At 62.6% G+C, this 56,678-nt stretch carries 55 protein-coding genes (2 of these 55 only partly in view); 20 read left to right on the top strand and 35 right to left on the bottom strand.

From position 1 onward, the window contains the following. Nucleotides 1–169 carry the start of a protein-disulfide reductase DsbD family protein gene (locus HUV48_RS00840; RefSeq protein WP_176265888.1) on the bottom strand. Its footprint begins 1,904 nt before the window's first position, so the window shows 169 of its 2,073 coding nt (coding positions 1–169); its start codon is at nt 167–169; its stop codon lies beyond the left edge, outside the window. Nucleotides 170–252: 83 nt separating this feature from the next. Between HUV48_RS00840 and HUV48_RS00835 the strand changes: the two genes are divergently transcribed. Beyond that, on the top strand, nt 253–1,467 hold the full coding sequence (locus HUV48_RS00835) for an FAD-dependent monooxygenase (protein ID WP_176265887.1): 1,215 nt from the start codon (nt 253–255) through the stop codon (nt 1,465–1,467). A gap of 6 nt (nt 1,468–1,473) precedes the next feature. Here the strand turns inward: HUV48_RS00835 and HUV48_RS00830 are convergent, their stop codons facing one another. Genes HUV48_RS00830 through hemC form a run of 3 tightly spaced genes read right to left on the bottom strand, consistent with a single transcriptional unit; the run spans nt 1,474 to nt 4,113 of the window. Further along, on the bottom strand, nt 1,474–2,421 hold the full coding sequence (locus tag HUV48_RS00830; RefSeq protein ID WP_176265886.1) for a hypothetical protein: 948 nt from the start codon (nt 2,419–2,421) through the stop codon (nt 1,474–1,476). A 43-nt stretch (nt 2,422–2,464) separates the two neighbouring features. Next, on the bottom strand, nt 2,465–3,157 hold the full coding sequence (locus tag HUV48_RS00825) for a uroporphyrinogen-III synthase (RefSeq protein WP_176265885.1): 693 nt from the start codon (nt 3,155–3,157) through the stop codon (nt 2,465–2,467). Beyond that, nucleotides 3,154–4,113, bottom strand: a complete 960-nt coding sequence (gene hemC, locus HUV48_RS00820) for a hydroxymethylbilane synthase (RefSeq protein ID WP_176265884.1) — start codon at nt 4,111–4,113, stop codon at nt 3,154–3,156. Before hemC ends, HUV48_RS00825 begins: the two co-directional genes overlap by 4 nt. A 45-nt stretch (nt 4,114–4,158) precedes the next feature. Here hemC and tsaD point away from each other — a divergent pair, with 45 nt between their 5' ends. From tsaD to HUV48_RS00760, 12 genes are all read left to right on the top strand, one after another. Continuing rightward, nucleotides 4,159–5,193, top strand: a complete 1,035-nt coding sequence (gene tsaD, locus HUV48_RS00815) for a tRNA (adenosine(37)-N6)-threonylcarbamoyltransferase complex transferase subunit TsaD (RefSeq protein WP_176265883.1) — start codon at nt 4,159–4,161, stop codon at nt 5,191–5,193. Beyond that, nucleotides 5,190–6,185 (top strand): NAD(P)H-dependent glycerol-3-phosphate dehydrogenase, encoded by a 996-nt coding sequence (locus tag HUV48_RS00810; protein ID WP_176265882.1) that lies wholly within the window; start codon nt 5,190–5,192, stop codon nt 6,183–6,185. Before tsaD ends, HUV48_RS00810 begins: the two co-directional genes overlap by 4 nt. After that, nucleotides 6,182–7,720, top strand: coding sequence for a lipopolysaccharide biosynthesis protein (locus HUV48_RS00805; RefSeq protein ID WP_176265881.1), 1,539 nt, complete (start codon nt 6,182–6,184; stop codon nt 7,718–7,720). Before HUV48_RS00810 ends, HUV48_RS00805 begins: the two co-directional genes overlap by 4 nt. A gap of 95 nt (nt 7,721–7,815) precedes the next feature. Beyond that, on the top strand, nt 7,816–8,556 hold the full coding sequence (locus tag HUV48_RS00800; RefSeq protein ID WP_176265880.1) for an OmpA family protein: 741 nt from the start codon (nt 7,816–7,818) through the stop codon (nt 8,554–8,556). A 150-nt stretch (nt 8,557–8,706) separates the two neighbouring features. Continuing rightward, nucleotides 8,707–9,384, top strand: a complete 678-nt coding sequence (locus HUV48_RS00795) for a helix-hairpin-helix domain-containing protein (RefSeq protein WP_176265879.1) — start codon at nt 8,707–8,709, stop codon at nt 9,382–9,384. A gap of 90 nt (nt 9,385–9,474) precedes the next feature. Further along, nucleotides 9,475–9,843, top strand: a complete 369-nt coding sequence (locus tag HUV48_RS00790; protein ID WP_176265878.1) for a response regulator — start codon at nt 9,475–9,477, stop codon at nt 9,841–9,843. Next, on the top strand, nt 9,840–10,292 hold the full coding sequence (locus HUV48_RS00785; protein ID WP_176265877.1) for a lasso peptide biosynthesis B2 protein: 453 nt from the start codon (nt 9,840–9,842) through the stop codon (nt 10,290–10,292). Before HUV48_RS00790 ends, HUV48_RS00785 begins: the two co-directional genes overlap by 4 nt. A gap of 26 nt (nt 10,293–10,318) precedes the next feature. Further along, the gene (locus HUV48_RS00780) at nt 10,319–11,503 is read left to right on the top strand and encodes an acyl-CoA dehydrogenase (protein WP_176265876.1); all 1,185 of its coding nucleotides are present in this window, start codon (nt 10,319–10,321) and stop codon (nt 11,501–11,503) included. Between the two features lie 199 nt (nt 11,504–11,702). Next, a complete protein-coding gene (gene maiA / locus HUV48_RS00775) occupies nt 11,703–12,356 on the top strand; it encodes a maleylacetoacetate isomerase (protein WP_176265875.1) in 654 nt (217 codons plus the stop codon). After that, nucleotides 12,353–13,363 carry a fumarylacetoacetate hydrolase family protein gene (locus HUV48_RS00770; RefSeq protein ID WP_176265874.1) on the top strand — a complete coding sequence of 337 codons (1,011 nt, stop codon included), beginning with the start codon at nt 12,353–12,355 and terminating at the stop codon, nt 13,361–13,363. The genes maiA and HUV48_RS00770 overlap by 4 nt, the downstream gene beginning before the upstream one ends. A gap of 10 nt (nt 13,364–13,373) precedes the next feature. After that, on the top strand, nt 13,374–14,498 hold the full coding sequence (locus HUV48_RS00765) for a glycosyltransferase (protein WP_176265873.1): 1,125 nt from the start codon (nt 13,374–13,376) through the stop codon (nt 14,496–14,498). After that, nucleotides 14,476–15,060: an LbetaH domain-containing protein gene (locus HUV48_RS00760; RefSeq protein ID WP_176265872.1), complete on the top strand. Its 585-nt coding sequence runs from the start codon at nt 14,476–14,478 to the stop codon at nt 15,058–15,060. Before HUV48_RS00765 ends, HUV48_RS00760 begins: the two co-directional genes overlap by 23 nt. On the opposite strand, the gene HUV48_RS00755 is transcribed toward HUV48_RS00760, so the two are convergent. From HUV48_RS00755 to HUV48_RS00730, 6 genes are read right to left on the bottom strand one after another with little or no spacing between them, the layout of a single operon-like run. Next, entirely contained in the window at nt 15,057–16,139 is a 1,083-nt protein-coding gene (locus tag HUV48_RS00755) for a hypothetical protein (protein ID WP_176265871.1), read from the bottom strand. The two genes, HUV48_RS00760 and HUV48_RS00755, sit on opposite strands and share 4 nt — an antisense overlap. A 16-nt stretch (nt 16,140–16,155) precedes the next feature. Then, nucleotides 16,156–18,432, bottom strand: a complete 2,277-nt coding sequence (locus HUV48_RS00750) for a GumC family protein (protein WP_176265870.1) — start codon at nt 18,430–18,432, stop codon at nt 16,156–16,158. Next, nucleotides 18,429–19,136 (bottom strand): polysaccharide biosynthesis/export family protein, encoded by a 708-nt coding sequence (locus HUV48_RS00745; RefSeq protein WP_176265869.1) that lies wholly within the window; start codon nt 19,134–19,136, stop codon nt 18,429–18,431. The genes HUV48_RS00750 and HUV48_RS00745 overlap by 4 nt, the downstream gene beginning before the upstream one ends. Next, on the bottom strand, nt 19,111–20,478 hold the full coding sequence (locus HUV48_RS00740) for an O-antigen ligase family protein (protein WP_176265868.1): 1,368 nt from the start codon (nt 20,476–20,478) through the stop codon (nt 19,111–19,113). Before HUV48_RS00740 ends, HUV48_RS00745 begins: the two co-directional genes overlap by 26 nt. Before the next feature lie 35 nt (nt 20,479–20,513). After that, nucleotides 20,514–21,677, bottom strand: coding sequence for an acyl-CoA dehydrogenase family protein (locus HUV48_RS00735; protein WP_176265867.1), 1,164 nt, complete (start codon nt 21,675–21,677; stop codon nt 20,514–20,516). A 2-nt stretch (nt 21,678–21,679) separates the two neighbouring features. Further along, nucleotides 21,680–22,441 carry a crotonase/enoyl-CoA hydratase family protein gene (locus HUV48_RS00730; protein ID WP_176265866.1) on the bottom strand — a complete coding sequence of 254 codons (762 nt, stop codon included), beginning with the start codon at nt 22,439–22,441 and terminating at the stop codon, nt 21,680–21,682. Nucleotides 22,442–22,673: 232 nt separating this feature from the next. Between HUV48_RS00730 and HUV48_RS00725 the strand changes: the two genes are divergently transcribed. Beyond that, the gene (locus HUV48_RS00725; RefSeq protein WP_225871469.1) at nt 22,674–23,684 is read left to right on the top strand and encodes a flavin reductase family protein; all 1,011 of its coding nucleotides are present in this window, start codon (nt 22,674–22,676) and stop codon (nt 23,682–23,684) included. Between the two features lie 51 nt (nt 23,685–23,735). Further along, nucleotides 23,736–24,572: a sterol desaturase family protein gene (locus HUV48_RS00720; protein WP_176265865.1), complete on the top strand. Its 837-nt coding sequence runs from the start codon at nt 23,736–23,738 to the stop codon at nt 24,570–24,572. Here the strand turns inward: HUV48_RS00720 and HUV48_RS00715 are convergent. From HUV48_RS00715 to HUV48_RS00615, 21 genes are all read right to left on the bottom strand, one after another. Continuing rightward, nucleotides 24,558–24,998, bottom strand: coding sequence for an A24 family peptidase (locus HUV48_RS00715; RefSeq protein ID WP_217906646.1), 441 nt, complete (start codon nt 24,996–24,998; stop codon nt 24,558–24,560). The two genes, HUV48_RS00720 and HUV48_RS00715, sit on opposite strands and share 15 nt — an antisense overlap. A gap of 6 nt (nt 24,999–25,004) precedes the next feature. After that, nucleotides 25,005–25,766: a tetratricopeptide repeat protein gene (locus HUV48_RS00710; RefSeq protein WP_176265863.1), complete on the bottom strand. Its 762-nt coding sequence runs from the start codon at nt 25,764–25,766 to the stop codon at nt 25,005–25,007. A 3-nt stretch (nt 25,767–25,769) separates the two neighbouring features. Beyond that, a complete protein-coding gene (locus HUV48_RS00705; protein ID WP_176265862.1) occupies nt 25,770–26,744 on the bottom strand; it encodes a type II secretion system F family protein in 975 nt (324 codons plus the stop codon). A gap of 1 nt (nt 26,745) precedes the next feature. Continuing rightward, complete coding sequence (locus tag HUV48_RS00700; RefSeq protein WP_176265861.1) at nt 26,746–27,747, bottom strand: type II secretion system F family protein; 1,002 nt, start codon at nt 27,745–27,747, stop codon at nt 26,746–26,748. A gap of 2 nt (nt 27,748–27,749) precedes the next feature. After that, on the bottom strand, nt 27,750–29,174 hold the full coding sequence (locus HUV48_RS00695) for a TadA family conjugal transfer-associated ATPase (protein WP_176265860.1): 1,425 nt from the start codon (nt 29,172–29,174) through the stop codon (nt 27,750–27,752). Then, nucleotides 29,171–30,307 (bottom strand): CpaE/TadZ family protein, encoded by a 1,137-nt coding sequence (locus tag HUV48_RS00690; RefSeq protein WP_176265859.1) that lies wholly within the window; start codon nt 30,305–30,307, stop codon nt 29,171–29,173. Before HUV48_RS00690 ends, HUV48_RS00695 begins: the two co-directional genes overlap by 4 nt. Before the next feature lie 70 nt (nt 30,308–30,377). After that, nucleotides 30,378–31,034 (bottom strand): TadE/TadG family type IV pilus assembly protein, encoded by a 657-nt coding sequence (locus tag HUV48_RS00685; RefSeq protein WP_176266642.1) that lies wholly within the window; start codon nt 31,032–31,034, stop codon nt 30,378–30,380. Continuing rightward, entirely contained in the window at nt 31,034–31,549 is a 516-nt protein-coding gene (locus tag HUV48_RS00680) for a TadE family protein (protein ID WP_176265858.1), read from the bottom strand. The genes HUV48_RS00685 and HUV48_RS00680 overlap by 1 nt, the downstream gene beginning before the upstream one ends. A 23-nt stretch (nt 31,550–31,572) precedes the next feature. After that, nucleotides 31,573–33,249, bottom strand: a complete 1,677-nt coding sequence (locus tag HUV48_RS00675) for a TadE/TadG family type IV pilus assembly protein (RefSeq protein WP_176265857.1) — start codon at nt 33,247–33,249, stop codon at nt 31,573–31,575. A 16-nt stretch (nt 33,250–33,265) separates the two neighbouring features. Further along, nucleotides 33,266–33,562: a hypothetical protein gene (locus HUV48_RS00670; protein ID WP_176265856.1), complete on the bottom strand. Its 297-nt coding sequence runs from the start codon at nt 33,560–33,562 to the stop codon at nt 33,266–33,268. Next, nucleotides 33,552–34,949 (bottom strand): type II and III secretion system protein family protein, encoded by a 1,398-nt coding sequence (locus tag HUV48_RS00665; protein WP_176265855.1) that lies wholly within the window; start codon nt 34,947–34,949, stop codon nt 33,552–33,554. Before HUV48_RS00665 ends, HUV48_RS00670 begins: the two co-directional genes overlap by 11 nt. Before the next feature lies 1 nt (nt 34,950). After that, the gene (cpaB, locus tag HUV48_RS00660; RefSeq protein ID WP_176265854.1) at nt 34,951–35,889 is read right to left on the bottom strand and encodes a Flp pilus assembly protein CpaB; all 939 of its coding nucleotides are present in this window, start codon (nt 35,887–35,889) and stop codon (nt 34,951–34,953) included. Nucleotides 35,890–36,009: 120 nt separating this feature from the next. Continuing rightward, a complete protein-coding gene (locus tag HUV48_RS14285) occupies nt 36,010–36,246 on the bottom strand; it encodes a Flp family type IVb pilin (protein ID WP_225871468.1) in 237 nt (78 codons plus the stop codon). A gap of 443 nt (nt 36,247–36,689) precedes the next feature. Then, nucleotides 36,690–36,935 (bottom strand): hypothetical protein, encoded by a 246-nt coding sequence (locus HUV48_RS00650; RefSeq protein ID WP_176265853.1) that lies wholly within the window; start codon nt 36,933–36,935, stop codon nt 36,690–36,692. Between the two features lie 106 nt (nt 36,936–37,041). Continuing rightward, entirely contained in the window at nt 37,042–37,848 is an 807-nt protein-coding gene (locus HUV48_RS00645; protein ID WP_176265852.1) for a quinol:electron acceptor oxidoreductase subunit ActD, read from the bottom strand. Between the two features lie 109 nt (nt 37,849–37,957). After that, nucleotides 37,958–39,688, bottom strand: coding sequence for a serine hydrolase domain-containing protein (locus tag HUV48_RS00640; protein WP_176265851.1), 1,731 nt, complete (start codon nt 39,686–39,688; stop codon nt 37,958–37,960). 121 nt (nt 39,689–39,809) lie between these two features. Further along, nucleotides 39,810–40,943, bottom strand: a complete 1,134-nt coding sequence (locus HUV48_RS00635; RefSeq protein ID WP_217906645.1) for a hybrid sensor histidine kinase/response regulator — start codon at nt 40,941–40,943, stop codon at nt 39,810–39,812. Further along, nucleotides 40,940–41,503, bottom strand: coding sequence for a chemotaxis protein CheB (locus HUV48_RS00630; RefSeq protein ID WP_176265850.1), 564 nt, complete (start codon nt 41,501–41,503; stop codon nt 40,940–40,942). The genes HUV48_RS00635 and HUV48_RS00630 overlap by 4 nt, the downstream gene beginning before the upstream one ends. Then, complete coding sequence (locus HUV48_RS00625) at nt 41,500–42,339, bottom strand: CheR family methyltransferase (RefSeq protein ID WP_217906644.1); 840 nt, start codon at nt 42,337–42,339, stop codon at nt 41,500–41,502. Before HUV48_RS00625 ends, HUV48_RS00630 begins: the two co-directional genes overlap by 4 nt. Then, nucleotides 42,324–45,632: a response regulator gene (locus tag HUV48_RS00620; protein WP_176266640.1), complete on the bottom strand. Its 3,309-nt coding sequence runs from the start codon at nt 45,630–45,632 to the stop codon at nt 42,324–42,326. The genes HUV48_RS00625 and HUV48_RS00620 overlap by 16 nt, the downstream gene beginning before the upstream one ends. A gap of 248 nt (nt 45,633–45,880) precedes the next feature. After that, nucleotides 45,881–46,948, bottom strand: coding sequence for a PAS domain-containing sensor histidine kinase (locus HUV48_RS00615; RefSeq protein WP_176265849.1), 1,068 nt, complete (start codon nt 46,946–46,948; stop codon nt 45,881–45,883). Nucleotides 46,949–47,234: 286 nt separating this feature from the next. Between HUV48_RS00615 and HUV48_RS00610 the strand changes: the two genes are divergently transcribed. Beyond that, nucleotides 47,235–48,941, top strand: coding sequence for a DEAD/DEAH box helicase (locus tag HUV48_RS00610; protein ID WP_176265848.1), 1,707 nt, complete (start codon nt 47,235–47,237; stop codon nt 48,939–48,941). Between the two features lie 63 nt (nt 48,942–49,004). On the opposite strand, the gene HUV48_RS00605 is transcribed toward HUV48_RS00610, so the two are convergent. Next, nucleotides 49,005–49,904 carry a hydrogen peroxide-inducible genes activator gene (locus tag HUV48_RS00605; protein WP_176265847.1) on the bottom strand — a complete coding sequence of 300 codons (900 nt, stop codon included), beginning with the start codon at nt 49,902–49,904 and terminating at the stop codon, nt 49,005–49,007. Between the two features lie 100 nt (nt 49,905–50,004). Between HUV48_RS00605 and HUV48_RS00600 the strand changes: the two genes are divergently transcribed. The 3 genes from HUV48_RS00600 to HUV48_RS00590 all read left to right on the top strand — a co-directional run bounded on the left by HUV48_RS00600 (nt 50,005) and on the right by HUV48_RS00590 (nt 52,105). Next, complete coding sequence (locus HUV48_RS00600) at nt 50,005–50,214, top strand: HP1242/YdcH family protein (protein WP_176265846.1); 210 nt, start codon at nt 50,005–50,007, stop codon at nt 50,212–50,214. 165 nt (nt 50,215–50,379) lie between these two features. After that, complete coding sequence (locus HUV48_RS00595; protein ID WP_176265845.1) at nt 50,380–51,360, top strand: calcium/sodium antiporter; 981 nt, start codon at nt 50,380–50,382, stop codon at nt 51,358–51,360. A 16-nt stretch (nt 51,361–51,376) separates the two neighbouring features. Further along, nucleotides 51,377–52,105: a carbonic anhydrase gene (locus HUV48_RS00590; RefSeq protein ID WP_176265844.1), complete on the top strand. Its 729-nt coding sequence runs from the start codon at nt 51,377–51,379 to the stop codon at nt 52,103–52,105. Between the two features lie 125 nt (nt 52,106–52,230). Here the strand turns inward: HUV48_RS00590 and HUV48_RS14580 are convergent, their stop codons facing one another. Next, the gene (locus HUV48_RS14580; RefSeq protein WP_176265843.1) at nt 52,231–54,876 is read right to left on the bottom strand and encodes a chemotaxis protein CheB; all 2,646 of its coding nucleotides are present in this window, start codon (nt 54,874–54,876) and stop codon (nt 52,231–52,233) included. A 161-nt stretch (nt 54,877–55,037) separates the two neighbouring features. Between HUV48_RS14580 and HUV48_RS00580 the strand changes: the two genes are divergently transcribed. Further along, nucleotides 55,038–55,460, top strand: coding sequence for a DUF6894 family protein (locus HUV48_RS00580; protein WP_176265842.1), 423 nt, complete (start codon nt 55,038–55,040; stop codon nt 55,458–55,460). A 25-nt stretch (nt 55,461–55,485) separates the two neighbouring features. Here HUV48_RS00580 and HUV48_RS00575 read toward each other — a convergent pair whose 3' ends face one another. Both HUV48_RS00575 and HUV48_RS00570 read right to left on the bottom strand, forming a co-directional pair. After that, nucleotides 55,486–56,202, bottom strand: a complete 717-nt coding sequence (locus HUV48_RS00575; protein WP_176265841.1) for a Crp/Fnr family transcriptional regulator — start codon at nt 56,200–56,202, stop codon at nt 55,486–55,488. A 194-nt stretch (nt 56,203–56,396) separates the two neighbouring features. After that, nucleotides 56,397–56,678 carry the 3' end of a PAS domain S-box protein gene (locus HUV48_RS00570; RefSeq protein ID WP_176265840.1) on the bottom strand. The gene runs 2,121 nt beyond the window's last position, so the window shows 282 of its 2,403 coding nt (coding positions 2,122–2,403); the start codon falls outside the window, past its right edge; its stop codon occupies nt 56,397–56,399.

Genomic DNA, 56,678 nt, shown 5'->3' with positions numbered 1-56,678 from the left:
CCGTTTCGCCCGGCTTCGGCATCTCCTCGGCCACCAGTTCGAGACGGATGTTGTTCGGCCGCTCGCCCTGCGCGTTCGCGGCGTGAAATTGGAACAGGGCTGCGAACACGAACAGTACGAACAAAGCCCACCGCCTCGCACTCGCCGCTAATGTCCTTGCCTCGATCATGGCGCGCGCTTTAGAGCGGGCCGGGTGAACTCACAATGATGCAAGACAGCCGCAATCCTTGCGGCGATGGAGCGAACGGGCGCATGGACGACAAACGCGATCTGCTAATCCTGGGCGGCGGGCTCGTCGGCATGACGCTGGCGCTGGCGGCCGCGCGCAAGGGCTTTACCAGCCACGTCGTCGACCGCGCCGATCCCGAAGCGCTTACGGCCGAGGGCTTCGACGGGCGCGCATCCGCAATTTCCACCGCAAGCTGGAACCTCTTCACGAACATCGGCCTTGCCGATGGGCTGGAACAATACGGCCAGCCGATCAGCAGCATCGCCGTCACCGACCAGATGAAGCCGGGGCGCATCGACTTCACGCCGCAGCCGCATGAGGGTTCGCTCGGCCGGATGTTCGCGAACCGCACGCTGCGCCTCGCACTGTTCGAAGCGGCAGAGAAGGAAGAGGCGATCGCCTGGCACGCAAAGTCGGAGATCGTCAGCCGGTCGCGCGGCGAGCATGGCGTGGCTGCCGAACTGTCGGATGGAACCCGGCTCGAGGCAAGCCTGATGATCGGCGCGGAAGGGCGCGGCTCGCCCACACGCGAGGATGCGGGCATCGCGGTCGCCAAATGGCAATATGAGCACCGCGCAATCATCGCCGGTCTGACGCATTCCAAACCGCACGGCGGCGTGGCGTGGGAAATCTTCTATCCCGCCGGCCCCTTCGCCCTGCTGCCGATGCAGGACAATGAGGACGGCACGCACCGCAGCGCGCTAGTCTGGACGGTTTCGGAAGAGGACGCGGCAGGCGTGCTGAAGCTGAGCGACCGCGCGTTCCTTGCCGAGGCGGAAAAGCGCATGGGGCGGGTCCTCGGCGATCTGACCGCAGCCGGACCGCGCTCGTCCTTTCCGCTCGGCTTTCACCACACCGCGACCATCACCGACCGCCGCCTGGCGCTGGTCGGCGACGCAGCGCACGGCATCCATCCGATCGCCGGACAAGGCCTCAACCTTGGTCTCCGCGATGTCGGAGCGCTGGTCGAAGTTCTCGCGGAAGGAGCGCGGCTCGGCCTCGATCCGGGCGATGCACAGCTCCTGGACCGCTACGAGAAATGGCGCGGGCTCGACAGCTTCATGGTCGCGCTCGCCACCGACGGCCTGACCCGCCTGTTCGGGCTGCCCGGTCCGGCAGCTTCGGCGATCCGCCGCTTCGGCATGGGCGGGGTTCAGCGCCTGCCGCTGCTCAAGAACTGGTTCATGGACGAAGCGCGAGGCGTTACCGGCGACATGCCCGAACTGCTCGAAGCGTAGCGCGCGCTATTCGGCTTCGTTGCCGGCCGGGCTCGGCTGCTGCACGCGGTTGCCGCGCCCGTCGCGCAGGCCGCGCGTATCGAGCACCGCGGTCGCTTCGAGCAGATCGAGTGCCTGATAGGCCGCGGCGTAACGCTGGGCATCGTTGATCCAGCCGGATGCGCGCTCCGCACCGGGAAGTTTGCGCACTTCCTCGATCGCCGGTTCGACCCGTCCGCTTTCCAGGAACAGCCGCGCGCGGCGCAGACGGCGCTGCGGCATCAGGCTCGGCGTCTGGTCGCGGCGGATGACGAACAGCGAGGACAATTCGCGCTTGATCCGCTCGAACGAAGGCTCGTCGCTGCTCCGTTCTAGCTCGGGCGCGAGCCCTTCCAGCCGGGCAAGCAGTTCGTCGAGCGTTACGGGATCCTGCGAAAACTGGATCAGCGTGTTGACCGCATTTGGCTGCCGGTCGGCGAAGCGTACGCGCAGTTGGTCGGCGAGATAGTTGAGCTGCTCGCCGCGCTGCAAGGCCCGGCGCGAGGCGAAGGCGATCAGCAGACCCTCGGCGCGGGCGGCGTTGCCGGAGGCGGCTTCCATCTGCAAATCGAGCCGCGCGAGCCGCTGCTCGGCTGCCGCCAGCCGCTGGTCGATGCCGCCCTGCTGCTGCTCGAGCCCTTCGATCTGCTCGCCCTGCACGGCCTGCCGGCGCTCTGCCGCGGCCGCAGTCCGGGTGGCTGACGGCGAAGGCGACGGCAGCGCCGCGCCGTTTGCGACCGAAGCGACCGGTTCCGGCTCGACCTCGCTGTCATCGCCCATGCCGACATTGGCGAAGGTGATGTTGTCGCGGTTCTGATCGTATTGGTAGAACAGGAACCCGGCGAGCGCGATGCCCAGCGCGAAAGACCCGCCCAGCGCGAGCAACAGCGGCTTTTTGGACCGCCGCGCGGCCGGTTCGTCGTGATATGCGTCCATCGAATTCCCGTCCGGCGACCCACCGGATGTAACAATTACGTAATCAAGCTGCCGTCTGGCACATTCCCTGCGCCAAGGCCAGCAGCGCGGTATCATCGGGGGTGGAAGCTGAATTTACGCTTGCCCAGCCCGGCCCGGCGGCAGCAGCGACGCGCGGACCGATGACGAAAAGCGCGATGCGCGAGAGGTCCAGCTCGGCGCGCTCGCATTCGCTGCGGAAATGGAGCGCCGCTTCGGCGGAATGCAGCGCCGCGACCGCTCCGTCTTTCAGCATACCGGTGAGCGCGCTCGGGAACGGCTTGTCGTCGATCCGGTAGACGATGCGCGTATCCATCCGCGTGCGTGCTGGCGGAGTGAGCGGCACGTGCTTCTCGCCAGCCAACCGTAGCAGACGCAGCGGCGGCTCGCTACCCAGCCGGTCGAGCACGTTCTGCAAGCCTCCGCTACCGACATGCGCAATATCGAACCCGGCTTCGCGCGCGGCGGCAGCTGTGGCCTGCCCGACTGCATAAACCGGCAGCCGTTTCAGGTCCGCAAGCGCGCTGCCGCCGTGCCGCACCGCATTCGCGCTTCCGATCAGCAGCGCATCGTAGCGCGCCGGATCGGCCGGCTCCCATGGAAGTGCTTGCGCTTCGAACAGCGGAAATGCCCGCGCATCGATACCCGCATCTCGCGCTGCCGCGAGCGTTCTCGATGCGCTTGGTTCGCCGCGAATGATGACGAGCGGCAGGCTCATTCGTCCGCGCTGTCGTGATGATGGCCGAAATGGACTGCAATGGTGGCGGGTGCGCGCTCCAGCAGATCGGCGGCGAGCGTATCGACTGCGGTCATCTCGTCTACGCCATACAAGCATTCGCCGTCCACCCGCAGCGATCCGTCGGGACTGAACAGGCTCGCTTTCATCAGCCAGCCTCCGTCTGCCTGCGGCAGGCTGACGGCAGCGATGGGCGAATGACACGTGCCGCCGAGGCCGCGCAGCAATGCGCGCTCCGCCGTCAGTTCGGCGTGGCTCGGCGCGTGGTCGATAGCGGCGAGAAGCGCACGCGTTTCCCTATCATCGGCGCGGCATTCGAGGCCGATCGCGCCCTGAGCCGGAGCGGGCAGCCATTCCTCTATGTCGAGCGCGGTTCCCACGCCCTCTTCGCCCAGCCGCGACAGGCCTGCAGCGGCTAGGAAGGTCGCGTCGACCTCTCCGCTCGCGAGCTTCGCCATCCGGGTCGCGACATTGCCGCGCAGGCTCACCACCTTGCAGCCGGGACGGTGATGGAGAAGCTGCGCCGCCCGGCGCGGTGCGCTGGTGCCGATCGTCGCGCCTGGAGGGATCTCTGCCAGCGAGGCGGCGCCCAGCAGCCGGTCGGCCTTGTCGGCGCGCGGCAGGATCGCCGCAATGGCGAGGGAAGCGGGGCGGATGGTCTCGACGTCCTTCATCGAATGGACCGCCGCGTCGATCTTCCCTTCCGCCAGCCAGATGTCGAGTTCGCGGGTCCAAAGCGCCTTGCCGCCGATTTCCGCAAGCGGGCGGTCCTGTATCCGGTCGCCGCTGGCGATGACGGGGACGAGTTCGACCGCCTCCTCGCTCAACCCGTGCGCGGCGCACAGGCGGCTGCGCGCTTCCTCGGCCTGCACCATCGCAAGGGGAGACCGGCGCGTGCCGAGACGAAGGCGGATATCGGGGGAGTTGTCAGCGGTCATGGCGGATGCTTGCCCTAGCGGCGCATCTGGTTCAGGGGAAGGCGCATGGGGATCGTCCTTGGCATAGAATCCAGCTGCGATGAAACCGCGGCGGCGCTGGTCACGACTGACAGGACCATTCTCGCGCAGCACATCGCTTCGCAGGACGAAGCGCACGCGCCCTACGGCGGTGTCGTTCCCGAGATTGCCGCCCGCGCCCATGCGGAGCGGCTCGCCCCCATGATCGAGGCGGTCCTCGCGGATGCCGGGATGTCGCTGGACGAGTGCGATGCCATTGCCGCGACTGCCGGACCGGGCCTCATCGGGGGCGTGATGGTCGGACTGGTGAGCGCAAAGGCACTGGCCATGGCGAGCGGAAAGCCGCTGATGGCGCTCAACCATCTCGAAGGGCATGCGCTCTCGCCGCGCCTTGCTGATGCGAGCGTGGAGTTTCCCTACCTTCTGCTGCTCGTATCAGGAGGGCATTGCCAGATCCTGTCGGTCGAGGGGGTCGGGAAATACCGGCGCCTCGCGACAACGATCGACGATGCGCTGGGCGAGGCGTTCGACAAGACCGCCAAGATTCTCGGCCTCGGTTTTCCCGGCGGTCCGGCGGTCGAGCGACTGGCGCGCGAAGGCGATGCCGCCGCCGTTCCCCTGCCCCGCCCGCTCAAGGGCAGCGCGGAACCGCATTTCTCCTTCGCTGGTCTCAAGAGCGCGGTGCTGCGCGCGAAGGAAAGCGGCGAGCACCGGGACGCGGATATTGCCGCAAGCTTCCAGCAGGCGGCGATCGACTGCATCCTCGACCGGCTGGCGAAAGCCATCGGAAGCGCGCCCCCGGCCGATACGCTGGTCGTCGCGGGAGGCGTGGCTTCCAATGCCGCGATCCGGGGCGCGCTCGAAACCTTTGCAACGAACCGCGGGATGCGCTTCACCGCCCCGCCCCCGGCACTTTGCACCGACAATGCCGCGATGATCGCCTGGGCGGGATGCGAGCGCCTGGCGCTGGGCCACAGCGACCCGCTCGACATTGCCGCCCGGCCCCGCTGGCCGCTCGACCCCGACGCCGAGAGTGTCCGTGGTGCGGGCGTGAAGGCATGAGCGACGGCGGTCCGATTGGCGTACTCGGCGCCGGCGCGTGGGGAACCGCGCTCGCGAACATGCTGGCGAGCGACGGCCGTGACGTGCGCCTATGGGCGCGCTCGGCAGATCTTGCCGAGACCATCAACAGGGAGCGCCGGAACGAGCATTACCTGCCCGACGCCGAACTCCACGAAACCATCACCGCCACCGGCGACATCGCCGCGATGTCCGAATGCTGCGCGCTGCTGGTCGTCACCCCGGCGCAACACATGGGCAGTGTGCTTACCCAAATGCCGTCCTTCCCGCGCGATCTCGTGCTGTGCAGCAAGGGGATCGAGGCGGCAACGGGGCGGATGATGAACGAGGTCGCGCGCGCCGCCGCTCCGGACAGCGCCATCGCCGTCCTGTCCGGTCCGACCTTCGCACATGAAGTCGCCGCGGGGCTGCCGACCGCGATCACGCTCGCCTGCAGCGGCGGCGAGGAACAGTGGGACCGCCTTGCCCCGGCCATCGCGCGCTCCACCTTCCGGCCCTATTACTCGGACGACGTCATCGGCGCCGAGGTCGCGGGCGCGGTCAAGAACGTGCTCGCCATCGCCTGCGGCGTGGTGAACGGCCTCGCGCTCGGCCAAAACGCGCGCGCCTCCCTGATCGCGCGCGGCTATGCCGAGATGCTGCGCTTCGGCGAAGCGGTCGGTGCATCGCGCGAGACGCTGGCGGGGCTCTGCGGCATGGGCGATCTCGTCCTCACCTGCACCAGCACCGCGAGCCGCAATTTCGCGCTCGGCAAGGCTCTCGGCGAAGGCCAGTCCCTGGGTGAAGTCATGCACGGCCGCCGCACCGTGGCGGAAGGCGCGCATACCGCGCCGATCCTTGCGCAACTCGCGCAGGAGAAAGGCATCTCCATGCCCATCGTGCGTGCCGTCGTCGCCCTGCTCGGCGGAAAGGAACCGCGCGATATCGTGGCGCAGCTGCTTGCCCGACCACTGACGAGCGAAGCCGCGTTATGAGCATTCCGCCGACCGGCGCAGCCGCCGCCGGAAGCGAACCGGATGGCGACATCGCGGCGCTTGCGCGCGGGGGGCGCACCAATTTCTTCGGCTTCCTGCTGCGCCTTGCCGCCCGTATCCCCTTTCTGTTCATCGCCGGACGGCTTTACGGTGCCGAAGAGCTCGGCCGCTTCGCCTCCGCATTGGTGGTGGTCGAACTCATCGCGCTGATCTGCTCGCTGGGGGAGAAGCGCGGCCTCGCGCAGCGGCTGAGCGAGGACGACAAGCATCCCGCCAACCTCGTGTTCGACGGAATGCTGCTCGCGCTGCTGTTCTCGTCGCTCGCGGCGGTATTCCTGTGGTTCGTGCCTGCCCCGATGTTCCCGAGCGGCGAATATTCCGATCTCGACAAGCTGCTCGTCCTCGCGATCCCGGCCTATGCGCTGACCGAGATCGTGCTCGCCGCGCAGGCCTATAAATACGACATCGCGACGACCGTCCGCGCGCGCGCCGTGGTCGAGCCGTGGACGATCTCGCTGATGGCGGGCGCACTCTACTTCGTCATTCCCGGCGCCGGGCTGTCGCTCGCCTATATCGCCTCGATCTTCGCCGGCCTGGCGACGGCGCTGTGGCCGTTCTTCAAGAGCTACGGCCGGCCGACCGCCTGGCGCCCGCAACCGGGCAAGCTGGCGCGGCAGACGTGGCGCGCGCTGCCGCTCGCAACCGCGGACGCGGTCGAATGGGGTACACGGCGGATCGACATCCTGATCCTCGGCTTTTTCGCCGCGCCGAGCGCGGTCGGTATCTATTACGTCGCGCAGCAGGTCGCGAGCCTGCCGCAGAAGCTGAAGACGAGTTTCGAGCCGATCCTCGGTCCGGTCATTACCAAGAACCTCAAGATCAGGAATTACGAGGCGATCGCGAAACAGGTGTGCCAGGTCGGCTTCTGGATCGTGGCGGCGCAGGCTGGCATCGCGCTGGCGCTCGGTATTCCGGGCGAGGCGGTAATGGGACTCGTCGGACCGGCGTTCGTCGGCGGCACGGGCGCGCTTGCCTTCCTGCTTGCCGCCGAGGTCGTCGCCGCGACCGCCGTCGTATCCGAAGCCGCACTCGTCTATGTCGCGCGCGTTCGGAATCTGTGGATTTCGCTCGCCACGATCGCGTTTCAGGCGGCGCTGACCTACGCGGCGATGCTGCTGGTCGAGCATTACGGCTATCCCGAACCGTTCAAGGCGGCAGGAGCGGCGATTGCGCTGATGATCGCGCTCGGCACTGCGTCGCTGGTGAAAGCGAAGCTGCTTTCCCGCATCCTCGGCCACCGGGTCAACAACTGGCGCTGGGCGCTCGTATACGCTGCCGCCCCCGCCGTGGCGGTCGGCTTCGCGGTTACCTACCTGCCCGAATGGGCGGAGCTTGCCTTCGGCGTTCCCGCAATCCTGCTCGCCTATGGCCTCGTCATCTGGCGCAAGGGGTTCGGGCCGGAAGACCGCGTGCTTTTCAAAAGCCACGCGAGCGACGTGGACAAGTCGGTCACCCTCGACCGGCCGCCGAAGTAACCGCTGCCGATCTCCGGGGACTTCGAACCGCAAACCCGCAAAGGGAGCCTTTGCCTCTTTCGCCTTCGCCGCGGTTTGCCTAGAGAACGCTCGTAATGCGTTTCTCGCCCGTTCTTTTCCTCATCGCAGGAGCCGTGCTCGTCGCCTGTGCCGCTTACGTGACGGCGCAAATGTACGGTCCCGCTTTCGTGGCCGAGCTCGAGGCCGAAGCGGAAAGCGTGGCTGCGAATGCGGACGCGCGGGGGGTAACGATCGACTTCGCCGACCGCTTCGGCAGCCCGGCCCGCCACGTGCTTCTGTCGGGCGGCGAGGACCTGTCCGAAACGAAACGGGCGAAAGTCGCGCGCGGCATTGCGGCACTGCCCGGCGTCGGCGGTGTCCACTGGGCCGACGGCACCATGTTCGCCGCCAGCAGCGAAGAAGTCGTCAGCCCGCATCACTGCCAGGACGACGTTCAGGCGCTGCTTCGCGCGCGGAGCATCCGCTTCGAGGAATCGAGTGCAAGGATCGACCGCAACTCGCTGATACTGCTCGACGAAGTTGCCGATGCCCTCGCCCCGTGCCTCGGCGCGATCGTCGCCATCAGCGGGCATACCGACAGCAGCGGACCCGAACAGGGGAACCTCGACCTGTCGCGCGAGCGGGCGATGGCCGTGCGCGACGCGCTGATCGACCGCGGTATTCCGCGTGACGGTCTGCGCTATGCCGGGTACGGCTCGCAGGAGCCGGTCGAAGGGCTCGACCCGACCGATCCCGCCAACCGCCGCATCGAGTTCTCGGTCATTTCCACCCAGCCGGTCGTCCCCACGCCCGTCGATACGCCGGGACCGCGCTAGGACATGCCCATCTGGTTCGAACTGATCGTTCTCGCGCTGGCCGCCTACGCCGCCGGCATCGGCATCGGTTGGGCCTTCTGGGGGCGTAGCGATGAAGATTGAACGGGGCGGCGCAGCCCATGACCTGCGCAAACTGGAGAAAGAGACATCATGGTCCAGATGATCGAAGAATACTGGCTGCTCATTACGATCGCCTTCCTGATCGGCGTGGCCATTGCGTGGTACGTCTTCCACGCAACGCGCCGCACCCGCGTCACCGGAACGAGCACCGATCCGCTCGACGAAGGCGCGCAGAAGACCACCCGCAACGAAGCGCTCATCAACTCGCCGCGGGCCGTGGGTGACGAGGGCGCGGGCGTGTCGATTGCAGCAACGGACGGTGAAGACGCCGAAGCCTCGCGCACGGCCGCCTCGCCAGGCGCGACCTCCGCTGCGGCCAATGCCGACAGCACCGCCGCCTCGCCGCTCGGCACCGACGCCGAAACGGGCGATGGCATTCCGATGCGCGAAGCGATGAAACAGGTGAAGCCCGAGCCCGATCCTGACAACGCCGAGAAGCAGAATGCGGGTGCGGCGACCAGCAGCGCGGCCGACGACCTGTCGCGCATCAAGGGCGTGGGTCCCAAGCTGAAAGCGCGGCTGAACGAGCTCGGCGTCACCTCTTTCGCGCAGATCGCGGCATGGGACGATGCCGATGTGGCGCGGATCGACGGCCAGCTCGGCCGGTTCGAGGGCCGGATAGAGCGCGACGACTGGCGGCAGCAGGCCCGCCTTCTCGCGGCAGGCGACACGGAAGGGTTCGAGGCGAAATTCGGCCGCACGAGCTGATTACCGCCGCCCGCCGGGCCTTTTCGAAAGCGCTTGCCGCTGGGCAATTGCGTGTTAACCTTCGAATCGAGCAGAACAGAAGGTGGGAACATGAAGCAGCCGGTGATCCTTATCGCAGAGGACGAGCCGATCGTCGGCTTCGATTTGTGCAACACGGTCGCAGAAGCGGGTTACACGGTCGAAGGGCCGCACCGCGACGTTTCCTCCGCCATGCTCGCCTTTCAGAAACACCGGCCTGATGCCGCGATCCTCGACGTGCAGCTCGATGACGGGACCGTCTTTCCGCTGGCCGAAAAACTGATGGCCGAAAATGTGCCGATCATCTTCCATTCCGGGCAAATGACCGAGGACGAAATGGCTGCGCGCTTCCCGACGATGCAGGCGCTCGCGAAGCCCTGCCCGCCAGCGCGGGTGATCGAAAGCGTGCAGGAGGCGCTGGCCACGACCGAAATCGCGTGATCTCTGCCCGTCTGCCCCGATTACCGCTTACGCGTAAGCTGCAAACCCTCGCTGGCCTTTCCTGGTCCGAGAGGCTGCTGACGCTCGAAGTGGCTGCACGGCTCGTCTATTACGAAATAGGCCTGCGCACTGCGAAGCCAGCGCGGTGGATGAAGGCACCGGCGGCCGCTCGAACGAGCAGCGCTTCCCCGCTTGAAATCGCCGCGGTCCGCCGCGCAGTTCTGCGCGCCAGCCGCAATATTCCGGGCGGCACGAAATGCCTGCCGCAAGCCCTCGCCGCGCGCGCGATGCTCGCCCGGCGCGGCGTGACCGCAGAGTTGAAGATCGCCGCACGCAGTGCTCCATCGCAGGCAGACCGCTTCCATGCTTGGCTCGAATACGAGGGTATGCAAGTGACCGGCGTTTGCGACGACAGCGAATATCGGGTATTTGGTTACACAAGTAACTAATTCGCGAGATAATCAGAGGAACCGACATGGCCGGCATGGCACGATTTGCGTGGGACGATCCCTTCAACCTTGAAGACCAGCTGAGCGAGGAAGAGCGGATGATCCGCGACACCGCGCACAGCTTCGCCCAAGGCGAATTGCAGCCGCGGATCGCCGATGCCTACCGCGACGAAATCGATGCGCCCGAGCTGTTCCCGCTGATGGGGCAGGCGGGCCTGCTCGGCGCGACCGTGCCTGAAGAATACGGCGGCGCGGGCGCGAACTACGTTGCCTATGGCCTGATCGCGCGCGAGATCGAGCGGGTGGACAGCGGCTACCGCAGCATGGCGAGCGTGCAGTCGAGCCTCGTGATGTACCCGATCCATGCCTACGGCTCGGAAGAACAGCGCAATAAATACCTTCCGGGCCTCGCGAGCGGCGAACTTATCGGCTGCTTCGGCCTGACCGAACCCGATGCCGGCAGCGATCCGGGCGGAATGCGGACCACGGCGAAGGCGGACGGCGACGGATACGTGCTGAACGGCGCGAAGACCTGGATTTCGAACTCGCCCTTCGCCGACGTATTCGTCGTCTGGGCCAAGTCCGCCGCACATGACGGCGCGATCCGCGGCTTCGTGCTGGAAAAGGGCATGAAAGGCCTCTCCGCGCCCAAGATCGAAGGCAAGCTATCACTGCGCGCCTCGACCACCGGCGGCATCGTCATGGAAGACGTGAAGGTCGGCAAGGACGCGCTGCTACCCGACGTCAGCGGCCTCAAGGGACCGTTCGGCTGCCTCAACCGGGCGCGCTACGGCATCAGCTGGGGCAGCATGGGCGCGGCCGAGTTCTGCTATCACGGGGCGCGGCAATACGGCCTCGACCGCGAGCAGTTCGGCGTGCCGCTCGCCTCGAAGCAGCTGTTCCAGAAGAAGCTTGCCGACATGATGAGCGACATCGCGCTCGGCCTGCAGGCGAGCCTGCGCGTCGGACGGCTGATGGACGAAGGCAAGTTCGCGCCCGAAATGATTTCGATCGTGAAGCGCAACAACGTCGGCAAGGCGCTCGACATCGCCCGCACCGCGCGCGACATGCACGGCGGCAACGGCATCAGCGAGGAATATCACGTCATCCGCCACATGGTGAACCTCGAAACGGTGAACACTTATGAAGGCACGCACGACGTTCACGCGCTCATTCTCGGCCGCGCGATCACCGGCATTCCGGCGTTTTGAGTGAGCTAGGTGGGGGCGTATGTCCTACTGCACGGCAGTCCGGTAAAGGGGGCGGCATGAACCGCTCCCCCGCCCGCTTTTCCCTCGCCCGCCAATCCGCGGAAACGTGCGGCTTTTTCTTGCCCTTGTACCGTGTTCCATGTGTTCCATCCTGTAGGGTTTCAGGAGCAAGCGCGCGGCCTGTGCATTGGATGACATAATGAAACTCTACGGATACTACCGCAGCTCCACCTCCTACCGCCTGCGCATCGCGCTGAACCTCAAGGGCCTCGCGTTCGAGAACGTGCCGGTGAACCTGCTCGAAGCCGAGCAGAGGTCCGACGCCTTCACCGCGCGCAACGCCTTCGGCAGCGTGCCGATGCTCGAAGCGAACGGGCGCGACCGCAGCCAGTCGATGGCGATGCTCGAATGGCTGGACGAGGCCTATCCCGACGGGCCGCAGCTGATGCCGAAAGACATCGAGGACCGCTTCACCGTGCGCGAACTTGCCTACGCCATCGCGACCGAACTGCACGCGCCGCTGAACCTGCCGGTGCTCAAGTACCTCAAGGACCCGCTCGGCCATTCGCAGGACGAGATCAATACCTACTACCGCCACTTCCTGGCGCGCACGCTGCATCCGGTCGAACGGCGGCTCGAACAGCTTGATACCGGCGACTTCCTGCTCGGCGAACCGGGCCTGTTCGAAACCGTTCTCGTGCCGCAACTATACAACGCCCGGCGCTTCGATTTCGATCTCTCGGACTGTCCGCGGATGGTCCGGATCGACGAAGCCTGCCAGGCGCTCGAGCCCTTCCGGCTCGCTCACCCCGATAAACAAGCAGACAATCCAGAGAGGAACCCCGCCCAATGAAACTCGCCACACTGAACGACGGATCGCGCGACGGTAAGCTGGTGGTCGTCTCGAAGGACATCACCCGCTACTGCCTTGCCGACAACATCGCGCCGACGCTGCAGGCCGCACTCGACGACTGGAACGCGCTCGCCCCGAAGCTGGAAGCGCTCTATACCGATGTCGAGCATCAGGCGGTGCCGTGCGAGCGGTTCCACGAACGCGAAGCGCACTCCCCCCTGCCCCGCGCCTATCAGTGGGCGGACGGCTCGGCCTATATCAACCACGTCGAACTGGTACGGAAGGCGCGCGATGCCGAAGTGCCGGAAAGCTTCTACCACGACCCGCTGATGTATCAGGGCGGCAGCGACACCTTCCTGCCGCCGCGCGCGAACATTCCGCTCGGCGACGAGGCGTGGGGCTGCGACATGGAAGGCGAGATCGCCTGCATCACCGATGACGTACCGATGGGCGTATCGAGCGAGGAAGCGGCGAGCCACATCAAGCTGCTGATGCTGGTCAACGACGTATCGCTGCGGGGCCTGATCCCCGGCGAACTTGGGAAAGGGTTCGGCTTCTTCCAGTCGAAACCGTCCAGCGCCTTCTCGCCCGTCGCCGTCACGCCGGACGAACTTGGCGATGCGTGGAAGGACAGCCTCATCCACTTGCCGCTGATGGTCGATTACAACGGCGAGCCGTTCGGCCGCGCCGAAGCGGGCGAAGACGCGACCTTCAGCCTTGCCGATCTTGTCGCCCACGCCGCCAAGACCCGCACGCTCGGCGCCGGCGCCATCATCGGTTCGGGCACAGTTTCGAACAAGGGTGAAGACGGCGGCCCAGGCAAGCCGGTCTCCGAAGGCGGGCGCGGCTACAGCTGCATCGCAGAAATCCGGATGATCGAAACGATCGCAAACGGCGAGGCCTCGACCCGGTTCATGCGCCCCGGAGATACCGTAAGCGTGTACATGAACGACAAGGACGGCCATTCGATCTTCGGCACGATCGCGCAGGAAGTGGTCAAAGCCTGACGCTTTCCACATGTCGGCGCTGACGGGAAAGCGCATCGGGCTGCTGTCGAGCTGGGCGAGTTCGCGTAACGGCGGCGTCTGGACGGCGGTAGAAGCACAGGCGAGGATGTTGCGCGGACTCGGTGCCGAGCCGGTAATTGCCGCGCTCGACGACGGCGCGACGGCGACGGGCGAGTTCGAAACGATCCTCGCGCCGGTGATGGGGCCGGGGGCGGTGGGTTTTGCCCCATCGCTGACGAGACGACTGAAGTACGCGAGGCTTGACCTGCTCCATCTCCACGGCATCTGGCACTACCCAGGCCGTGCTGCGCTCGAATGGGCACGCAGCACCGGTCGGCCCTTGGTCGTATCACCGCACGGGATGCTCGATCGGTGGATCACCGGGCGCGGCCGCATGAAGAAGCGGGTGGCGCGAGCGTGGTGGGAGACGTCACTGTGGCGGGCAGCTTCGTGCTTCCATGCGCTGACTGAAGCGGAGGCTGGAGATATCGGACGTGAGGCGGGCCGTGATGGAGCTCTGGTCATCGCCAACCCCGCCCCGCCGCTCTCGCATGAGCGGAAAACAATGTCGCCTCCGCACCTGCTCTACCTTGGGAGAATTCATCCGAAGAAGAACGTTCTTACGCTTGTAAAGGCTTGGAAATCACTCGAAGAGAAAAGCGCGCTGCCACGAGGCGCAACGCTAACAATCGCAGGCTCGGGAGAGGCGGCGTATTCGGCCGATCTGGCTGCGTCTTGCGCCCGGAACGACAGCATTACGCTCGCGGGCCCGGTGCACGGCGACGCCAAAGCGGCGCTGCTTCGGAACGCGCGCGCTCTGATTCTACCGTCGCTCAGCGAGGGACTGCCGATGACAATACTCGAAGCATGGGCGGTCGGAACGCCGACCGTGATGAGCGAGGCTTGCCACCTTGAGAGCGGATATGCCCGCGGCGCTGCGCTCGATAGCGGAACGGACAAGGCGGCGATCGCCGAAGCCATCGGCAGGACGCTTGATGTCAGCGAAGACGCTTGGCTGGCCATGTCCCGCGCGGCGCAGGCACTCGCGGGCGGGGATTTATCAAAGCGCGTTATCGCAGGACGCTGGGAAGCCGCCTATGCTGTATTGCTCGATGGCAGACCCGCTTCCCCCTGACGATCCTGCGCGCTTTCGTCCTCTGGCGGCCGGTCCGGCGTTCGGCCTTCGCAACAAGCTTGCGCGCATTGTCTGGCAACTGTCCTGGCTGCTGTTGGCGCGCTGGACTCCGCCGCCGCTATGGGCATGGCGGCGCTTCGTCCTGAAGCTGTTCGGAGCACAAATAGGACCATCGGCGCGCATCCATGCCAGCGTTCGCATCTGGTTGCCCAGCCGCCTGACAGTCGGCGAAGGCGCATTAATTGGACCGGGCGCAATCCTGTACAATCAAGGCGCGATATGCATCGGCGCACATAGCGTGATCAGCCAGCGCGCGCATATCTGCGCCAGCACACATGGCGTATCCGACCCGCAGTTTCGGCTGCTCGAACGCTCCGTCACGATCGACGAAGGCTGCTGGGTCGCCGCCGAAGCCTTCGTCGGACCGGGCGTAACGATGCGAGCGGGGTCGGTCCTGTCTGCGCGCGGCGCTCTGTTCGAGGATACCGCGCCCATGGCCGTCTACCGCGGCAATCCCGCAGCATGGCTGTGCGAACGCCGCTGGATCGAAGAGCCGCGCTAAGGCGTCGCGCTCGCCGCGGTGATAGCGATAAACGTCGCGACATTTCCGCCCCCGACCCACAAGCCAAGAACCTGGTCGCGGCAGTCCGGCACCCGAACGGTATGTGAAATGCTACGCGGCGGCGGCACTTGCGGCATTCCGCAGGTGAGACTGACCGCCACCGAATTTTCACCGGAAAGCGCTACGCGGTAGAAGCCTTCGCCAAATGCTACGGGCTGCGACAGGACGAGGCGCGTTGCCGCGCTCCGGTTGCGAACCACCAGTCCGTCTTCCTTTTCTCGGTAGGTGATATCCCCCGAGGGATGCCGCCGCCAACCGAGCCGCTGAGCGATGTCGAAATGCGGGTCGGCAACCGAACCTTCCGCAATATTCCTACTACATTGTGCCAGCATCACCCTCTCTGCATCGCGGCGCAGGCCCGTTTCCCACAAGCCGGACATGAGCGGACCCGACGGTCCGCAGCCCCACGACTTAGTACTGTTGTCGCCGAGGTAGCGCGCACGGCGGCGCAAGACAGTCTCGCGATCCTCGGTTTCCGGTTGCCAGAACGTGCGCGACCACGGTGGATCGAGGGCGAGCCGGTCCCGCAAGGCTTGCTGCCCGGCCCTGTTCCGCTCAAAGTTAGCGATCAGTTCCTGCGCATTCGGCAGGGCCGGAAACTGCCGCAGAAGCGCGTCGAGGTGCAAGACCGCTTCGTCGTAGTTGCCCTCCGATAGCCGTTGCTCCAGCCAGAAGCCTTGAGTGTCCGGATCGCGCCAACCGAACTGACGTGCCGCCGAAAACGCTTCCTTTTCTGCGGTTTCTCGTCCAGCCAGCCGGTTAGCTACGCCCAGCAATGCAGCACTGCGATGATCGGCCGGGTTCGCCCTAAGCGCCGCTTCTGCAGCTTCGAGGGCCGCTTCGGCGTCTTCGTTACCGATGGCGGAAATAGCGCGGCTTCGCTCCGCGGCGGCGCGAAACGGAGAGGGGACGAGATCGACCACCGCAGCGTTCTTTTCCGCAATGCGGTCGAGGCCGCTGCCCACGACCGCCCAGACGTAAATTGCTGCGAACACAAGAAGCAGCGCGCCGCGTTTCACGGCAATGCCTGCGTGCTCACGTGACGAGTTCGCCTGCATCGCGCGAAGTACCGCGCGCAGCCGCTTCGTGCTTCCTCTGCCAACCGAAGACCGATTTGCTCGTGTCGGCGTAGCTGTAATAGTCGTAGCCGGAATAGGCGGAGTACCGGTTACCAGCCTTTTCAGGATCGAATTTCGCCAACACCGCGCCAAGCAGAATACCGTTCGCATCGCGCACACGTTTCATTGCGGCCCGAAGCTGGCTGCTTCTCCCGCGCTCGGCCTCGATGACGAAGATCGTGCCGTCCGCAAGGCGGGAAAGCGACGGTGCGTCGGCAAGCCCCAGTACCGGGGGGCTGTCGACGATCACGACGTCGTAGATGTCCGAGGAAAGCTTGATGATCTGCGCCATGCGCAGCGAGGAAAGCAGTTCGGACGGACTGGGCGGGATCGGGCCGGAAAGAAGGACGTCGAAGCCGTAGCTGTTCGAAGGTGCGATCGCGCTTTCGACCGGGTCCTGCGAGGTCAGAAGATCGGTCAGGCCGCGCACGTTTTCACTGCCTGCCAATCGGTGAATGGAAGGCCGCCGCAGGTCGGCATCGATTAGCAGGGTCTTCAGGCCCATGCGCGCGAAACCGGCAGCAGCAGCCACGCTCGTGGTGCTTTTCCCTTCGTGGGCCTGCGCGCTTGTGATCGCGATGACGTCCGGCAGGCCCTGGGTCGTGGAATACAATAGCGAGCCGCGCAGCGAGTTATGTGCTTCCGCGATCGGCGATTTCGGATCGGCCAGCGCTTCGAGCGGCCTGCCTTCGGCCGCGCGCGGGATAACGCCGAGCAATGGCAGCTGCAGCTTGCTTTCGACGTCTTCGGGCACGCGCACACTGTCCGTCAGCTGCTCGCGCAGGAAGACCGCGCCGCCGGCCAGCAACAAGCCGATCAGCGCCGCGTAAACCAGGTTTCGCGGCAGGCTGGGCGAAGAGGGGACCGCGGGTACGCCGGCTTCGTCGATGATTGCGATGTTGCTCGACGCGATACCAGCAGATGCGTTGAGTTCGCGGTAGCGCTGGAGAAGTCCGTCGTAGATCGAGCGGGCCGTGTCTGCTTCTCGCGCTAGCGTGTTGTAGCGCACCGACCGGTCCTGTTCGGCCAGCGTTTCGCCGCGAAGCCGCTCGACCTGCCGGTTGAGCTGGCTTTCCGCCGCGGCGGTGGCACGGTATTCGGACCTGACCGAACCTACCACGTTGCGTGCCGCGGCGTTAAGCTGCTGGCCGACTGCGGCGAGTTCGGTTTCGAGGCGCCCGATAGTGGGATGGTCCGGCAGGTAGCGTCCGCGCGCGGTCTGCAGTTCCGCATCGAGCGCCGCGCGGCGAGTCATGAGCGCCTGCACCGTCGGGTTGCTGAGTACCGGCTGCGATGACAGCAGCGGTGTGCCATTTACCGCCTGATAACGCGACTGCGCGGCGATCCGTTCGGCCTGCGCCTGAATGGCCGCATCGTTCAGTTGCAGCAGGCTTGCCGCAGTCACCGTTCCAGCGTTGCTCTGCCGCGGATCGCTTGCGAGTGCGTCCCGGGTCCGGATCAAGCCGACCGACTTGGCGTAGTCGTTGAGAACCTGCTCCGACGCCTCAAGATTGGCGCGCGCTTCCTCGAGCTGCTCCGATACGAAATTGCGCGCGTAAGACGACGAGTTGAAGCTTCGCTGCAGATTGGCCTGAATGAACTCCTCGGCGAAAGCATTGGCGATGCGCGCAGTCAGTTCGGGATCGCCGCTGGTAAACCCGATGTCGGCAACACGGGTGGAGCGCGGCAGATCGACCGACAGGCCGCCTTGCAGCAAGGCGATGACGGTTTCGCGCTGCCTCGCCTCCGCTACGCCTTCCGCAACAACCTCCGGGGGCAGGCCCATTGCTTCGAAAAAGCGCGGATCGTCGTAGAGGTCGAGGGCGTCGGCGACCCGTTCCGCTAGCGAGCGGCTGCGCAGAACATCGAGCTGCGTATTGAGGAACCGGTCCACGTCCCAATCCGCGGGGGCGGAAACGCTGCTGTCCAGTTCCTCGCCCAGCACCTCGTCGCGCTGGTCGTTGATCTGCACGCTCGTCACGGCGGTGTACTGCGGCTTCGCGAGCATCGTCGCGACTATGGCCAACGCGAAAGCCCCGATGACTATCGCCAGCGCCATCCACAAATGTCGGCGTACAGCTGCGGCGGCGTAGCGAAGATTGGCGCTGATCGCGTTCTCGCTCGCTGCCGGATACGCACCGAAGTGCTGCGGCTGGCGTGGGTTCGGCTCGATCCGGGGTTGGTGAACGGTCATATCGGACGAAACACTCCGAGCAGGGGTACATAACGCAGCACATTGTTCATTGCCGCCCGGCGAGCGCTGTGCCCAACGACGATCACGTCGCCGGGTACGAGAGCAAGATCGGGCATTCGTCCGGCCCGGATCGCCTCGACGTCGAAGCGCCCGCCCATTCGCTCGCCGTCGACCGTGCGAAAGACGAGCACGTTCTTGAGCGCTGCCGTCTCCGTCGGACTGCGCGCCTGCGCCAAAGCGATCAGCAAGGTGCTGCCCGGCTCGTAAGCGAAGCTGCCCGGCTGCTCGACCTCGCCTTCGACCGTTACGGTAGCGGCGCGTGACTGGCGTACCGTGACCGAAACCTGCGGATTGCGCAGGAATCGTGCGCCGTATGCCGTCTCGATCTTCGCGGCGAGTTCGGCTGCGGCAAGCCCCGATGCCTCGACATGGCCGATGAGCGGCATCGCGATATTGCCCGCATTGTCGAGCGTAATCTCTTCGGACGACAATTCCGGTTCACCGAAGACATTTACGCTGACCACATCGCCGGGTCGGAGTGTGTAGATTTGCGGCGCTGCGGACATCGCAGCAGGCGTCAGGACGCGGTAAGCCTCCGCCCCGTCCGGCCCGACCGGCACGGTATCGGACGCACAGCCGCCGAGAACGGCCAGAACCAATATTGCACCGAGCCCTCGTTCAACCGATCTCTTCGCTGCGAGCATGCGTTTTGCTTTCGTCTTGTGGACCGCGCGCACTTCGCAAGAGCAAACCCGCTGCAACCCCGGCAAGACTCGATAGTGCCATGGTCCGAAATGGATAATCAACGAGGCCGTGCAGCGTCATCAACAGTAATGTCGCACTCGCGAAGATGATTACATCGCGCTCGGCAGGACATTGCCACGCACGCAGCGCGGAACGAACGAGGATAGTACCGATCGCGGCGAGAATCAGCGGCGCGAAAATGCCGGCTTCCAAGAAAAACTCCAGCAATTCGCTATGGGCCCGATTGGGCAAGCTCGGATCGAGCGCATCCAGTCGCTCGTGAGGCAATACTGCCATCGCGAACGTGCCTATCCCGCTGCCCCACGGCCAGTGCGCGGCGATTGCCGTCCATGTGTCGCGCCAGATGTCGGCGCGGCCAATATCGTCGCTGGCGAACCGCGCCCCGATACTCGCGAGCCTGTTGCTACCGGTAGCCCTGAGCGCGAGCAGTGACGCAGCAAATACCGCCGCCAGACCGTACCAGCCGACGCGCCGCCGATTGATCGCCCCTTGGCCGTTATCAATTCGCAGCATCAGCCAGACGGCGATGCATGCGACGGGGATAAGCGCGATACCGGCACGCGATCCGGTCAACAGCGCGGCGAGCGCCAGCACGCCCGCGCCTGCCATGAAAACACTTCTCGGTATCGTACGCTCCACGTAAGCGTAAAGCGCCGCAATCGCCATGCCCCCGACCAGGAACAGATCGACCGACGCATTGCGATTGGCGAAGAACCCGGTGACCCACTCGTCGTGCGTTTCCGCGTATATGCGAAACGCTCCGTGTCCACCGGCAAGTTGCGCCGCACCGAGCAACGCGCCGAGTAACGCGGCGGCAACAATTGCCCCAAGTAAGACCGGCACGCTATTGCGGGTCAAAGTCGAGGTAGCCAGCATCAATAGTACCGGCGGAATGATCGCCACAAAGCTTGCCAATGTTCTTGGCGGCGAAACGGTCCATGCGAGCCAGCTTTGATCAGCGTTTTTAAGCGCGAGAACGTCTTCCACGCGCTCTCGTCCCGGCATGGCCTGCCACAGCTCCGGCGGCAGCGGCATCAGTTGCAGCAAGGGCAGAAGCAGGACGATGCCAGCTAGGGCAATGGCCGCCCGCGGCATCTCGGCATACCAGCGGGGCGCAGCGAAGATCCACCCCGTCAAGGCGGCCACTGCCAGCAATTGGAGCGCCATCTCGGTTTCCGGGTTCGGTGTCCCACCTCCGCCGAGAAGCAGTGCGCCGAACAGGTAGATCGCCACGATCCGACCTCGCCATCGCTCCGTATCCTGCTGTGCTGCCCCGTCCATCCGCGACCTCTAACCGAGCATGCGCGCGGATAGAACTACATGGACCGCGCGATCACCATCTTCATGATCTCGTTGCTGCCGCCGAATATCCGGCTGATCCTGCTGTCGCGGAACATGCGAGCGATCGGGTAATCGTTGATATAGCCCGCCCCGCCATGCAGTTGCAGGCACTTGTCCACGACCTCGCCCTGCAATTCGGTGATCCAGTACTTGGCCATGCAGGCAGTCGGCACGTCCAGTTCGCCTTTCAAGTGCTTGGCGATGCAATCGTTCACGAAGATCTTCGCTGCCGTGCCGCGCGCCTTCAGATCGGCGAGCGTAAACTGCGTATTCTGAAAGTCCCAGATCGTCTGACCGAACGCTTTGCGCTCCTTAGTGAACTTCACGGTCTCTTCGAGCGCGCGCTCGATAACGGTCATACCGCCCATTGCGATGATGAGGCGTTCCTGAGGCAATTCTCCCATGAGCTGGTAGAAGCCCTTGCCTTCTTCCCCGCCGAGCACGTTCTCCGCCGGGACGAACACGTCATCGAAGAACAATTCGCTGGTGTCCTGCGCGTCCAGTCCGACCTTGTCGAGCTTCTTGCCGCGCTGGAACCCGTCCGCCCCCTCGGTCTCCAGCAGCATCAGCGAGATACCCTTGGCCCGCTCCTTAGGATCGGTCTTGGCCACGACGATGACGAAATCCGCGATCTGTCCGTTGCTGATATAAGTCTTAGCGCCGTTGATCCGGTAGCCATTGCCGTCCTTCAGCGCGGTCGTTGTGATGCTTTGCAGGTCGGACCCCACACCCGGCTCCGTCATGGCGATCGCGCTGACGAGTTCGCCGGACACCAGTTTGGGAAGGTACTTCTTCTTCTGCTCTTCCGTCCCGTGGCGGACCAAATAGGGAAGGATCACCGTGTTGTGGAGGCTGGCGGAAAAACCTTCGACGCCGTGTTTCCCTTGCTGGTCGATAACCACCATCTCATGACGGAAATCGCCGCCGTGACCGCCGTATTCTTCGGGAACGGACGCGCCGAGCAGTCCGGCCTCTCCCGCTTCGTTCCAGAACTCGCGCTCGACCTGGCCGTCCTCGCGCCACTTGAGAACGCGCTTTTCCGGCGCGTGCTTCTCGTAGAACTTGCCTACGGCGTCGGAGAAGATCGCGATCTCCTCGTCCTGCATGTATTCCGGCTCGGGTACATCGATAACGGGCATGGTTATTTCCCCTTCCAGTTCGGCTTGCGCTTCTCGGCGAAAGCCGCGGCCCCTTCGCGCGCGTCCTCGCTCACGAAAACCGGACCGATGAGCTGAGCCTGCTTCTCGTAGCGCTCCTCCATCGACCAACCGCGCGATTCCTTCACGATTTGCTTGGAGACACACACCGCCAAGGGCCCGTTCGCCGCGATCTTGGCTGCCATTTCCTTCGCCCCGTCCAATGCCGAGCCGGAAACGACCCGATTGATAAGACCGAGTTCGTAGGCGCGCGCGGCACCGATGAACTCGCCGCTCAACGCCAGTTCCATGGCGATCCGTTCGGGGATCTGGTCGGGCAGCATCATCACGCCGCCCGCCGCCGCCACGAGGCCGCGCTTCACTTCGGGAATGCCGAATTGTGCGTCTTCGTTTGCGACCACCAGATCGCAGGCGATCATCAGTTCAAGCCCGCCAGCAAGCGCATAGCCTTCGACGGCTGCGATCAGCGGCTTTTTGGGGGGAGCCTGGACTAGGCCGCCGAAACCCCGCCCCTCGATGATGGGGCTCTCGCCGCGAAGAAAGCCTTTTAGATCCATGCCCGAGCAAAAGGTGCCGCCAGCGCCGGTCAGAATGCCGACGCGCAAGTCGTCGTCGCTGTCGAGCTTATCGAGTGCCGCGGCAATCGCTTCGGCCGCAGCCTTGTTCATCGCGTTCTTCGCTTCCGGCCGGTCGATCGTCATAATGAGTACGCCGTTTTCCTGGCTGACCGTTATTTCCTCAGACATCGCACCCTCTTACATTTTTAATTGCAACTTATCTCCGGTTTAGAACCGCACGTTCGGAGCCGTCAACCGCACAAAATGCGTTGGCGGCGCGATTGCCTTACATCCCCTGCCCCGTTAGGCAGCGAAAACGATCCGAAGGGAGCCTATCATCGCCGCGCGTCAATTCACCGGTTTCGACGGTTCGCCGCTTCTGGCGCAGGAGAGCGGGTCCCGCCATGCTCCCACCGTCCTGTTGCTGCCCGACCTCGGCGCCTCTGGCGAAGCATGGGCTTCGGTTGCCGCCGCCCTCAGCGATGCCGGACGCAATAGCATCGTGCTCGAGTGGAGACGCGGCGCGGACACATTCGGCACGGACGCGCTCGTTTCCGACCTGCACGCTGTGCTGCACCAGCTGTCGTCGCGGCCGGTCATCATCGCCAATGGCTCAGCCGCCTACATCGCAGCTGTGGCACTCGGCGAAGGCGGTCCGGACCTCGCCAGCGGACTTGCGCTCGTCGAAACAATTCCCGGCGGGGGAAGCACGAGCGCTGCTTCCGCCGACCTCGCCGAGCGAGCGGCGGCGGCTATCGCAGAAACGGGGTGCCCCATCCTGCTTCTTGCGCATGGCGAAGACTTCTTTCCGGCAGCGCGGGAAACGCAGCATATAGAGTGCAGTGCGGCAGCACCCTCGCCCGAAGTACCCGACAGACGCGACGCCTTCCATGCCTGTCTCATCGACTTTCTCGAACGCCGCGCGCCGCGCACCGCGACCGAGTATGTCGCCGGTTCCGATCCGCGAACGCTGCGCGATGCGCTAGGCACCTTCGCGACCGGCGTGACAATCGTGACGGCGACCGCGCCAGACGGAAGGCATATCGGCCTCACCGCCAACAGCTTCACCTCCGTAAGCCTCGAACCCCCGCTTCTGCTGGTATGCCCGGCGCGCAGTGCCGGTTCGATGCCGGTGCTGGAAAAGGCGGAGTTCTTTGCGGTCAACGTCCTCCATATCGGGCAACAGGGCGTCTCCAACCTGTTCGCAGCGAAAGGGGAGGACCGCTTCGCCGAGACCGAGTTCGAACTATGGGACCGCGGCGTGCCGATCCTTGCTAATGCCCTCGCCAGTTTCGAATGCCGCAAATACGCCGAGTACGACGGCGGTGATCACGTCATCCTGGTCGGGGAAGTGGAGCGCGTGCGGTACGCCCCGCAGCGCGACCCGCTGCTGTATTTCCGCGGCAAGTATCGGCGCCTGCACTTCGCCTAGGCCACGGACGAACTGCTTTGCTCCGATGATGCGGGGCGGTAGATAGCGGGAGTGGACAACGCACTCTCCGACGACGGCATCCTGCGCTTGAGCATTTTCGCTACGGTCCTGCTCGTCCTCGGGATTGCGGAGGCGCTATTCCCGCGCCGCCAACGTGCGATGCCGCGGCGCGCGCGATGGGTGACGAACACTGCGCTAATAGCGATCGATACGGCACTGCTGCGATTGCTCTTGCCGGTTCTCGCGCTCGGCATGGCTGTCTTGGCCGAACAGCGCGGCTGGGGCCTGTTCAATGCGATCGCTTGGCCCGGCTGGGCGGAATTCCTGGTCTCCCTCGTGCTGCTCGACATGGCGATCTACTGGCAACACGTGGCAACGCACCGCATCCCTTTTCTGTGGCGACTGCACAAGGTGCACCACGTCGACCGCGATCTCGACGTGACGAGCGGATTTCGTTTTCACCCACTGGAAATCATCGGGTCAATGATCTGGAAACTCGCGCTCGTGGCGGCGCTGGGCGCACCGGTGGCTGCGGTGTTTGTATTCGAGCTGTTGCTGAATGCCGGATCGATGTTCAGCCATGCCAACGTCCGCTTGCCGCTGCGTATGGACAAGGTACTAAGGCTTGTTCTGGTTACGCCGGACATGCACCGGATCCACCATTCGGTGATCAGGCGCGAAACAGACAGCAATTTCGGTTTTTCTACGTCGCTCTGGGACCGGCTGTTCGGCACCTACCGCGAGGAACCGGAACATGGCCACCGCGGCATGACGATCGGTCTCGAAACCTTTCAGGACGAACGGCCGCAAAGCCTTTTGCAAAGCCTGCTCATTCCCTTCCGCTCGAATGACTCGGACGACCGGGTTTCCGGATCAAGCGAAGATTAAATGCGTGCAGATTGCGCCGACGGCAATTGCGACACCGTAAGGCAGTGCGCTTAGCGAAGAGGACATCTTCGAGACCCTTCGTACGATCCCGAAAGCAACAACCAGCAGAACACCTGCCACCGCGGTCGTCAAAGCGAACAACGGGGCCGCTTGAAGGGGCAGCGACACCGCGCAAGCCGCGTAAAGCTTGCCGTCCCCCCCGCCCCAGGCGCCGAATTTGAACAGCAACATGCCGGCGACAAGCGCGATGGCGAAATGCGCGATGTGTGACCACGCATCGCCAGCGTTTGGATCGTAGAACGCCCAGACCGCTCCGGTGACCAGAACGATCAGGTTCAACCAGTTGGGAATGACCCGGCGTACGAGATCATAGCCCGCCGCAGCCACTACGGAGGCTATGAATAGCCAGAAGATTATTTCAGGCACGACCGTTTAGTCTGAGCGCAGCGCAACGCGAATGGGATAGACCGGAGTAGCCCGACGCACGATCTCCCCGCTTGCGCGAACGTCCAGCGTATTCCTTCCTCTCGGACCAGCCTGTACCGGACGTTCCGAAGTCAACTCGACCGATTTTCTGTCGGAGGATAGCGCTAGTCTTAGCGGGTAGCCGCCCGAAGCCGTTCTTGTGTCGAATGTGCGGATATTGTTGGAAGCACGCTCTTCTGCGACTACCGCCTCACTGCGCGCAGCGATATGCACCTCTCGGGTAGATACACGCTGCATGCGGGACGCGGGACCATACTCTTGCTCTGCGCGCGCGCTTTCACGTTCACTCTCCGCCTTTGCAAGCTGCGCATTCGCTTCTCTCTCCTGCCGCGCCAACATCACCGTTTCAAACCGCGATGCGTTGCGCGCGAAGCGTTCATCAGTCGGGTCCGCCTCTACCGCGCGCGCGAAAAACTGCTCGGCAACGTCGTGCCGACCGAGGCGATCATATGCGATGGCGAGACCGTTATAAGCTTCCGCCGTAGATGCCGGATCGTAGGAGGCGCGGCGAAACGCGGTAATTGCCGCTCCCGGACGGTTCGCGCGAAGGTGCATGCGGCCCTCCTGAAGGAGCTGTGCAAAATAGCTCGAGACGTCAGGCTGCGCGACACTGCTGCGCAGGGACGAAGACTGATTGCCGGAAAATACCTGACAGCCGCCAAGGGCAACAACCGTAAGCGCGAGCGGCATGGCTTGAAACAGCTTCATGTCCTAACCTCCTGTCATTAGTGGGAATACGTCGCGAACCATGCGGATCGCGGCGGGCAGCATGATTACGCCGATCATGGTCGGCAGCATGAAAACGACCAGCGGAATGGAAATAAGAACCGGAAGGCGGTGCGCTTTTTCCTCGGCACGCATTCGGCGCTTCTCACGCATTTCCTCTGCGTAGACGCGCAGTGTCGAACTGACGGAGGTTCCCAATTTATCCGACTGCACCAGCAGCGTCGTGAAGCTTCGGATTTCGTCTACGCCGGCCGCGTCGGCCATTCGCCGGAACGCTTCTTCGCGGGTTGCACCGGCCCGCAATTGCAGCACTGCTGTTCCAAGAAGGGCTGCGACGAGCGGATGCGACGACGCCATTTCGCGCGCGACGCGGTCCAGCGCGGACTCCACCCCCAAGCCAGCCTCCATACAGACCAGCATCAAGTCGAGCGCATCAGGAAAACCATTGACGATCTGCTCGCGCCGGCGATCGGCCTTGGCCGTGATGAGCAACGACGGCAGGAATAAGCCGATGAGACCGAGCAGCGAGCCGAATACGTAAAGCGAGAGAAAACCCGGCGGCTCCGCCATCGACAAGGTAAGTAGAAGGAACAGACCCGGCAGGATGAAGACGAGCGAAAGCCGGATCAGGGTGTAGATACGCGGCGCCGCGGGTGACGCATAACCGGCAGCAACCAGGCGCTCGCGCAGCCTCTGATCCTTCGTATCTCCGAGTTGCAACCCGGTTTTCTCGACCGCCTCGACGATTGCTGTCCAGGCGCTTGCCTTCTTCTCCTTCATGGTCTGCGGGGCGAACGATATGCTCGCCTGACTGTCGCGAATGCCCTGAAGCTCACCGCGCAGATGCGACCGCCGGTTGACGTAGGAAATGAGGATGAAACTGGCCGCCGCGACGACCGTAAAGAGGCCGATCAGCAGTGCGAGCCGCAGGATGTCGCTGGCTAGGATTTGTTCGAGCATATCAGACCTTGATGTCGATCATCTTGCGGATCATCACGAACCCGCAGAAATACATCACCATAAGCGCGACGAAACCGATCATGAACGAGCGCTCTTCCGCGACGCTAAGATAGAATTCGGGGTTTGTGAGAAACATCCCGACAAACGCGAGCACCGGCAGGGCAGTTAGCAGCCACCCGGTCATCCGCCCTTCGGAACTGAGCGCCCTCACCTTCATGAACAGCGATGCACGGGCGCGAATTACCGTCGACAGGTTCTGCAGAATTTCAGCTAGGTTGCCGCCCGTTTCGTTCTGCACGGTAAGCGACACGACGAACATGCGGATGTCGTCCAAGTCCCATCGTTCCGCCATTTCACTGAGCGCCTCGGTCAGTTCGGCACCGTAGGAAATCTCGTCCGAAACCAGGCCGAATTCGCTTCCGATGGGATCTTCCATTTCCCGCGTCAGGATCGAGAGTGCCGAGGCGATCGGGTGGCCGGCTTTCAGCGCCCGAACGAATACGTCGAGCGCGATGGGAAATTGCTGCTCCACCCGTTTGCGCCGCTTACTTGCCATCATGGAAAGGACCATCGTCGGCAACAGGATGCCGATACATCCCGCCATCACAATTGAAAGTAGAAGCGTTCCCGCCGAAGCAGATACGTCCGTGGCGGCTATGAGCAACAGGATCAGCACGAAGACCGAAAGTGACGCGAGCCCCATGAAGAAGTACACCTGCGCGGCGGAGAGCGAGATACCCGACCCGGCAATCGTTCTCTGAAGGCTCATCGCCGGACCGCGCAGCAGTGCCGGTACGTTTTTCATCTCCCGCGGCTGGTTCTTGCGCAAGAGGGCGACGACCTGATCGCGTCCGAGTCCCTTGTTAATGAAGGTGAGGCGCTTGTTTACTGCGCGCACATGGACGTTGCGTTTCCATGCATAGTTCAAGACGAACTGGCTCGCGACGAAAATGCTGGCAAAGATTGCGAGCAGTAGAGCGATGCGGACGATTGTGTCGGTCATGCTCAGTCGATCGCAACATCGGGGCGGAACAGATCCGCGGACAGTTCGATACCGGCACTCTTCGCGTGTTCGAGAAACTTCGGCCTGATCCCGGTCGCTTCGAAATTGCCCAGAACCTTGCCGTCTTCGGTGCGTCCCTTGACCTTGAAACGGAAGATGTCCTGCATCGTGACCACGTCTCCTTCCATTCCGGTGACTTCCGAAAGGCTGAGAACCTTACGGCGACCGTCGGCGAGCCGCCCCACTTGCAGCACGACGTTGATAGCGGACGCAATCTGCGCACGGCTGGATTTGGACGTTATGTCGATGCCGCTCATCCCGATCATCTGCTCGAGCCGCGACAAGGCATCGCGCGCCGTATTCGCGTGAACCGTGGTCATGGAACCGTCGTGCCCGGTGTTCATCGCCTGAAGCATGTCGAACGCCTCACCGGCGCGGACCTCGCCCACGATGATGCGGTCGGGCCGCATACGCAAAGCGTTCTTCACGAGGTCGCGCTGCGTCACCTCGCCCCTGCCCTCGATGTTCGGCGGTCGTGTTTCGAGGCGCGCGACATGATCCTGCTGCAATTGCAGTTCGGCGCTGTCTTCGATGGTCACGATGCGTTCGCCCTCGTCAATGAACGAACTCATCGCGTTAAGCATTGTCGTTTTACCCGAGCCGGTACCGCCGGAAATAAGGACGTTGCGGCGCGAGCGTACGACAGCCTCGAGAACCTCGGCCATGGCTTCGGGGACCGACCCGAGTTCGATCAACCGCTGAATACCGATCCGCTTCTTCGCAAACTTACGGATCGAGAGCAGCGATCCATCCACCGCCAGCGGCGCGACGATGGCGTTCACGCGCGAACCGTCGGCAAGCCGTGCATCCACGAAGGGCGAACTTTCGTCGATACGCCGGCCGACGGCGCTGACGATCTTCTGGATGATGCGCATAAGATGCCGCTCATCCTTGAACTCCGTCCGCACGCGCTCGAGCATCCCGTAGCGTTCGACATAGACGTTCTTGGGACCGTTCACGAGAATATCGGTAACATTCTCATCCTGCAGTTGCGGTTCGAGCGGTCCTAAGCCGAACAGTTCGTCGAGAATGTCCTCGATGAGCGATTCCCGCTCGCTTCGGTTGAGAACTTCGTTTTCTTCGACGAGAAGTTCGCCGACGATGTCGCCGATCCCGGACTTCAGTTCGTCGCGCGACATCTTCTCGAGCGAGCTGAGATTCATCCGGTCCAAAAGCGCCTTGTGAATCGATACTTTCAGTTCCAGCAGCTTGTTGTCGCTCTTCCCGCGCGGCACGTAATCGGCAACGGCAATTTCCTTAGCTGCCGTGCCCGGATCATTATCTGCGCCGGAGCGCGATTGGCCGTCGTCGTCCGGGACTTCAGTGACCGGTTCAACAATCTTCGCGGACTTCAAATTCCATTTCATCGTCCGATCTCCGATCGCGTCAGAAGCTCGTGCGCCATTGTCGATACATCGCGCGCAAAAACGTTTTTCGGCGCAAGCTGCTGGACCAGTTTGCCCTGATCGATTGCCTGCGAAAGATCGCCGCGATCTTCCCTGATCGCCGCAAGCACATCGACTCCCAGCGTATCGGCGACATCCTGTACCGAGATCAGCCGGAACGGGTTCTTCTGCGCGCGGTTCACGACCGCGCTAATCTTGCTACGAGGAATGCCGACTTCCTGGAACAGGTCGATACAGCGCCTTGCCTGCCGCAGATGAGCGAGCGATTGACGGGTAACGACTACGACCTGGTCCGCTTCGGCAGCCAACGAAAGCGACCAGTTCGTCCAGACCGGCGGCATGTCGAGCAATACAAGATCGAACTCCGCCCGTGCGACATTCACGACACGTAGCAATTGGTCGGTATCGACCTGTTCGATAGGCACGATTTCTTCCGGCGCGGGAAGGATGTACAAGCCGTCTGTGCTCCGGGTCGCAACATTGCGTACCATGTCTTGGTCCAGACGCTGTTCCGCCTCGACAAGGTCAAGCACGGAGCGGGTGGTATCCACTCCCGCATGCGCGGCAAGCGTGCCGGACTGGATGTCCAGATCGATGACGCAGCAGCGCATCTGCCTATCGGCCTCAGCGGCAATAGCGGCGGCCAGATGGAAAACGATCGAGGTATTTCCTACGCGGCCCAGCGATCCGACGAAGCAGATTGCGGGCGCAAGCCTGATCCCGCCTGTATCGGCTTGCCGATCGACTACGTTTATGATCTCGCTAGCGAGTTCCCCGCCTTCGAGCGGAAGGCCGATTACATCCCGGGTGCCATGCCGAAGTAGTAATCGCATCACCGGAAGGGTCGCATCTTCGATCGCCACGATGACCGGCAGCTCGGGCCGCAACCGCTTTACCTTTTCAAGGCGTTCGAAACTGACGTCGCTAGCCGGATCGACCTCGAGAACGAGAAGTTCGGTTTCGCGAAGATCTTCGCGCGACAAATCGCCGTCAGGTGCGAGGTCGAGGTGGCTGACGTCCGGAATAGCATTCCGCACGGTTTCGTCGATACCATGTGCCCAGCGCTCTTGCACCACGATGAGCGTCCGCGGCATCTTGCCGATTCCGTTTACCTTAGACAGTGTCAACATATCCTTCATCGCATTGCTCTGATTAAATGACGGGTCACCCCTGCCCGTCTTCCATGGTCAGCGAGTAGCTTTGCGCGGGCAGTCCAAAATCAAAGATGCCAGCGAGGAATATCGGGCGGAATTGCAAACCTGTCAGAGAGACCGTGATCGTCGGCGCGACGTCTGGCCCGTTGGGATCACCGGCGAAACCGAGGCCCGACCAAGCATAGCTGATAATCACATTATCGGCGTCGGCACGCGGTTGAAGGTCGTTAACGCGGGCTACCACATTGTCGAACGCTGCTTGCGCACTGGCATCGATGGCCGTGCTGAACGGCGCGCTGGTAGCGGTACATCCCAGCGAACCGCCGGGAGCGGAGCAAGTCACGGTAGGAAAAGCACTCTTTGGTACGGGCGAACCTTGCGGCACGTTGCCGCTCAGCGCATAGCTGTAGCAGAGCAATCCCGGCGTCGTGTTGTTATTTCCAGTGTCGCTGCAGCCGATCTCGCCTCCGGGAATCACGTCGGAGACTACAGCCAGCCTAGCGCCTGCCTGCGTCGCTTTCTCGCTCTCGTTCACGGCCCAGATGAATCGGCCCACATCGATTGTTCCCAACAGGAACACCAGGAAAACTGGTAGAACGAGTGCGAACTCTGCGGCGCTGGCCGCATGATCGGAGCGCCAAAACCGACGAAAGACCGGGCTCGTCATCATACGCCCATCACCGCAGCTTGGGCTTGTCCGCGTACCACGACGCTACTGGTGTCGAAGCCCAGAAGGCCGAGTATCGAGTTGTACGAGATCCGAGCGTTGACCAAAACGCGCGGTACATTCCCGCGTTCGCGGTAAATTCCGTTGTTATGGTACGTCGTCGTATCGCTGCTGATCGGGCAGTCGAGCGTTACCGTAAAATCGTCGCCTTGCTGAAGAGTGAAGCGAGGCCTGCCAGTGCCTTCCGGATTCCCGTAGCGCATGACGTTCCGAATGGCATTGGCATTGGTTATCTGCGGTGACGTCTGAAAATCCCCCACCACGGCGCCGCTGGCACAATCAAACGCGGAGTAGTTTAACCGCCCGGCGAAGCGGGCGCCTTCGCGCGCGCTCTTCAGCACCCGGTGTTCCGTCAACAGGTAGTTACCACCTTCGAAGGTAGTAAAGATCAACGCGAACATCATCGGCATGATCAGCGCCATCTCTGCGGCGGCAGCAGCGCGATTGTCGCGCAAGAAGAGGCGGAAAACGCTCCGCATTATTCTATCAGATACGGCACGTCGCGCCGGATTGTCTGCAGATTGGCACCGCTGGACCCGCCGATATCGGTACGCTCGATAAGTTCGACGTAGACATCGGTGTTCTCGGTGTATCTGTTGTTGCAGCCGCTGCCGCCGCCCTGGCACCGACTACGCGCAATGGCGGGCTCGACCATGAAGATGTCGATCCAGGTGGTCGGCGTGAGCTCACGGTTGTTGAGATTGTTATAGCCGTTGGCCGAATTGGTCAGCGCGCTGCAATTCAGCACCGCTACGCTAAGACGTCGGCGATCCAGATCACTGCCGGGCACACGTCCATACGGCGAGGATGGCAGCGCCAGCATCTGGCCCGCCTGTGGTTGGGCATAAGCGGCCTGAGCTGGATTGGTCCCGGCATCCTTGACCACGCCGGGGAGAGTGCCTGCCAGCAGCTTTTCCGATTCCCAGCGGTACACCTGGTAACGGGTGGGATAGGTGTAACGCGAGAGCGTGCCGTACGAATTCGTTGCGATCGTGCCCGCGGGATATGACGTCCCGTAGTTGGAGCGCCAGTAGGCGTCGATGTCCCATTCGCCGTTGCCGAGACGGGGGCTCTGATTGCCGTTGACCAAGGGGCAATCGCCGTCGTTGCTCCAGGCGTGGCATAGGTCGCGCGGATGCCCCATGATCCGCGGCGTTACCGTGGACGGATAGAGCGCGCGCGAGGTGGGTCGATAGGCTTCGGTGGCGAAATTGCCGGCATTCCCTTCGTGTACGGACCACGAAATGTTGTTGCCCGTATTCTTCCGCACCAGGTCCTTGCGCACGTTGATGGAGGGCGAGCACTGTCCCGTGACCCCGCCGATGGTCGGGCAGGAGTTTCCGCTTCCTGGCATATCAAAGCGCGTGTTGATGCCGTCCATCACGCTGGCGGTCAGGCCTTCCTTGACCTCGACGCCGTCGATCGACACGCAATCGCCGCGGCGTACGTCCCAGCCCAGTGCCGCGAGCAACTGGTTCGCCGAATTGCCCGAACCGGTTTCAAGGAAACCGAAGGCTCCGGGCGTGTAGCTGTTGTTGGCCACCAGCTTTATACCCGCACCCCGGTTGGCCTCAACGTCGAAGGGCAGCAGCACATTGAGATTGGTTTCCGGTTCTGCCGGATTGCAGATCATCAGCGGCGGCACGCGGCAGATGGCGCTGCCGATGCCGGCCATGGCCCGTGCGCGCATCTCGCCGGAATCCAGCGCGTCCACGATGGGTGTCAGTGCATATCGCGCCACCCGCGGAGTGGTGACGACCTCGACGAAGCGCGCGTCGGCATCGCTGGTCGCGGCCGTGGTGCCCTCGCGGTTCTGCCAGAAGCGGATGAAGCCGGTCGCGTCGCAGTTCGGTTCGGGTTCAAAAGTCACCGCGTTGCCGTCCGGGTCGCCATCGTTGGCGAGCAGCGTGACGTTCCGCAGCATTCCGACTGCGGCGGCACTCGCGCGGGCGCAGGCGCCGGATCCTTTGTCGAGCTGGGTGGCCGCAGCCAACGCCGCCTGGTCGGCCCCGTTTTGCAGCTCGCTGTGCATGCCGGCCATGCGTGCGTAGTCGAAACCCACTCCGGCGATAGCCACCAAGCCAAACAGCGCAATCGCGTAGGTCGCGGCGACCGCGCCTCGCTCGTCCGATCGGAAAGAGCTTATCTTCGGCATGGCATCATTGGGCGGCTTAGCCGCCCCCTCCCCCGCCGCCGCTACCGACCGAAGTCGTGTCTTCGGCCACCGGCTGCACCACGCGGCGCTCGCGCACGCGCTCGGCGGCATCGGCGGTGCTCTGCGCGCTGGTCTCGATCGGCTCGTCGTATTCGGGCGCCGGGTTCACGATCATTGCGGCATAGGTCTGCCGGTTCGCTTCGCCGAACTCCTCGTCCGCGAAATAGCCTTCCTTCGCGCTCCAGTTGGAGGCGCAGGCGGACAGCGCGGCCGAGGCACCGATGGCAACGAGCAGGCGAGGCTTAATATTCATAGTCGGCTCCCGTGCTGGCCGGCGCGGCGGGCGGCAGGTCCTGCGGTTGATAGACGTCGCCGTTGAGAAGCACGTCGGCGACTTCGGGCGACGGCACGCGGTCGGTCGGCAGACGCACCTGGTCGGGCCGGATCGGCTGGACGAGGCGCGGCGTGACCACGATCAGCAGCTCGGTCTCGCCGCGCTGGTAGCTGGTCGAGCGGAACAGCGAACCGATGATCGGCAGCGATCCCAAGAGGGGCAGCTGGTTGACCGTCGTCTGCGTCTCGTCGCGCAGCAGGCCGGCGATCGCGAAGCTTTCCCCGTCGCGCACTTCGAGCGTGGTGCGCGCGCGGCGGGTCTGGAGGCCCGGCACGGTCAGGCCGTTGACTGTCACCGACGCGCTGGGGTCGATGGAGGACACTTCGGGTTCGACGACCAGGTTAATGACATCGTTGCCGAGCACGGTGGGCGTGAAAGCGAGGCTGACGCCGAACGGCTTGAACAATACGGTGATCGCATTGCCGCCGCCCGCTACGCCCCCGCCGTTGCCCTGCGAGACGGGCACCGGAAATTCGCCGCCCGCAAGGAAGTTCGCGCTTTCGCCGCTGAGAGCGACGAGCGTCGGTTCGGCCAGCGTGCGGGAGAGGCCGTTGCGCTCCAGCGTGTCGAGATAGGCTTCGACGCTGAGGTCGCCCAGTTCGAACAGCGCACCGAACACGCCGAAGGCATCCGTGATGGTGTCGAGGCGCAATGCGGACGTGCTCGGCGAAACACCAGCGCCGTTGCCGATGGCCGCACCGAAATCGCCGTCTTCGTTGAACGCGAAGCCGCTGACGCCAAGCTGCTCGCCTACCTGGCGGCTTACCTCGGCAAAGCGCACTTCCAGCATCACCTGCTGGCTTGCCCCCATGCCGAGGAGGTTGATGACATTGTCGCCCGCATAGGCAGTGGCAAGGCGTGCGATCCGGTCGGCCATGCCCGCATCAGGCACCGTGCCCGACAGGACGATGGAGCCGTTCGACAGGCTGATGTCGACATCATCGGACGGCATCAGCGCCTGCAGCTGCCGGCGCATCCCGTCGATGTCGGGCCCGACGGTCACGTCCATCACCGCGATCACGCGGTTGGCATTGTCGTAGAGCGTCAGGCTGGTCGTACCGCGCGATTTGCCGAGCACGTAGATCGAGCGGTCGGAAATCGGCAACACGTCCGCGATGTCGGAATTGCCGATCATGGCGCGGTCGATCCGCTCCGGCGTGGAAACGACCTGGCTCTTGTTGATCGGCACGACGAGTTCGCCAGCGTGCAGCCCGTAATCGGCACTGGCCTGTGCGTGTGCGGCCGCGGCGGGAACGAGCGCGGTCGCGGCAAGTGCGGCGGCGAAGAGTTTGAACTTGGTGATCATGTCAACGCCCCCCCAGGCGTCCGACCGGATATTCGGTCGATTCGGTTCCGCGGATGATGGACATCGACGGCCCGCGATAGACAGGCTCCGACGGAGCGGACTGGCGCGCGGGTGCGGCCTGCGGCGGCGACTGCGCGTAGATGACGGGCGGCTGATAGGCCGGCTGCGGCGCGGGCTGCGACTGGTTGCGCTGGCCCGCGATATAGAGCCCCGGATCGCCGAGGTCGCGCGCGGTCACGGTAAGGAGCTGTCCCGCTTCCTGGCTTTCGACATTGCGCAGCGCGAGGGTCAGCGTGCCGAGCCGGTTGGCAAGGACGAGCCGCTGCGCGCCGTAGGTATCGACCTCGACCGTGGCGGTGGCGCCGACGCCGGGTTCGGTGGCGCTTTCGCTCGACACCTGGTCGATCGCGAGGACGCGGACACCTTCCATGATGACGTCGGTCATCAGGTCCTGGCCGCCTGCGCCGTCACCGGGGATCTGGCGGGTGAGCAGCACGTCCACGATGTCGCCGGGGCGAACGAAGCCCGCGACGCCGTTGACGGCGGAAACGGGGATGGCGACAGCGCGCATCCCTTCTTCGAGATTGGCGGAAAGAACGGCGCGGCCGCCGCTACCGCTGACCTTGTCGGCCAGCACGGGTTCGCCGGGAACGATGGGGCGCAGCGCGACGCGCCCGCCCTGCAAGGCCGCTTCGAGAGAGGTGAAGGCGCCCTGCGGCACCGAACTGGCTGGGAAATTCTGCATCCGCAGGTTTTCTTGCGACAGGGCCGTGCCGAATTCCATCGGCTGCGCGGCGACGACAATGCGCGCCATCTGGTTTTCCGCGGCGATTTGCGCCTGGCGCTCTTCGGCACCCGAAAACCAAGCATTGGCAAATAAAACGGCTATAATACCGAGTATTACGGCAACAGCCAGGATCGCAATATTGCGTCCCCCCATGACTTTCCCCCCGAAAAGCTATCCATGCGCTTCGTTAGTGAAGCTATGTAACGGCCATTCGTTATCAAATAAAAAAGGCCCCCGCGAGACAATTCTCGCGGAGGCCCGTTTTGGGACAGATTAGTCGCACTCAGTGCCGTCAAACTGTGCCGACGTTGCGACGCCGGTTACAGCTGCGGCAGCTTGGTTACAATCGTCTACCTCGTTTGCCGCGCCGCCGATGGCAGCCTGGATGTTGCCGCCGAGGGCAAGCGCAGCAGCACCGATGCCTACGCCGACGACGGCGATGATCAGGGCGTATTCGGCAGCCGATGCGCCGGATTCGTCAGCAATGAAGCTCTTAAGGAAAGTTTTCATAATCTTGGGTCGCTTTCTATTCTCTAGGTCACAAATCGGGTCCGGCCTCTATTTCCGGATACCTCTCAGTGTCTGAGGAAGTTTTCTTGGGCCTTCCTTCCCGCTACTTGCGGTCCGGTCGTTCCGTCGAGCACTTGCCCCCTCCGACGCCAATAATGATCGCTAATTCACTTGCTTTCGGCAACGGTTTCTTAAGACATGAAAAAAATAAGTCCGTTTCTCAAGTATTTGAAACGCGAATATCTTAAGATCGATGGTTACCGAGGCGTTAACTATGGTGCATTTTTGTTTCACCGCGGGACGCATTTTCGGGAACAAATTACTTGCGACGTGGTTAATCGCGCCCTCGATCCAAGCGAATCAGCACGAGTCGCAGCGGGCCGCGAATCGATTCGCGCCCGCCTGGAACCTGATCTGTGTTAGAAATGCAGGGTTTGCGCCGCTCAGGCGGTCGCCGGCTGCAAACGCTTCTCGAGCTTCTTCAGCGCGAACATCGGCACGATCACCGAAAGCGCGATCCCGCCCAGCGAACTGATCCCGAGCCAGATGGCCACTGCCGATCCGCCCGACTGGTACATCGCCCAGAACACCGGTGCGGCAAGTATAAGCCCGCGGATTTCGTTAAGTGCGAGGAGAACTGCGGCAGAGCGCAGAACGAAGCGAAGGATGCCGAGGCGTTTCGAAATCATGCCGCCGTTATCATCTTTATTGGTAAAGATTGAATTAGCGGACCTGCGATTCTGTTCGTCTCTGGCTGACACTGCGCTATCTCGTCTCCTTGTCCCGTTCCATTAACTATACGTCCAAGGCGCCGTTTTGCTCCAAGAGCGCCGTAATTTCCTCCCGCGACTTGCCGCTCTTCTCCGCATCCACGGTCATGAAGATGCGCCCGCGCTTCAACTGCGTCTCGCGGTGATTGGCGGCAACACTCTCCACGTCCTGGTCGCTCAGCATGGTAGCCATCGCCGCCCCGGTCGCGCCGATCACCCCGCACGCCGTCGCCACGGAGGAATAGGCCGAGGCGATCACCGCGCCAGCCACCGCGACCGGACCGACGCCGGGAATGGTGAGCATGGCAAAGCCCATCGCCGCCCCCGCCACGCCGCCGGCGGATACGCGCGCGAGCACGCGGCTGCGGCTATAGCCCTGCGCCGGAGTGCCCTCCCCGCCCATCACGGCATTCGCCTGCCACAGCAGCGCGATCGCCTCCACCGGCACGCCGCGCTTCACCAGCGCATCGACCGCCTGCTCCGCCTCTTCCATGCTCGGATGGATCGCGGTGACGAGCCGGGCAGCCTCGGCCTTGGCGCGGATGCTCGCCTCGTGAATGGCGGAGGCGAAAGCGTGGCGATCCTCGCGGCTTTCGAAGCCGACGCGCAGGCCCGCCGCCTCGCGCAGCTTGAGCACGCTCGGCGTATCGACGTCCTGGTGATAGGTGCGGAAGAACTGGTCGAGCCGGGTGGCGGACAGGTGCCGATCAGTGCCGCGGTCGATCCACTCCGCGCTCACCGGCGAAGGATGCCCGCCGTCCAGGTAATTGAGGGCGACGAGTTCGCCCGCCTTGATAACGTAATATAATTCTGGCCGTTGATCGGCGGTCATCGAATAGCTGCCTCCGGTAGGGCGGGATTGCGACGACCCGGTGAATTAACGATACTTATTCGCTCAAAGTTCCCAAATCGCTAATGGCGATATGGGTTTAGGGGGCGGGTCACTCTGCTCGCGTGACCGGAATGCTGTTGCCGTCCTGCGTGAACATGCCCCCGGTGATGCGGCCGTCCTGCTCGGTAAAAACGATCTCCGCATTCGCCGCGCGCCAGAAGAACGCGAGCGGGGAGCGCGCAAAGATCGGCAGCGCCGCCTGCCCGGTGACCGCGGCGTAGAGCTGCTCGCCGTCCCGCGTTATGTCTATCGCGAGTTCGGGGGTCAGGCGCCACTTGCCCAGCACGCGGTCCTGCTGCGCCTCGGTAAGGTTGGCGATCTCGTCCCGCTGCACCTGCTGCGCGGCCTGGGGAACAGCCCCGGCTTCCGCAACCGGACCTCCGGCCAGCAAATGAAACGCGATGTCCTGCGCGCCCGGGTCCACCGCGCTGTTCGTCAGCACGACGACCGCCCGGTTATTGGCAGGCTGAAGCGCCATATGCGTGCGGAAGCCGCCGGTACCGCCGCCGTGCATCACGATCGTCCCGCTGGGCGCAGGCAGGATCATCCAGCCCAGACCGGCCCCGAAGCCCGGCCCCTCGCGCGGGTCCGCGAGCGCCAGCTGCATCTCCCGACTGATGGGTGACTGCGGGTCGAGCGCGGCTCTCATGAACTTCAGCATATCGTTCGCGGTGGAGCGCAGCGCGCCCGCTCCGGCGAGGACCGGCAGGTCCCACGCGCTCGTAGGACGGTTGAACGCGTCGCGGCCGCCCGCGAACCGCGCCTGCTGGTCCGCCGAGAGGGCGATCGCAGTGTCGTCCATGCCGAGCGGGGTCAGGATGCGCTCGCGCAGCAACGTCTCGTAATCGCTACCCGCAGCACGTGCGAGCGCGTACCCGAGCAGGCCGACGCCGAGGTTCGAGTATTCGTACTCGCTGCCGATGTCGCGCGGCAGCTCGTATCCTGCCAGAAAGTCGAGCAGCTGCTGTTCGCTGTAATCGGCATAGGGGTTGCTCGCATCGCCTGGAACCATGTTGTCAGGCAGTCGCGGCAAACCGGAATCCTGCTGGGACAGGTTGCGCAGCGTAATCTGCTTCCCCCCGCGCGTGGGCATCGTGGCCCCTGCGGGAAGGTGTTTGCTCACCGGATCGTCGAGCGAGACGACACCGTCTGCAGCCATGTCCGCAAGCAGCAAACCGGTGAACACCTTCGTCATCGAACCGATCTCGAACAAGGTATCGGCATCGAACGAAGCTGCGCCGGATGGTCCGCGTGCGATCGTCTGCACGTCGTCGCCATCGACGAGCCCGACGACCATTCCCGTTCCCGGCCGGTTCGCGAGCCTTTCCTGTATTACAGCAGCGACCTCCTCTTCGTTCGGAATATCCCAGTCCGCCGGAAGGGTTCGCGGCGACGCTGCGGCAGGACGCGGCGGCCGTTCGCCCGCAGTGAGCGACAGCGCAAATGTCGCGCCACCCTGGGACCACGACCCTACCCAGCGCTTTTCCTCGGCTTGCCACTCGCCCTCGTAGGAGCCCCCGACCGCCGGTACCGTGAAGGTCAAGCGATCGCCAGCCGCCTCGACGTTGGAAACCGGGATGCCGAATGCCTGCTGGGAAGGACTGTCGATCGATCCCGAAAGCGACCCGTCGCCGCCCCCCTCGATGTTGACGCCAATCGGAAGCGTTCCTGCGCCGGTGTCGAGAGTACCCTGCCAGTACCCGACCGGATCCTGCGCATGAACCGGGGCGGCGATCGCGACGGCGGCTGCCACTACGGCCCCTTTCAGAACGAAATTCATCGAAGGCTCTCCATCTTTGTCGCCGCGCCGGGGAAGCGTCCCGCGCGGTCGTTCAATGGAGGCATTCTCTACTGCAGGCGACAATTGCGCAATGGTGTAGGCAATGGGCTTTGCCGGAGAATTACTTAGCCAGCGGAAGTCTCAACTCGAAGGTACTGCCCTCGCCGGGGCAGCTGTGTTTGAGCAGTATTTCTCCGCCATGCAGTTCGACGAGCTGCTTCACGAGGGCAAGGCCGATCCCCAGTCCGTCCCCGACGATGCCGAGGCCGTTGTCGGATTGTTCGAACATCTCGAATATTTTCGCCTGCTGCTCCGGCAGAATGCCGATGCCGTTGTCCGATATCTCTACGATGGCGTAGCCGCTGGCACCCCAAACCCTGACCCCGATTTCTCCGCCCGGCGGAGTATACCGAACCGCGTTACCGACGACGTTGCTCACGATCTGGATGAGGCGCGCGGGATCGGCGTCGAGAACCAACGTCTCGTCGGATGCGTTCACGAGCAGACGATGGTTCGCCGCTACGACGGCCGGTTCGACGAGGTCCAAGGCCAGTGGCAGCAGTTCGTTCAGGCTGACCTTTTCCGTTTTGAGCGAAATCTTACCGCGCTCGATCCGGCTGATGTCGAGCAGATCATCCACGAGGCGCGTCACATGGGCGACCTTCTGCCGCATCGAGAGCCTAATCTTGCTCGTATCGACCCCGCTCTGTGCTCGGTCGAGGATATTGAGACCGGAGGAAAGCGCCGCCAAGGGATTGCGCAGTTCGTGAGCGAGTACTGCCAAGAACCGGTTTTTCTGCTGATCCGCCGATTGTAACGCGATGCTCATGCTGGCCAGTTCGTCACGCTGGGCAACGATCTGGCGGCGCTGGTTGTAGAGGTCGAAAAAGACGTTCGACTTGGAACGCAGAATATCCGTTTCGATCGGCTTCTGGATGAAGTCGACCGCTCCTGCTTCGTAACCTCGAAAGCGGCGGGACGCATCACCCGTTCCGGCAGTGACGAAGATGATCGGGATGTGCCGCGTACGTTCGTTCGCGCGCATGAACTCGGCCAGTTCGAACCCGTCCATTCCCGGCATCTGCACGTCGAGCAAGGCAAGCGCGTACTCGTTGGTCAGCATCAGCTCGAGCGCTTCTTCACCGCTGCGAGCCTTGTGCAGGTCCAATCCCTCACGGACCAGGAGCGCTTCCAGCGCCAGCAGGTTCTCTTCGAGATCGTCGACCAGCAGGAATTTGACAGGCGCGGTCATCATCGGGTCATGGCTTGTAGAGCGGGCGCTATCTCGTCTAGGTACATCGTCCGTGCCCCGGGACAGGCGATACGAGCTGCGTCGGGCATGGTAGCGACCTCCGCCGTTGCGGAATCCTGCACAAGGCCGACGCCGCCAGCTTCGCAGACGGCCTTCAACCCTTTCGCCCCGTCCTGGTTTGCTCCCGTAAGAACGACGCCAGCCAATCCGGACCCGAAGGCATCGGCGGCGGTCTCGAACAGGACGTCGATTGCCGGGCGAGAGTGATTCACCGTTTCGTCCGATGAGAGCGCCAAGGTTTCGCCGGCTTCGACCAAGAGGTGATAATCGGGCGGTGCGAAATAGATCGTACCCGGCGCAAGCGGCTCCTTGTCCTCCGCTTCTTTGACCTGAAGATGGCATTTTCTCGCGAAAAGGTCGACCAGTGCGTTTTCCTTGTGTGGAGGAATGTGGACCACCACCATTACCGGCACCCGGAAACCGGCAGGCAGGTCAGGAAGCACTTGCGAGAGTGCCTGCACTCCCCCTGCGGAGGCGCCAATTACTACTGCACGCAGGCTCATCGTGATATCCTCCGATAGATTTTCTCCGCGCGTACGAAATCTGTAAAGCGATCCGCATGAGCGGAAAAGCGAAGGGTTTCCTTCGACCCTATACCGAGAAAACCGCCGCGAGTCAGCGAATCCGAGAACAGGCGCACGACGCGGTCCTGCAATTCGCGGTCGAAATAAATCAGCACATTACGGCATGAGATCAGATGCATCTCGCCGAAGGCAGCGTCTGTCACGAGGCTATGATCAGAAAAGACCGTACGTTCGCGCAAGCTCCTGTCGAAGACCGCGCGATCGTAGTTCGCCGTGTAGTATTCGGACAGAGAGTTCTGACCACCGGACGCCTGGTGGTTTTCCGTAAATAGCCGAATGCGGTCGAGCGGATAAACGCCGGCCTGCGCCGCTTTCAGAGCGGCCGGATTGATGTCTGTTGCGTAGAACATCGTCCGCTCCGCCAGACCTTCCTCTGCAAAAAGGATTGCCAGCGAGTACAGCTCTTCTCCTTGGCTACAACCGGCGATCCATACTTTCAGCGAAGGGTAGGTCCGCAGATGCGGTACCACTTTTTCGCGCAAGGCCCGGAAATAGGATGGATCGCGGAACATCTCGCTCACCTGCACGGTGAGGAAGTTGAGCAACTGCGGCAGAATTGTCTCGTCGTGAAGCACAGCGGACTGAATCTCCGAAATGCTTTCGTAGCCCCATTGGGCAAGCGCCTGCAGAAGCCGCCGCTTGATCGAGGCGCGGGCGTAATGCCGGAAGTCGTAATGATAGTGGCGATACACGGCATCCAGCAGCAGCTGGATCTCGATATCCTCAACGCTTTCACTCATTACCGCGGCATCCATACGCGCACCAGTGACAGCAGTTTGTCGACGTCGATCGGTTTGGCCATGTAGTCGTTCGCCCCAGCATCAAGGCATTTCTGCTGGTCGTCAGGCATAGCTTTGGCCGTAAGCATTACGATTGGCAGTTTGCGCCACTGCGGATCATCGCGGATCGCGCGGACCGCAGTGAGACCGTCCATTACCGGCATCATCACGTCCATAAGCACGAGGTCGATCGTCCTTTCAGAATCGCCGGCCGCTTCGGCAAGAGCGTCGAGCGCCTCCTGACCGTTGCGCGCGATCCTCGTCACCGCGCCGCGCGGCTCCAGAACGCTCGTCAGCGAATAGACATTCCGCACGTCGTCCTCGACGATCAGGATACGCTTGCCTTCGAGGGCGGCGTCGCGGTGGCGAGCCTTCTCGATCATTTGGCGCTGCTCCGGTGGCAGTTCGGAAACCACCCGATGAAGGAACAGCGAAACCTCGTCGAGGAGGCGTTCGGGAGATTTCGCGCCCTTGATGATGATCGAACTCGAATAACGGCGAAGGCGCTGCTCCTCCTCTGCCGATAGATCGCGCCCGGTGTAGACGATTACCGGCGGAAGGGCCGTGCGGCCTTCCTCGCTAAGCGTTTCCAGCAATGTGAAGCCGGAGGCGTCAGGCAGCGATAGGTCAAGAACGACGCAGTCGTAATGACCGTCGCGCAACTCTTCTAGACATTCGCTTGCGGTGCCGACCCCGACCGTCTCGACGTCTTGTGAGCCGAGAAGTTGGCCAACCGCCCCGCGCTGAACCTCGTCGTCCTCCACGATCAGAACCCGGCGCACGCGCGAAGACAATTTTTCCTGGAGGCCTGCGAGTACCTCCGCGAGCTGGTCGCGCGGCGCGGGCTTCTCGAGAAAGCCGACCGCGCCAAGAGAAAGCGCGGTCTGACTCTGGTCCGACCCGGAAATTACGTGAACCGGGATGTGGCGCGTTTCTTCCTGGTGTTTGAGGCGGTCGAGTACGGTGAGACCCGATTGATCCGGCAATCCGATATCGAGCACGATCGCGCTCGGGCGGTATTCCTTGGCAAGGTCGATCGCGTCTTGTGCCGTGCCAGCGACGATGCACTGGAACCCCAGTTCGCGGGACAGGTCGCACACGATACCTGCAAAGGTGTTGTCGTCTTCGATAACGAGCAGCAGGCGCTTGCCTTCGGAAAGCGTATCGCGGTCATCGTCGATCGTAGCCGCGACTACCGGCGCATTTTGCGGCCTGCTCGGCGTCGGTACGGCCGGCGCTTCCAAATTGCTTGCGTCGGCCGGCGCGATCTGGCGCGGCGCGACATTGGCGGGGTCATAGTTTTCCGGGAGGCTGACAGTAAAGGTGCTACCCTTGCCCTCTTCGCTTTCGAGCCTGATCGTACCGCCCAAAAGGCGGACGAGTTCACGGGAAATCGACAGACCGAGCCCGGTACCCCCGAATTTGCGACTGATCGTACCGTCGGCCTGCCGGAAAGCCTCGAAAATCGCCTCGCGCTGCGCTTCGGCAATGCCGATGCCGGTATCCGAGACTGCGAACGCGACCGTGTTCTCCGGGCCAGTCGAGATAAAAAGACTAACGCTACCCTTCTCAGTGAACTTGAGCCCGTTCGAAAGCAGGTTCTTCAGAACCTGCTCCAATCGCAGCTTGTCTGTTTCGAGCGAACGCGGCGCGTCCGCTGCGACCGCTATCTCGAGTTCCAAGCCGCGCTGCTGCGCCATCGGTTCGAATGTTTTGCGCAGATCGGATGCGAGCCGCTCGGTCGAGACCGAGGCGGCTTCGATTTCCAAGTGGCCCGCTTCGATCTTGGACAGGTCGAGGATATCGTTGATGAGGGTCAGAAGGTCGTTGCCCGACGATTCGATCGTTCGGGCGAACTTGACCTGCTCATTCGTCAGATTGTCGTCGGCATTGTCCGCGAGCAGCTTGGACAGGATCAGCAACGAGTTCAGCGGCGTACGCAGTTCGTGGCTCATATTCGCGAGGAAGTCCGACTTGTACTGGCTCGCCTGTTCGAGTTCGCGCGCTTTCAGTTCGAGCGAGGCAGCCGCGCGGCTCAATTCGTCGCGCTGCCCCTCCAGCGTCTCGGCTTGCTCTTCGAGCTGGGTGTTGGTCTGCTCCAGTTCCACCTGCTGCAGTTCGAGCCGCGCCTGCGATTCCTTGAGCGCGTTGCCCTGTTCCTCCAGTTCTTCATTGGATACGCGCAGTTCCTCGCTTTGCGCTTGGAGTTCACCCGCCTGCCGCTGGGTTTCCTCCAGCGCATCCTGTAACCGCTCGCGAAAACGGGCAGACCGCAAGGCAATGCCGAGCGACCCGGACGCAGCCTCAAGCAAGTCGAGAACGCGCTCTTCCACTTCGTCGAAGAAGCCCAGTTCCACGACCGCGTTGACGAGCCCGTCGGTGAAAGCGGGCGCAACGACGAGATGGCGGGGCGCTTCGCTGCCCAGCGCCGAACCTATCTTCAGATAGCCGGACGGGAGGTCGGATAGCTTGGTGGCATGCGCGTCAGCGGCGACCTTGCCGAGAAGACCTTCCCCCAAGGTGAAACTTTGCGGCACGTCGGAAAGGTCCGATACGCCGAGCGCGGCAACACGATTGAAAACGCCGCCCTCGCCCTTGAACAATGCGCCCGCACTCGCCCCAGTCCGCTCGGCGAGGAAAGACAGGACGGTCGCTGCCAGTTGAGGCACAGTCTTCTCGCCTCTCATGGCCTCTGCAAGATCGACCTGCGCGGTCTGTAACCAGCGCTGGCGCTCACGGCTGCGGTTGGTTCGCACCACGAGGATGAAAATCGCGATCGTAAGAGCGATACCGATCAGACTGGTCACGACGGCGCTCAAGACCGCCTTCTGCGAAGCGGAAGCGAGCGCGATCACCCGCTGCTGGCGTTCCCGCAGTTCCTCGCGCTTCATTTGCGCCAGTCGGTCACGGATCGTATCCATTGCGATCTTGCCGCGATCGGTGTTGGTCAGATCAATAGCTGCGTCGATACCCTGTTCGGTGCGTGTCCGTATTGCACCTTCGGAAAAGCGAAACTTGTTCTCGATAGCGGATTGAAGAGCATCGACATTCTCACGCTGAACGGAGTTGCTTCGCGTCAGAGACCGTAATGCCGAAAGCTCCTGACGCGCGTGACTTAAGCCGCTGTAATAAGGCTCGAGATAGTTTCCATCACCGGTTAAAAGATAGCCGCGCTGACCGGTTTCCGCGTCCAGAGCAGCGGCGAGGAGATCGTCGAGCGTGCTCAAGACCTCATGCGTATTTCGAATTCTCGCTTCGTCCTCGCGCATGTCGAGGACATTCGAGTAAGCGGCAAGCGCGCTGATCAGGAAAAACCCGATACCGATCAACAAAACGCCGATTGTCCAACCGGGCGCGGTATCTTTAAACGGCCGCGCTGATACTGTCTCTTTCAAGCGAATGATGCCCTGATGAAGTTTCCGCCCGCCTTAGCTACGCCAAGCCAGTGCAATCAAATACAAATCGCGTAGCCTTCAGTCGGCCTTGCGCAAGCCCCAGTCGAAGCAGGGGATAAGCCTCAGTCACGGCCGTACGTTTGACGGGGCAGATCGAAACGAAACGTGGTCAGACGCTCTTCGGAACGGACCGTCAGATCGCCGCCATGGGCGCTGGCGATCTGCGAGCAGATGAAGAGCCCCAGTCCGAGACCTTCCTGAGACGGTCGCGCCTGCTCTCGCACGAAAGGCTCGAAGAGATGCGCAATAACCTTTTCCGACATCGTCTCCCCTTGGTTTCGCACCTCGATTGTAAGACCCGCCTCGTCACTTTTGGCGTCCAACCGGACGAGACCTCCCTGCTCCCCATGCGTGACCGCGTTGGCGGTCAGATTGGAGCATAGCTGGCAGATGCGCCCGACATCGCATCGGACGTTTACCGGAAGATCGATATCGGTCTCTATATTGAGGTCGGGATGGACCGAGCGCAATTCCTCCACGGTCGCCTCGATCGCGGTCGCAAGATCCGATCCGTCGGAGATATCGAGCGACAGGCCGCTACCAAGCCGGGTTCGCGCAAAGTCGAGCAGATCGTCGATCAGGCCAGACATGCGCGCAACGGTACGAAGACTCGCATCGATGACACCCTGTCCGCGGTCACTCAGCGCAGCTTCCTTGCCGAGCACCCGAAATCCCGATTGAAGCGCTGCCAGGGGATTGCGCAGATCGTGGCCGAGCACAGCGATAAATTGTTCGCGGAGCTGGGCTTCCTCATCCCGGTCGGCAAGCGCGGACGTATTGGCGACGCTCTGCGTCACGTCGCGCGCACTGCAATAGAACTTCCCCCTCTCCGGTACGCAGTTCCACGACAGCCACCGATAGGTTCCGTCCTTGTGACGGTACCGGTTCTTGAACTGGAGGATCGGCTGTCCTTCCTGAATGGCTGCGAACGCCTCCTGTGTACGAAGCATGTCGTCGGGATGAAGAAATTCGAAAAAGGGCCGAGTTTCGATCTCTTCCGCAGACCAGCCGAGCGTGGATTGCCAAGCAGGGTTGGTCGCGACGAAATGCGCATCCGCGCTCAGAATGCCGAGAAGATCGGGCGTGACCATCCACGTGACCCCGTATCGCTCGTCCGTATCGTTCAACATGAAGCCTGCCTCGCGTCCATATGCGCGGCCTAGCCTATCTTCTGCGCTGGCGAAAGGAATGTTGAATTGCCGGCCTTTTTTCTCACCAGCCCACGCGAACTTACTGACCCAACCGTGTTAAAGGCTTCTTTCTAAGAAAAACCTCCCCACTCCGGCGGTTTTCGTGTATCAGGCGAGCGCAATCCGTTCTGAACGTGATTACCCACACCCACCGCCTGTTATACCCGCACCCGGCGTCGTCGGCATCTCCTGCCGCGCACGTGCTGCCCCCGAAAGTTATAATTCTATGCCTTTTCCCGAACTCCCGTCCGGTCTCGCCGAAGCACTCGGCGCACGGGGTTACGACACCCCCACTCCCGTACAGGATGCCGTTCTGGAACCCGCCGCGCGGGGGCGCGATCTGGTCGTCTCCGCACAGACCGGATCGGGCAAGACGATCGCTTTCGGCCTTGCTTTCGCCGACCAGGTGCTGGGGACGGACGGACGCCTGCGTCAAGCCGGCGCTCCGCTTGCCCTGGTGATCGCCCCGACGCGCGAACTGGCTTTGCAAGTCAGCCGCGAACTCGAATGGCTCTACAAGCCCGCAGGCGCGCGGATCGCCACCTGCGTTGGCGGAATGAACGCGCAGCAGGAACGCCGCTCGCTCAAGGCAGGTGCCGGGATTGTGGTCGGCACGCCGGGTCGTCTGCGCGATCATCTCGAACGCGGCGCTCTCGACCTGTCGGCGCTTGCCGCCGTGGTTCTCGACGAAGCGGACGAAATGCTCGACATGGGCTTTCGCGAAGAACTCGAGAGCATTCTCGACGCTACGCCCGAGGGGCGGCGCGTGCTCATGTTTTCCGCTACCATGCCTCGCCCTATCGAGGCGCTCGCCCGGCGCTATCAGCGCGATGCGCTGCGCATCGCGACCGGCGGTGCCGCGCGCGGCCATGGGGACATCGCCTATCAGGCCGTGACGGTTTCCCCGGCCGAGATCGAGAACGCCGTGGTCAACCTGCTGCGTTTCCACGAAGCGGAAACTGCCATTTTGTTCTGCGCTACCCGCGAGAAGGTGCGGAGCCTTCACGCCGCCCTGCAAGAGCGCGGCTTCGGCGTCGTCGCTCTTTCGGGCGAACATTCTCAATCAGAGCGTAACCAGGCGCTGCAGGCCCTGCGCGATGGGCGCGCCCGCGTCTGCGTCGCCACCGATGTCGCCGCTCGCGGCATCGATCTGCCGGGCCTCAGCCTCGTCATCCACGTCGAAATTCCGCGCGACGCCGAGACCTTGCAACATCGCTCTGGCCGGACAGGCCGCGCGGGACGCAAGGGTACGGCGGTAATCGTCGTTCCCTACCCCAAGCGCAAGCGGGTCGAAAGCATGCTGCGCCATGCCAAGATCAGCGCCGAGTGGATTTCCGTGCCGGATCGCGATGCCATCATGGCGCAGGACCGCGCCCGATTGCTCGACACGCTACTCCAGCCGGCTGAAGAGCACGCCGCCGACACCGAATTGGCGGACGCACTGCTGGAACAGCGGACTCCGCGCCAGATCGCTACGATGCTGGTTCAGGCTCACCGCGCAAAAATGCCGGCGCCGGAAGACCTCCGCGTCAATTCACCCGAGGCGCACCGCGAAGCCCAGAAGCAGCAGCACCGCCCCGGTTTCGAGGACGTCGTCTGGTTTCGTATGGATGTAGGGCGTCGCCGGAACGCGGACCCTCGCTGGATTCTCCCGATCCTCTGCCGCCGAGGCGACGTTTCCCGTAACGAGATCGGCGCTATTCGCATCGGGCCCGCCGAAACCCATTTTCAGGTTCCGCGTAGCGTAGCCGACCGGTTTGCCCAATCAGCTGAGCGGACGGCGGGCTCCGACGGGGACGGCGGCGATTTAACCATCGAACGCGCGCCAGCTCCGCCGCGGGAGACGGCGCGCAAGAACATGCGCAACAAACGGCCCAATCTCGGCAAGAAAAGTCACGTAACACCCAAGCAGCATCGGAAGGGCCGCGGTTGATGTAGTTGCCTACGCGTAGAAGTGCCAAGCTATGCTGTTCGCGGGTAGCTTGGCGGCGGTGATCTACAGTTTCGCCCTCGCTTCTGCCGCGATAACCTCCGCGATTTCTGCGTAGAGATCGGAAAAGGCAGCCGTCGATCTCCATGCCGCACCGATGCTGCGGAATTCTTGCCAACCGGCAGGATCGGCGATCGCGACCATATCAAGCCCCCCTGCGCCCGATTTTATGTAGAGCTCGGGAAGGATTGCGAGCCCTACGCCGGAGCCGACCATTTGCTGCAGGGCATCGAGGCTTGTGCCTTCGTAGTCCGAGAGAATTGTGGCGCCGAGGTCACGGGAAATCTGTACGATCTGCCGGTGGTAGTGATGCCGGTGGTCGAGTGTCAGGAAAGTTCTTCCCGAAAAGTCGTCCGTTGCGATCGTCTGACCCTCGCGGACGGGATCGTCGGGGGGTGCAACGATATGCAGCGGTTCGCGAAACAGGGGTTCGATCTGCAAACCTCGACCTTCTATCGGCATCGGAGAAAGCACCATGTCGAGCTGACCGGCTGCAAGTTCGGCCTGTTGCTGTTCAGGAATTCCCTCCCGAATGAACAACCGCATGCCGGGATAGCGCTCATGCAGGTTCTTGATGACCGCAGGCATAAGATACGGACCGAGTGTCGGCGACACGCCGAATCTGATCGATCCGACGAACCGCTGCGCCGCGTGGTCGGCAGCATCGCGAAATTCGCGGGCGGTATTAAGAACGGTCTGCGCGAACGGAAGAAGCTGGCGCCCGCCGGGCGTCAAAAGCGTCCCCTTCGGAACCCGCTCGAAAAGCTTTACGCCTAGTCCGGTTTCGAGTGCGGCCAGCTGCTGGCTCAGGGCAGGCTGACTGATCCCGAGCGTACCGGCGGCCTCGCCCATATTTTCGGTTTCAGCGAGCCTGGCAAAAATCGCGAGCTGCTTCAGCGTAGTCATGGTCCGCCATTAGCAAATCTTATGGAAACTTGCCAACTAATCGAATTGGATAATTGCCATCCGCTCGATCATATCGAGGGGACCAACGATGGAGAGTGACATGACCCACAAGTCCCCAGACGCGAAGATCATGAAACCCTATCTGCGCAAGCTGATGCGCGAGCATCGCGCGCTCAACCGCATGATTGATACTACGAAGACGATTGGAGCGAGCGAGCAGGTAAAAGCGATGAAGCGCCTTCGCCTGCGTTTGAAGGACAAGATTACCGCACTTCAGCGGCATTATTACGGGCGCGGCCTGCCTGGCTGACCCCGAAGCGGCGACCGGCAAGCCCCCTCCCCCAAGCTGGTCGCCGCAAATTTTTTCCACTATGCTTAAACCATACATATTCCGGCAGAGCGGTCGCACGATTGCGCATTGGCAGTCTGCATATTCAACATGGGCCGCTGCTCTTACAGTTAGGGAACGCAACGCATGATCGTGGCTATTGGCCTACTCCTGGCAGGTCTCGTGCTGCTGGTCGTCGGGGGAGAATTGCTCGTTCGCGGCGCTGTCGGTCTTGCCGAGAAAGCGGGCGTCAGTGCGCTCGTCATTGGCCTGGTGATCGTCGGTTTCGGAACATCGATGCCCGAACTCGTGACGAGCGTCGAGGCTGCGCTTGCAGGTTCTCCTGCAATTGCCTGGGGCAATATTGTCGGATCGAACATCGCCAACAGCTTGCTCATTCTCGGTGTTGCCGCGCTTGTCGCGCCCATTGCCATCACGGCAAAGAACAGATGGCGCGATCCGGGCGTTGCGATCGGCGCATCACTGGTCCTGTTACTACTCGCGCTTGCCGGATTGGGCGGCATGGTCATCGGGATAGCGCTCGTCGCCTGTCTTATCGGCTATGTCGCATGGTGCTACCGCGAAGAACGCCTTGCCGAGCCCGCGGTCGTACATAACGCGCCTTACGACCGTGCGCAGGCGCTCGAACTGACTGACCCGAACCTCCACGTAAAAGGGGGTGGATGGGCCAAACCGGCGGTGTTCACCTTGTTCGGGCTGGCCGTTCTTATTGTAGGCGGAAGGCTTCTGGTGGGCGGTGCGATTGATCTGGCGCGGCTTGCGGGCCTTACCGAAACCCTGATCGGACTGACGATTGTTGCAGTCGGCACCTCGCTGCCGGAACTGGTTACGTCCGTGATTGCTGCCCGCAAAGGTGAGGCGGACGTTGCGTTCGGCAATGTCGTCGGCTCGAACATCTACAATATTCTCGGCATCGGCGGGGCAACCATGCTGCTCGCCCCTGGAGCCGTGCCGTCCAACTTGCTTCCGCTGGACATCGGCATCATGCTCGCAGCCGCGCTCGCGATCCTGATGTTCGCTATGTTCCGCAGGGTCGCCCGCTTGCCTGCGCTCGCTCTGCTGGCAAGCTACGTCGCCTATCTCGCGATCCTGATATCCAACGTCTAACACCAAGGAGATTACCATGATATCTCGACGAAAAGTTCTCGCAGGCACGGCCGCCGCTGGCGGAGCAATCGCTGCCGGGACCGGCGCCGCCAGCGCGCAGACGCCGCCGCCCGCCCGCCTCGCTCCGGTCGTCGACGGCAAGACCGCGCTCTCGCCGGACCAGGCGCTCGAATTGCTGATCGAAGGCAACCAGAACTTCCTGAACGACGTTCCGACGTCCGCTCCGGTCGGCCGCGAACGCCGGCTGGAGATTGCGAAGGGGCAGGCACCCTTCGCTGCTTATGTCACTTGTTCCGACAGCCGCGTTTCGCCCGAAATCCTGTTCGGCCGCGGTCTCGGCGAACTCTTCATTATTCGCAACGCAGGCAATACGGTAGACACCGTTGCGCTGGGCTCGATCGAATACGCCGTTGCCGAACTGGGTGTGCCCCTGGTGGTCGTCATGGGGCACGAGGCCTGCGGGGCCGTGAAGGCCGCCAAGGCGGTCGTGGACGAAAATGCGACCTTCCCCGGCAGCATCGGACGCATGATCGAGCCGATCATTCCCGCCGTTCTCGAAGTGCGCGGCAGCGAAGGCGATATGCTCGCCAACGCAATTCGCGCGAACGTCTCACGGGTAGTGAAGCAGCTGCGGACCTCGACCGATCCCCTGTTGCTCGAACCACAGGAAGCCGGGACATTAAAAGTCGTGGGAGCGCATTACAATCTCGGCACCGGAGCGGTCGACTTTTTCGATCGTCCCTGACTACGAGCGAAACGTCCGGGCGATCTGGCCTCGATGCCGACACCGGACGTTTCGCAGTCAGCCCGATACCGTGCCGACGCGATAGGCTTGGCCGCTCCCTGCCATGGGTTTCGGCAATGGCGCCTTTAGTCCTTGTTGCTCTCCGACCGCAGTTTTTCGCGGGCCCTGTCCAGCGCAGTTTTTTCGACTCCCTCTTGTAACGCCGCGTCGTAAAAGCGCTCGAGCATTTGCCGGTAATGTTCCTTGCTTTGCCGCAAGGCTTCTTCTGCGGCTTGCCGCTCGGATATGTCTACGAAGCTCAGGACCACGCCGTCGATCCGGTCTTCGACCGTTCGGTAAGGCCGAAGGCGCATCATCAACCACCGCCCGTCCTCCGTTTCGACCTCGTCTTCCATCGGGGTGAGGGTTTTCAGTACCTTTCGCGCGTCGCTTTCTACTCCGTCATAAGCGAGCTTGTGGGTAAAGTCGGTGATGGGCCGTCCAACATCGGAATCCGTTACGCTGAACAGTTTCTCGACCGCGGGCGTAAGCATCTTGATCCGCAATTCGGGATCGAGGAACAGCGTACCGATCTCCGTAGCGTTAACCAGATTTTGAAGGTCGCTGTGCGCGGTCCCGATATTGTCGAGCTTGGCCTTGAGTTCCGAATTGACCGTTTGCAGTTCCTCGTTGATCGACTGCAATTCCTCTTTGCTCGTTTCGAGTTCTTCGGCGGTAGAACGGTATTCCTCGTTAACCGACTGCAGTTCCTCGTTTGCAATCCGCAGTTCCTGGATCGAGCTTTCGTGCTCCCGCCGGCTGTTGCTCAGTCGTTCTTGAGCGGAGCGAAGCTCTTCGCGCAGCCGCCGTATTTCGGCGACTCCCATCGTCGCGTCGATATCGCTATCATTGTCTGGCGTTTCCTCGATGGGTCCTCCGTCCATGAACACGACGAGCGCTTGCGGCGCATCGTGAGGCTTCGAACTACTCGGTGCGACATACATCAGGACACGGTGACGAGAACCGTCGAAGGCGACGTTTATCGGCAGCGAAATAGAGGGTTCGGCGGACGTAAACGCGCGGTGCAGCGCGCTGCGCAGTTCGGCGCGCAGTTCCGGCCGAACCACGTCGGGCAGTTCCTGACTCATGGGCCCTTCTGGCGGCTGAATGAACCTTCCTGCATTGTGCGACAGGTTGAGGATGCGCTGCTCCTCATCGACGAGCACGCTGGGCGGCGATGTACGCTCCAGAATTTCGCTATGCGCGGACCCCGGAGAGGACGTCTGCATTTTCCGCGTTCCCAGAGTGGGTATTTCACTGCGGTGATCTTTGGGCAACTGATGAAGAATGTCGACCGAAGCGGCGCTCCGCGGTTTCGCCGCATAAGTTCGTGCATCGCGGTTCAGCGGGGCGAAGAGTTCCGTCCTTGCATCTGCAGTTTCGGATGATCCCAGGAAAAGGAAGCATCCGGGCCGAAGGGCGTAGTGAAAGAGCGCCAGCAATTGCTGCTGCAATTCGCGCTTCAGATAAATCATCAGATTGCGGCACGTGATGAGGTGCATGCGCATGAATGGCGGATCTTTCAGCGCACTGTGATGCGCGAAAAGAACCAGGTCCCGAACCTCTTTCCGAACGCGGTAATGCCCTACCTCTTCCACGAAGAAGCGCTTCAGCCGTTCCTCGCTAATGGCAGCCTCGATAGAGCGCGGATACCGCCCTTCCCGCGCCGTTCCGAGCGCACCTTCGTCGAGATCGCTGGCGAATATCTGTATCGCCGGAGCGTGTTCTCGTTTCGCTGCCTCCTCCAGCAGGAGAATGGCGAGGCTGTAGGCTTCCTCGCCGCTGGCGCAGCCGACCGTCCAGACGCGCAGCGTGTCTTCGGTTGCGCAATTGTCGAACAGAGCCGGTATCACGTCAGTCGCTAACGCATCGAACGCGTCCTGATCACGAAAGAAGGATGTCACCGAAATCAGAAGGTCGGCGAAAAGTTCTTGTGCTTCTTCGGGCGTTTCGGAGAGATATGCGAGATAACTTTCAAGACTGTCGCGGCGGGTGATCTGCATGCGTCGACCGATGCGCCGGCGCACCGTAGCGGATTTGTAGTTGCTGAAATCATGACCTGTGCGCGAGCGCAGGAACGACAGGATGCGCTCGACCAAACGCTCGGCTTCCTCCTGCTCGGTGCGGTAGAGGGCGAGCTTGCTGCGCAGTACTTCCGCGATGCGTTCCGGAAGCTGGGCGACAGGTTCGATGAAGTCAGCACCCCCGGTTGCGATCGCGTTACGCGGCATTGTCGGGAATTCCGCATCGCGGGGGTCTTGTACCAGCACTACACCGCCAGCTTCCTTGATATAGCTGACGCCGATCGCCCCGTCGGAGCCCGATCCGGTCATGACAACGGCAAAACCGTCTCCGCGTACTTCCGCGACCGACTGAAAGAAGCTGTTGATCGGTGCCCGTTTCCCGCGGGGCTCCTTGAAAGGGCGTGAGCGGATCCGGCCGTCCTCGATCAGAAGCTCGCGTCCGGGAGCTATGATATAGACGCAGTCCGGCTTCAGTTTAGGAGAATCTTCGACCTGAAGAACGTCCATTTGGGTGTGTTGCCCTAGGATTTCCGCCAGTTGGCTTGGGTAGTCGGGAGCGAGATGAAGTATTACGACATAAGCAAGACCCAACTGCGGATCGACATTCTGGAAAAAGGTCTGCAAGGCGCGAACACCGCCAGCCGATGCGCCGATCGCGCAAATCGGGGTTTGGGCTCCGGTTTTGGTGAACCCGGCATCCTCTTTCACTGCAACTCTCCATGGCCAGACGGGCGGAATGTCCGAATTCTAGGATACGAACCTGCGGATTGCGCGCAATCTTTGTAAATTCAAACCTTTATCAGTAAGAAAATGCGCGCATTCGCAAATTCGTTCATTGCGCGATAATTTCGATAAGGCAAATTACGCTCATGGCCATCTTCTTCTTCCATCTCATCGACGGCGACCTGATGGACCGCGACGAAACGGGTCTCGAACTGCCCAGCGTTGAGCACGCCTATCTCGAAGCCAGGGCGGGATGCGAAGCCTTGTGGTTCGAACTTCTGCATGCAGGGCGCGATCCCAGACGCTGCCGCTTCAGCATCGAAGATGCGGCCGGCCGCGAGTTGCTGGACCTACCCTTCACAGAGCTGTTCGACAGGTGCCCGCCTGCTTCGGTTCGCTCACTTCGCTTTGATGCCGCGATATGCGATCAACTTGGTGAAACCCATCGGCGCGCCGCGCGTGCCAGAACCGATTTGCATAGTGAAATTTCAGCAGCCCGCAGGTCGCTCGAAGAAGCCCGGCTGTTATTACGCCAACTCGATAGCCGGAGAAACAAGGAAGCGTATTGAGCCTGCCCGCCAGCGGCCAGTGACCCTATGCGTGCAAATAAGCAGGGTCGAACATCGCGATTTTGCGTAGCCTTTCCGGATTGGGAAGGATCAGTTCCCTATTACGCAACTCGACAAGCTTTTCGGCCCGCAAGCTCTGCATGCAGCGATTGACATGCACGGCGGTCAGTCCGGTCGCCTCGCCGATATCCGACTGCGTTAGCGGAAAATCGATCGCATTCCCGCGCGCCAGGTTCCGGCAGTCGAGCCGTGCATGGGTTTCGCAAAACAGGTGAGCGATACGCGCGGTAGCGAGACGCTGGCCGACATTTGCAGTCCATTCCCGCTGGATCGAAGCCGTGACCATCTCCTTCCACCAGAAGGCCCGCAAGATGCGAGAATTGTTTTCGAACAGTTCTTCGAAATCTTCGCGCCGAATCTCGGCATAGCGTACGGGCGTGAGCGTACCGAGGGAATAATCCATCCGCTCGACCACGAATGCGTTTGCCGCGCACATGTCTCCCGGAAGCAGCAAAGCCAGTATCTGACGGTGGCCATCCGAAAGTTGCTTGTAAGCCGCGACCCAGCCGTCGAGCACGACTTTAACCGTCTGGGCGCGGTCCCCTTCGCACATCAGGTCCGATCTGGCTCTAACGTTGCTGACGTTTTTGTTCGCTGCTTCGTCGAGCGAAATGCGATCTTCCGTAGTCAAAAACCCGCAGCGCGCGAGATTGAAAGAGAAGACGTCCGAAATAGTGTTCATCAGCAAGTCATGCTGTAACCAACATCGACGGGCAAGCAGCCTGTAACTGATTTAAGTTATGGTAGCGTGCTTCACTAGATCGGCAGGACTATGTTCGCGTGAGCCAAACAGCCGCGCCGCCTATCATCTTTACCTTCAGTGATCGAAAGCGAGACCAGGGGCTCGACCGACGATCGCAGTGCGCCCGAACTCGTTTATCCTACGAGTTCGCGAACGTGGTGATCCGTAAAGGGTTTTCGCAATACCGGTAATTTGTAGGGCGCGAGCTCGTCGGGAACTACGCCGCCGGTGGCGATGATGATCTGCGGGTCCTCCGCCGCATCCATAAGTTCCAGCACGAACGACGCCGCTTTCCCGTCAGGCAAGCTCAAGTCGGTTATGACCATGGCGAAATCGCCATCGGCAACCTTCTGCCTCGCCTCCTGCAGCGATCCGGCTTCGACGATTTCGTGTCCGAGTTCTTCCAGTAGCTCTAC

Origin of the sequence: Qipengyuania atrilutea (assembly GCF_013370205.1) — a bacterium.
GTDB classification, from domain to species: domain Bacteria; phylum Pseudomonadota; class Alphaproteobacteria; order Sphingomonadales; family Sphingomonadaceae; genus Actirhodobacter; species Actirhodobacter atriluteus.
This window is presented reverse-complemented; position numbering and strand designations above follow the sequence as displayed.

Coding starts and splice junctions, on each gene's coding strand:
- HUV48_RS00685 (WP_176266642.1), bottom strand. CDS start 31,034: ATGACGAGCCCGGTCTTTCGTCGGTTTTGGCGCTCCGATCATGCGGCC.
- HUV48_RS00640 (WP_176265851.1), bottom strand. CDS start 39,688: ATGAATTTCGTTCTGAAAGGGGCCGTAGTGGCAGCCGCCGTCGCGATC.
- HUV48_RS00630 (WP_176265850.1), bottom strand. CDS start 41,503: ATGAGCCTGCGTGCAGTAGTAATTGGCGCCTCCGCAGGGGGAGTGCAG.
- HUV48_RS00620 (WP_176266640.1), bottom strand. CDS start 45,632: ATGCGCGAGGACGAAGCGAGAATTCGAAATACGCATGAGGTCTTGAGC.
- HUV48_RS00790 (WP_176265878.1), top strand. CDS start 9,475: ATGAAGCAGCCGGTGATCCTTATCGCAGAGGACGAGCCGATCGTCGGC.
- HUV48_RS00800 (WP_176265880.1), top strand. CDS start 7,816: ATGCGTTTCTCGCCCGTTCTTTTCCTCATCGCAGGAGCCGTGCTCGTC.
- HUV48_RS00650 (WP_176265853.1), bottom strand. CDS start 36,935: ATGATTTCGAAACGCCTCGGCATCCTTCGCTTCGTTCTGCGCTCTGCC.
- tsaD (WP_176265883.1), top strand. CDS start 4,159: ATGGGGATCGTCCTTGGCATAGAATCCAGCTGCGATGAAACCGCGGCG.
- HUV48_RS00670 (WP_176265856.1), bottom strand. CDS start 33,562: ATGAATATTAAGCCTCGCCTGCTCGTTGCCATCGGTGCCTCGGCCGCG.
- HUV48_RS00635 (WP_217906645.1), bottom strand. CDS start 40,943: ATGATGACCGCGCCTGTCAAATTCCTGCTGGTCGACGATCTCGAAGAG.
- HUV48_RS00700 (WP_176265861.1), bottom strand. CDS start 27,747: ATGACCGACACAATCGTCCGCATCGCTCTACTGCTCGCAATCTTTGCC.
- HUV48_RS00600 (WP_176265846.1), top strand. CDS start 50,005: ATGACCCACAAGTCCCCAGACGCGAAGATCATGAAACCCTATCTGCGC.
- HUV48_RS00625 (WP_217906644.1), bottom strand. CDS start 42,339: ATGGATGCCGCGGTAATGAGTGAAAGCGTTGAGGATATCGAGATCCAG.
- HUV48_RS00805 (WP_176265881.1), top strand. CDS start 6,182: ATGAGCATTCCGCCGACCGGCGCAGCCGCCGCCGGAAGCGAACCGGAT.
- maiA (WP_176265875.1), top strand. CDS start 11,703: ATGAAACTCTACGGATACTACCGCAGCTCCACCTCCTACCGCCTGCGC.
- HUV48_RS00690 (WP_176265859.1), bottom strand. CDS start 30,307: ATGCCGCGGACGCTCATCGTGGTGCAAGAGCGCTGGGCACATGGTATC.
- HUV48_RS00615 (WP_176265849.1), bottom strand. CDS start 46,948: ATGTTGAACGATACGGACGAGCGATACGGGGTCACGTGGATGGTCACG.
- HUV48_RS00695 (WP_176265860.1), bottom strand. CDS start 29,174: ATGAAATGGAATTTGAAGTCCGCGAAGATTGTTGAACCGGTCACTGAA.
- HUV48_RS00590 (WP_176265844.1), top strand. CDS start 51,377: ATGATATCTCGACGAAAAGTTCTCGCAGGCACGGCCGCCGCTGGCGGA.
- HUV48_RS00645 (WP_176265852.1), bottom strand. CDS start 37,848: ATGACCGCCGATCAACGGCCAGAATTATATTACGTTATCAAGGCGGGC.
- HUV48_RS00580 (WP_176265842.1), top strand. CDS start 55,038: ATGGCCATCTTCTTCTTCCATCTCATCGACGGCGACCTGATGGACCGC.
- HUV48_RS00665 (WP_176265855.1), bottom strand. CDS start 34,949: ATGATCACCAAGTTCAAACTCTTCGCCGCCGCACTTGCCGCGACCGCG.
- HUV48_RS00605 (WP_176265847.1), bottom strand. CDS start 49,904: ATGACTACGCTGAAGCAGCTCGCGATTTTTGCCAGGCTCGCTGAAACC.
- HUV48_RS00810 (WP_176265882.1), top strand. CDS start 5,190: ATGAGCGACGGCGGTCCGATTGGCGTACTCGGCGCCGGCGCGTGGGGA.
- HUV48_RS00750 (WP_176265870.1), bottom strand. CDS start 18,432: ATGACCGTTCACCAACCCCGGATCGAGCCGAACCCACGCCAGCCGCAG.
- HUV48_RS00825 (WP_176265885.1), bottom strand. CDS start 3,157: ATGAGCCTGCCGCTCGTCATCATTCGCGGCGAACCAAGCGCATCGAGA.
- HUV48_RS00770 (WP_176265874.1), top strand. CDS start 12,353: ATGAAACTCGCCACACTGAACGACGGATCGCGCGACGGTAAGCTGGTG.
- HUV48_RS00780 (WP_176265876.1), top strand. CDS start 10,319: ATGGCCGGCATGGCACGATTTGCGTGGGACGATCCCTTCAACCTTGAA.
- HUV48_RS14285 (WP_225871468.1), bottom strand. CDS start 36,246: ATGAAAACTTTCCTTAAGAGCTTCATTGCTGACGAATCCGGCGCATCG.
- HUV48_RS00705 (WP_176265862.1), bottom strand. CDS start 26,744: ATGCTCGAACAAATCCTAGCCAGCGACATCCTGCGGCTCGCACTGCTG.
- HUV48_RS00730 (WP_176265866.1), bottom strand. CDS start 22,441: ATGTCTGAGGAAATAACGGTCAGCCAGGAAAACGGCGTACTCATTATG.
- HUV48_RS00745 (WP_176265869.1), bottom strand. CDS start 19,136: ATGCTCGCAGCGAAGAGATCGGTTGAACGAGGGCTCGGTGCAATATTG.
- HUV48_RS00740 (WP_176265868.1), bottom strand. CDS start 20,478: ATGGACGGGGCAGCACAGCAGGATACGGAGCGATGGCGAGGTCGGATC.
- HUV48_RS00675 (WP_176265857.1), bottom strand. CDS start 33,249: ATGCCGAAGATAAGCTCTTTCCGATCGGACGAGCGAGGCGCGGTCGCC.
- HUV48_RS00595 (WP_176265845.1), top strand. CDS start 50,380: ATGATCGTGGCTATTGGCCTACTCCTGGCAGGTCTCGTGCTGCTGGTC.
- HUV48_RS00760 (WP_176265872.1), top strand. CDS start 14,476: ATGGCAGACCCGCTTCCCCCTGACGATCCTGCGCGCTTTCGTCCTCTG.
- HUV48_RS00765 (WP_176265873.1), top strand. CDS start 13,374: ATGTCGGCGCTGACGGGAAAGCGCATCGGGCTGCTGTCGAGCTGGGCG.
- HUV48_RS00710 (WP_176265863.1), bottom strand. CDS start 25,766: ATGAAGCTGTTTCAAGCCATGCCGCTCGCGCTTACGGTTGTTGCCCTT.
- HUV48_RS00835 (WP_176265887.1), top strand. CDS start 253: ATGGACGACAAACGCGATCTGCTAATCCTGGGCGGCGGGCTCGTCGGC.
- HUV48_RS00575 (WP_176265841.1), bottom strand. CDS start 56,202: ATGAACACTATTTCGGACGTCTTCTCTTTCAATCTCGCGCGCTGCGGG.
- HUV48_RS00795 (WP_176265879.1), top strand. CDS start 8,707: ATGGTCCAGATGATCGAAGAATACTGGCTGCTCATTACGATCGCCTTC.
- cpaB (WP_176265854.1), bottom strand. CDS start 35,889: ATGGGGGGACGCAATATTGCGATCCTGGCTGTTGCCGTAATACTCGGT.
- HUV48_RS00830 (WP_176265886.1), bottom strand. CDS start 2,421: ATGGACGCATATCACGACGAACCGGCCGCGCGGCGGTCCAAAAAGCCG.
- HUV48_RS00735 (WP_176265867.1), bottom strand. CDS start 21,677: ATGCCCGTTATCGATGTACCCGAGCCGGAATACATGCAGGACGAGGAG.
- HUV48_RS00610 (WP_176265848.1), top strand. CDS start 47,235: ATGCCTTTTCCCGAACTCCCGTCCGGTCTCGCCGAAGCACTCGGCGCA.
- hemC (WP_176265884.1), bottom strand. CDS start 4,113: ATGACCGCTGACAACTCCCCCGATATCCGCCTTCGTCTCGGCACGCGC.